Here is a 42,078-nt window from a genome sequence, read left to right on the forward strand (position 1 = left end):
TGAGCAACAAGGACACGCAGATCAGCCCGGGCGGCAGCCCGATCCTGCAGCACCGCCGGGCGGGCGCCGTCGATCCGGGTGGCGTCAACGCCGGCCTGCCCTGATCGTTGCCGTGTCGCGACGCCCGCCGTTTCTTCGCTTTCCGCTTTCCAGGATTCCGCCATGCCCACTCTCGTCACCGGCGCCGCCGGCTTCATCGGTGCCCACACCGTCCGCGCGCTACGCGCCGCCGGGCAGCTGGTGGTGGGCCTGGACAACTACAACGACTACTACGACCCGCAGCTCAAGCGCGACCGCGTCGCCGCGCTGTGCGCGGGCGCGGACATCCGCACCCTGGACCTGACCGACCGCGACGGCCTGGCCGCGCTGTTCGACGAGGTGCAGCCGACCCGCGTCGTGCATCTGGGCGCGCAGGCCGGGGTGCGCTATTCGCTGCAGAATCCCTACGCCTACGTCGACAGCAACCTGGTCGGCTTCGTCAACATGCTGGAGCTGTGCCGGCACCGCGGCGTGGAGCACCTGGTCTATGCGTCCAGCAGTTCGGTCTACGGCGATTCGGCGACGCCGCCGTTCTCCGAGGACCAGCGCATCGACCAGCCGCGCTCGCTGTACGCGGCGACCAAGGCCGCCAACGAACTGATGGCCCACACCTACGCGCAGCTGTACGGTCTGCGCGCCACCGGGCTGCGTTTCTTCACCGTGTATGGTCCGTGGGGCCGCCCGGACATGGCGCCGCTGTTGTTCAGCCGCGCGGTGCTGGCCGGGCGCCCGATCGAGGTGTTCAACCACGGGCGCATGCGCCGCGATTTCACCTTCGTCGCCGACATCGTCGCCGGCGTGCTCGGCGCGCTCGATCACCCGTCCGGCGAGGCGGTGCCGCACCGCGTGTTCAACCTCGGCAACCATACCCCGGTGGAGCTGGAGCGTTTCATCGCGGTGATCGAGGCCGCCGCCGGGCGCAGCGCCGAAAAGGTGTACCGGCCGATGCAGCCGGGCGACATGATCGAGACGATGGCCGATACTGCGCGGGCCCACGCCGCGTTCGGCTTCGATCCGAGCACCCCGATCGAGGTCGGCCTGCCGCAGGTGGTGGCCTGGTGCCGTGAGTACTTCGGCGCCGCCGCCTGACGCTTCATCCGCGGATCCTCGGTCCGCGGCACAATGCCCCGCTTTTCCCCCACGCGCCCCCGCGCCCAGCCCTGCCGAATCCATGAGCCAGCTTTCCCTTTCCGTCGTCGTCCCGGTGTTCAACGAGCGCGACAACGTGCCGCCGCTGGTCGCCGAGATCGTCGCTGCGCTGCGCGGCACGATCGACTTCGAGATCGTCTACGTCGACGACCATTCGCGCGACGACACCCTGGCGGTGCTCGAAGGGCTGAAGGCCTCCACGCCGGAACTGCGCGTGCTGCACCACGTCAGCCAGAGCGGGCAGAGCACCGCGGTGCGCAACGGCGTCAAGGCCGCGCGCGGGCTGTGGATCGCCACCCTCGACGGCGACGGCCAGAACGACCCGGCCGACATCCCCAAGCTGCTGGCCGCGCGCGCCGCGGCGGCGCCGCTGGTCAAGCTGTTCGCCGGCTGGCGCGTGTCGCGGCAGGATTCGGGCAGCAAGCGCTGGGCGTCGAAGTGGGCCAACGCGATCCGCGCGCGCATGCTGCGCGACGACACCCCGGACACCGGTTGCGGCATCAAGCTGTTCGAGCGCGAGGCGTTCCTGGATCTGCCGTACTTCGACCACATGCACCGCTACCTGCCGGCACTGATGCAGCGCGCCGGCTGGCAGACCCTGAGCGTGCCGGTGAACCATCGCCACCGCACCTTCGGCGTGTCCAAGTACAACAACCTCAACCGTGCCCTGGTCGGCATCCGCGATCTGCGCGGCGTGGCCTGGCTGATCGCGCGCAGCCGCCGCACCGCGGTGCAGGAGCGCTGAGATGGAGGCGCATTTCCTCAACGAACCGATCCAGGCGCTGTACTGGACCGGGCTGCACGTCACCGGCTGGAAGCTGATCGGCTACGTCGGCGCGCTGATGTTCGGTGGCCGCTGGCTGGTGCAGTTCGTCGCCTCCAAGCGCGCCGGCAAGCCGGTGATCCCGCGCCTGTTCTGGTACATGAGCGTGGTCGGCAGCCTGATGACGCTGAGCTACTTCATGTTCTCGGCCAAGCAGGACTCGGTGGGCGTGCTGCAGAACCTGTTCCCCGCCTTCACCGCCTTGTACAGCCTGTACCTGGACATCAAGCACCGCGGCTGGCGCCGCGACCGCGCCTCGCATTGAGCGCGCGGCACGCTTGCGCGTGATCGCAGGCGGTGCGCAACACGTTCCGATCGCGATCCACCACCCTTCGTAGGAGCGGCTTCAGCCGCGACCCGGATCCTGCCGCCCCTGCAGATACGTCGACAAGCACGCGCACGGCGACTGCCAGCGTCGTTCCGACACGGATTCGCGCACTATTCCGACAAGCGCCACCGCCATGCCCCGCTGGTGCCACGCTGCGATGGATTGGATGCTAGTGCCATGCACATCCAATCAGCCAAAGGCCATCGCGCGCTGCGTGCCGGACGCCATAGCGATCCGGGACAGCTCTACTTGTTGACCGCCGTGACGTTCGAGCGCGCGCCGTTGTTCGCGGACTGGCGATGTGCTCGTGCGGCGGCGGCATGCCTGGCTGAGCGAGACAGTTGGCCTGATGCCCGCCTGCTGTGCTGGGTGTTGATGCCTGACCATTGGCACGGCTTGGTCGAACTGCAAACGACGACCACGTTGGCGCACGCCGTGCACCGGGCGAAGGGCAGGTGCGCCCGTGCGGTAAATCTCGCGCGTGGTCGTGGTGGCTGCGTCTGGTCGCGCGGCTTCCACGATCATGCGCTGCGGCGCGACGACGACGTCTTGCATGTCGCCCGCTACATCGTGGCCAACCCATTGCGTGCCGGCCTGGCGCCGCGTTTGGGCGACTATCCTTATTGGGATGCGGTGTGGCTGACTTCTCCACCGTGAAGTGGCAGTCGTGAGCGAAGCCAACGGTGGCGGTGCATGTGTATGGGTGGTCTCAGGGCTTCTAATCAGTGAGGACGGCGTACTGTAGGAGCGGCTTCAGCCGCGACGGGCGTTACCGGTAATACCTGTCGCGGCTGAAGCCGCTCCTACAAAAGACGACATGCCACGTTGGTTCCGGCAAAGCGGGTTACCAGATACCTCGACGCCGTCACCGCACATCATCGACCACACAGGACTTCCGGCCCACCCGCCAGGCAGGGCAGGGGTGCGATCATCGAAGATCCGTTCCCGCCGTGTGCCGCCCATGCCGATGCTCGCCAAGACCCCGCTGGCCATTTCCCTGCTGATCGCGTTCGCCGTGACCACGCCCGCACTGGCCGCGCCGCCGTCGTCGGCAGCGTCCAGCGCAACACCGGCAACGGCCAACGCCAGCGCCGCCGATGCGCGCTTCCAGGCCATCTACGAGAAGGAGTGGGCCTGGCGCCAGGCGCAGCTCGGGCAGGCCGACGAGGACAGCGACAGCAGCGGCGACAATCGCCATCTGCCCGACGTCGGCGCGGCCGCGCAGGCAGCGCGCCTGAAGGTGTGGGAGGACGTGCTGCGGCAGCTGGACACACTCGATGCCGCCCAGCTCTCGCCGGAGAACCAGGTGAACCTGGCGGTGTACCGGCCGCAGGTGGAGAACCTGGCCGCGGCGGTGCGCCTGCGCGCCTATGAGATGCCGTTCAATTCCGACAGCGCGTTCTGGTCGGACCTGGCGTTCATGGCGCGGCGCAACCTGCGCACGCCCGACGAGTACCGCGCCTACATCGCGCGGCTGGAGGACGTGCCGCGCTACTTCGCGCAGCAGACCGACAACATGCGCGCCGGGCTCAAGCGTGGTTTCAGCGTGCCGCGCGCGGTGCTCGACGGTCGCGACGGCGCCATCGCCACTGTGGCCGAACTGAAGGACCCGACCACGGCGGTGCTGTACACGCCGTTCAAGCAGATGCCGGCGCAGATCCCGGCCGCGGAGCAGGCGCAACTGCGCGCGCAGGCGCAGGCGGCACTGCGCGACAAGGTGATCCCGGCCTACGCGCAGCTGCTGACCTTCTACCGCCAGGAGTACATGCCGCAGGCACGCACCACGCTGGCCGCCGAAGCCCTGCCCGACGGCAAGGCCTACTACCGGCAGCAGATCCGCGAGTACACCACGCTGGACATGGACCCCGAGCAGATCCACCAGCTCGGCCTGCGCGAGGTGGCGCGGATCCAGAAGGAGATGGACGCGATCATCCAGCAGGTCGGCTTCCACGCGCCGGCCGGGCAGAAGACCTTCCCGGCGTTCCTGCAGTTCCTGCGCACCGATCCGCAGTTCTACGTGAAGACCCCGCAGGAGTTGCTTGATCGTGCCGCGTGGATCGCCAAGCGCGTGGACGGGGAGGTCGGCAAGTTCATCGGCACGCTGCCGCGCGGCCGCTTCACCATCGTGCCGGTGCCGGCGGACATCGCCCCGTTCTGGACCGCCGGGCGCGGCGGCGTCGGCACCTACTGGCTCAACACCTACGACCTGCCGTCGCGGCCGCTGTACAACCTGCCGGCGCTGACCCTGCACGAGTCCTCGCCGGGCCATTCGCTGCAGGGCGCGCTGGCCGAGGAGCAGGGCGCGCAGCCGGCGTTCCGCCGCGAGAACTACATCTCCGCCTACGGCGAGGGCTGGGCGCTGTACACCGAGAAGCTGGGCAAGGAGATGGGCATCTACGCCACGCCCTACGAGGACTTCGGCCGGCTCAGCTACGAGATGTGGCGTGCCTGCCGCCTGGTGATCGACACCGGCGTGCACCACAAGGGCTGGACCCGCGCACAGGCGCAGGCCTACCTGCGCGAGCGCACCGCGCTCAGCGAGCACGAGGTCACCACCGAGGTCGACCGCTACATCTCCTGGCCGGGCCAGGCGCTGAGCTACAAGCTCGGCGAGCTGACCATCCTCGACCTGCGCGCCGAGGCCGAGCGCGAACTCGGCCCGGAGTTCGACATCAAGTCCTTCCACGACGCGGTGCTGCAGCAGGGCTCCGTGCCGCTGCCGGTGCTGCAGCAGCAGATCCGCGCCTACATCGCCGCGCGCAAGAAGAAGGCCTGATCGCCGCCGCACAGGCCGGCGCCGCGTCCCGCGGGAAGGGCGCCGGCCTGCACCGGATCAGCCGGCCACGCGCGGCGCGGCGATGCGCGCGGCGAACGTCGGCAGCACCAGCAGGGTGAGCGCGGTGGCGGTCAGCAGCCCGCCGATCACCACCGTCGCCAGCGGTTTCTGCACCTCCGCACCTGCGCCGCTGGCGATGGCCATCGGCAGGAAGCCGACGATCGCCACCAGCGCGGTGGTCAGCACCGCCCGCAGGCGGCTGGCCGCGCCGTCGATCGCCGCCCGCCACGGCGTCGCACCGGCCTGGCGGCGCTCGCCGATGGCCTGCATCAGCACCAGCCCGTTCAAGGTCGCCACGCCGGACACGGCGATCAAGCCGACCGCCGCCGACACCGAGAACGGCATGCCGCGCAGCAGCAGGGCGAGGAGGCCGCCGACCAGTGCCAGCGGCACGCAGCCGAACACCAGCAACGCTTCGCGGATGTTGCGCAAGGCCATGAACAGCAGGCTGCCGATCAGCAGGAACACCACCGGCACCACCATCGCCAGGCGCCGCTCGGCGCGCTGCAGGTTCTCGAACTGCCCGCCCCAGCGCAGGTAGGCGCCCGGCGGCAGTGTCACCTCGGCCACCGCCGCTTGCGCCGCGGCGACGAAGCCGCCCAGGTCACGGCCGCGCACGTTGGCCTGCACCACCACGCGGCGGCTGCCGTTGTCGCGGCTGATCTGGTTCGGCCCCTCGCTGACGTCGATCCGCGCCACCGAGGACAACGGCACCACCTGCCCGGCGGGCGTGGCGATCGGCAAGGCGGCGAGCTGGTCCGGATCGTTGCGCGCGGCATCGCCCAGCCGCACCACCACGTCGAAGCGGCGGTCGCCCTCGAAGATGCGCCCGGCCGCGGCGCCGCCGATGCCGGTGCTCACCGCCTCGCTGACGTCGGCCGCGGTCAGCCCGAGTTGCGCGGCGGCCACGTGGTCGATGCGCACGTTGAGGGTGGGCAGGCCGGCGACCTGTTCCACCCGCACGTCGGCGGCGCCGGGCACCGCACGCAGCTTCAGCGCCACCTGGTCGGCGGCGGCGCGCAGGCGCTGCATGTCGTCGCCGAACACCATCACCGCCAGGTCGGTGCGCACGCCGGAGATCAACTCGTTGAAGCGCAGTTCGATCGGCTGGCTGAACTCCACGCTGTTGCCCAGTTGTTGCCCGGCCAGTTTCTCCAGTCGTTCCACCAGCGCCTCCTTGTGCAGGGCCGGATCGGGCCACTGCGCGCGCGGCTTCAGCACGATCACGCTGTCGGAGATGTTGGTCGGCATCGGATCGATCGCCGCCTCGGCGGTGCCGGTGCGCGAGAACACCGCCGCCACTTCCGGCTGCCGGGCGATGGCCCTCTCCAGCGCCAGTTGCATCGCCAGCGACTGCTCCAGCGAGGTCGAGGGCACGCGCAGCGCCTGCATCGCCACGTTGCCTTCGTCCAGCGTCGGCATGAACTCGCGGCCCAGCAGCGCGAATGCGCCCACCCCCAGCACGCCCATCAGCGCCACCCCGGCGGCCACCATGCGTGGACGTGCGACCGCGCCGCCGATCAGCGGTTGCAGGCGCTGCCGCAGCCGGCGGAGCAGCCAGGTCTCGTGCTCGCCGGCGTGGTCGCGGGCCGCATCGGCGCGTGCGGTCGGCTCGCGCACCAGCAGCGCGGCCATCGCCGGCACGAAGGTGAAGGAGAACAGGAAGGCGCCGACCAGGGCCAGCATGAAGGTCGCCGCCATCGGCTGGAAGGTCTTGCCCTCCACGCCCTCCAGGGTGAGGATCGGCGCGAACACCAGCAGGATGATCAACTGGCCGAACGCCGCCGGCCGCGCCATCTTGCGCGCCGCCTCGGCGGCCCCGCCCAGCCGCTCGGCCGCGGTGAGCGCGCGGCCCAATTCGGCACGGCGCTGCCCCAACAGCAGCAACGTCGACTCGACCACGATCACCGCGCCGTCGACCAGGATGCCGAAGTCCAGCGCGCCCAGGCTCATCAGGTTGCCGCTGATGCCGAAGCGGTGCATACCGATTACCGCGAACAGGAACGACAGCGGGATCACCAGTGCGGCGATCGCCGCCGCGCGCAGGTTGCCCAGCAGCAGGAACAGCACCACCACCACCAGCAACGCGCCTTCGGTGAGGTTCCTGGCCACCGTGCGGATGGTGGCGTCGACCAGCACGCTGCGGTCCAGCACCGGCACGGCGACGATGTCCGGCGGCAGCGTGGCGTTGACCTGCTGCAGCCGTGTGGCCGCGACCTGCGCCACGGTGCGGCTGTTGTCGCCGGCGAGCATCAGCGCCGTGCCCAGCACCGCCTCGTGGCCGTTGCGGCTGGCCGCGCCCAGGCGCGGCGCACGGCCTGGTGCGACCTCGGCCACGTCGGCCACGCGCACCACCACGCCGTTGCGCGTGGCCACCGGCGCCTGCGCGAGATCGTCGGCGCCCAGCGCCAGGCCGTCGGCACGCACCACCAGGCCTTCGCCGGCACGCTGCACGAAGCCGGCACCGGCCTGCACGTTGGCGCGCTGCAGCGCCGTCACCAGATCGGCCAGCCCCAGGCCGTGCGCGGCCAGCCGCGCGGTGTCCGGATGCACGGCGTATTCCTTGACGTAGCCGCCGATCGTGTCGACCCCGGCCAGGCCCGGGCTGGAGCGCATCTGCGGCGCGATGATCCAGTCCTGCACCGTGCGCAGGTAGGTGGCGCGTTCCTGCGGCGTGCGCAGCAGCTCGCCCTCCGGCGTGCGGTAGACCGCGCCGGCCTGCCAGCCCCCCGTGCCCGGCCGCGCCAGCCGGGCCGGGTCGAACGCGGTGAAGTCCACCGTCCACATCAGCACCTCGCCCAGCCCGGTGGTCACCGGCGACAGCCGCGGCGTCACGCCGTCGGGCAGATCCTCGGCTGCCTCGCGCATGCGCTCGGCCACCTGCTGGCGGGCGAAGTAGAGGTCGGTGGCATCGCTGAAGATCGCGGTGACCTGCGAGAAGCCATTGCGCGACAGCGAGCGCGTGGTGACCAGGCCGGGAATGCCGGCAAGCGCCGTCTCCAGCGGATAGGTCACCTGGCGTTCGATCTGCTCGGGGGTCAGCGCCGGGGCGACGGTGTTGAGTTGCACCTGGCGATTGGTGATGTCCGGCACCGCGTCGATCGGCAGCCGCCCCAACTGGTACAGGCCCCAGCCGGCGATCAATGCGGCCAGGAACAGCACCAGCCAGCGCAGGCGCACCGCCGTGTCGATGATGAGGTTGAACATGGTTGTCTCCTCAGTGGCCGTGCTCGACGTCGCCCTTGGCCAGTTCGGCCTTGAGCAGGAAGGCATTGCGGCCGGCGATGCGTTCGCTGCCGCGCAACCCGTCGAGGATCTCGAGGCGATCGCCCGCCCGGCGCCCGGTCAGCACCGGCTGCGCGCGGAAGCCCTCGGCAACGGCGACGAACACCGCGCTGCGTCCCTCCACCGTCTGCACCGCGTCGGCCGGCACGCTCAGCGCGGTGTCCTGGCCCTCGGTGACGACCACGGCCGACACCGGCGACCCCGCCGGCGGCACCGGCGCGGCGACCGGCATCGCACGGATCACCGCGGCGCCGCCCGGCGCGCGCAGGTCGGCGGTCGCCGCGGTGACCGCGGCGGCAAAGGTGCCGCCCGGCGCGCTCACCTCCAGCGTCGTCCCCGGCGCGACCTGCGCGGCCAGTGCCGGCGGCGCGGCGAACACCAGTTCGTTCATCGCCGGATCGGTGACCTCGGCCACCACGCTGCCGGCCGCGACCACGCTGCCGGGGGTGACCTGCACGCTGCCGACCCGCCCGTCCAGCGGGCTGACGATGCGCACGCGGCCGCTGGCGTCGGGCGCGCCGTTGGCGGCGGCCTGCGCCTGCGCCGCCGCGGCCTGCGCGCGTGCCGCCACGGCCCGCGCGTGCGAGCGTTCCATCTCCTGGCGGGCGACCACGCCCTGCGCGACCAGGGCCTGGTCGCGGGCATGCGCCAGCCGTGCGGCCTCGGCCTCGGCGCTGGCGGCCAGCGCATTGGCGCGGAACACCGCGGCCTCGCCGCTGACCACGATCGCCAGCGGCTGCCCGCGGCGCACCATGCTGCCGAGCGCGACCAGCACGCGCTCGACGCGGCCGGTGATGCTCGCCGCCACCGCGGCGCGCGCGCCCACCGCCGGTTCGACCCGGCCCGCCAGACGGGTCGAGGTGCCGCCGCCGCGGCCAACCGCGACCACCTCGATACCGGACGCGGCGCGTTGCTGCGGGGTCAGCCGCACCGTGTCGCCGGCATCGGCATCGGCATCCGCAGCGGACATCGCCGCAGGCTCGGGCGCATCCTGCCGGCGCTCGGCGCCATGGCCGTGCGCGTCGTCGGTCGCCGGGGCGGCCTGCTTGTCGCCGGCGCAGGCGGCCAGCAGGAGGGCCAGCAGCAGGCTGCCGGCACGGAAGAGTGGGCGGGACAGGTTCATTGGGCCTCCATGAACGGCGCGCGCCCTTCCAGGCGGGCCAGTTCGGTTTCTGCCGTGACCCGCGCCAGGCGGGCGTCCACGGCGATGCCGCGGGCGGCGATGAGCGCAGCACGGGTGCTGCGCAGTTCCAGTTGTGCGATGCGTCCGGCATCGAAGCCGATGCGGGCCAGGCGATAGGCCTCCTCCGCGGCCGCCACGCCGTCGTCGGCTGCGCGCGCGCGGCTGCCGGCGGCCTTCAGCGTGGCCAGCGCGGCCAGGCGGTCGGCGGCGCTGGCGCGGCGTTGCTGGTCCAGCCGTGCCTCGGCCGCGCGCTGTTCGGCGCTGGCGGCACGGACGCCTGCGCGGTTGCGGTCGAACAGCGGCACGCTGAGGCTGACGCCGAGCGTGTAGGCATGGGCGCGGTCTTCGCGGAAGCGCGTCTGCGCGGCGGTCAGGCTCAGGTCGGGTAGGGCGCGCTTGCGCTCCACCTCGACCAGGCGTGCGGCGGCATCGGCCTCGGCGCTGGCGATGCGCACCGGCAGTGCCGCCGGCTCGGTTGCGCGCGGCAGTGGCGGCGCGCGGTCGAGCAGGCCGGCGTCGATGGACTGCACCGGCGTCTCCAGCAGGGCGATGGCGGCCAGGCGCGCCAGTGCCGCGTCGCGGAATGCCTGCGCCTCGTCCAGCGCGGCGCTGGCATCGGCCACCTCGCTGCGCGCCTGCACCGCGCGCAGCTGCGGCTCGCGGCCCTGCGCGACCATCGCGGCCATGGCCGCCGCATCGGCGCGGGTCAGCGCCAGCGCCTGGTCGGCCAGGGCGGCGCGGCGCAACGCGGCCTCCGCCTGCGCGTAGGCCAGCGCCAGCTCGCCGGCGGCATCGCTGCGATGCTGCGCGCCACGCATGGCGGCCGCATCGGCGTCGGCGCGGGCCGCGCGGATGCGTGCGCCGCGCTGGCCCCACAGTTCCAGCGGTTGCGACAGGCTGAGCGAGATCTCGGCCCGGCCGGTGCCGGCATAGGTGCCGCTGCCCCAGGCGTTTTCGCTGGACCAGGACAGCGCCGGGTTGGGCAGCGCCCGGGCCTGCTCGGCGCGCGCATCGGCGGCCTCGGCCAGGGCCGCGCCGACGCGGGCGCCAGGCAACTGGTCCAGCCGTTCGAGCAAGGTGTCGTAGGAAGGAGCGGTCTGCGCCATCGCCAGCGCGGCCGGGGCCAGGCCCAGCAGCACGGCGACGACCCGCCCGGCCGCGCGCGGCGGCCGACGTGTCGGAGTCGACATGAAGAAATTCCAGAGGTGAGGAAAACGGAAACCCGCGATCGCGGGACACGCTCAACTCACGCTCTGGGCGGGCGCTTCAATCCGTCCTGGACGACGCCCGCAGGGGAAGCGTCAGTGGCCTGCATCCAGCGCGCCGGTCGCGGCGCGCCGAACACGGCGAGGGCGCTCGCCGGCAGGCTCAGATTCGAGTGGTGGCAATGGTTGTGGCTGCAGCTGCCGGCGAGCTTGCCGTCGCTGTCGTCGCCATCGGCATGCGCCGCGGCGGGCGTGTGCACGGCGTCCGCGGACTCCGGCTCCAGCGCGCAGGCCAGCGCATCGGCCACCGGCACCACCACGAACGCCGCCAGCAGCAGCATCAGCAGGGAGGTACGCAGTGGTCGGAACAGGCGGCGCATGACCCGAGCAGGCTAGCAAGCGGATTCCGGCGGATACAATAGCAACGCCCGCCTCGTCCATCGGCCAGGGCTGCGCGGCGCCCGGCCCTGTGGACAACTTGCACAAGCCTTTGATCGCCTGCATAATGCGCGGCTCGCTGTGCCCGACGAGGTCGGGGCCGGCGGCCGGATGCGCGATCTCCGGCCGGCCTTTCCCAGCGTAACCGTTTGATTTCCCACGTCGCGTGGTGGCCGCAGGGCTGCCGGGGCCGCCGTCTCCCAGGCTATGGGCGACCAAACTACTATCGAGGTGCGCAATGTCCCGCGTATGCCAAGTGTCCGGCAAGCGTGTGCAGACGGGTAACAACGTCTCCCACGCCAACAACAAGACCCGCCGTCGTTTCCTGCCCAACCTGCACGAGCGCCGCTTCTGGGTCGCCAGCGAGAACCGCTGGGTCAAGCTGAAGGTTTCCGCGCACGCGCTGCGCACCATCGACAAGAACGGCATCGACACCGTTCTGGCTGAGCTGCGTGCGCGCGGCGAAAAGGTCTGAGGAGTAGAGCATCATGGCAGGCAAGCGCGATAAGGTCCGTATGATTTCCTCGGCCGGTACCGGCCACTTCTACACCACGGACAAGAACAAGAAGAACACCCCGGGGAAGATGGAATTCCTCAAGTACGATCCGGTCGTGCGCAAGCACGTCCTGTACAAGGAAGGCAAGATCAAGTGATCGGCTGATCCTCGGATCGCCGCTCACGCTGGACACCGAACCCGCCGCAAGGCGGGTTTCGTGCGTCTGGGGAATGGAAAACCCCGCCGCCGATATGCGGCCATGGTTGCGTTTGCCGGCGCAGTCCGCAGAATCGGGCGACCTGGGTTGCGAGGATCGCGATGCTGCCGGTCTGGTTGGAAGGCACGTGGCTGCTGGCGCTGGACTGGTTGATCCGGCTGGTGGCGCTGTTGTGGATCCCCACCCGCACCACGCCCGGCGCGGCACGCAGCTGGCTGTTGCTGGTGGGCTTCGTGCCGTTGTTGGGGTTGCCGCTGTACCTGTTGCTCGGCCATCCCTGGCTGTCGCGCGAGCGCATCCGCCGCCAGGCGCTGGCCTCGCAGGTGATCCGCGAGCAGCAGGTGCCGCTGACCGCGCTGCGCTGGGCGCCGCCGGCCGACACCGTGGTCGCCGAAGTGGTGCCGCTGGTCGAGCGCCAGGGCGATTTCATGCCGACCCATGGCAACAGCGTCGAGCTGCTCGATCGCTATGCGCCCTCGCTGCAGGCGCTGATCGACGACATCGACGCGGCGGTCGAGCGCGTGCACCTGCTGTACTACCTGATGTTCGACGACGCAGTCGGCGATGCGGTGAGCGCCGCCTTGCTGCGCGCCGCCGCGCGCGGCGTGCGCTGCCGGCTGCTGCTGGATGCGCGCGGCGGCCGCCGCGGCCTGCGCCGTTACCGCAAGCGCCTGCACGCGGCCGGGGTCGAAGTGCAGGCCTTGTTGCCGGGCGGGCTGCGCTGGCGCCGCAGCGGGCGCATGGACCTGCGCAACCACCGCAAGATCGCGGTGATCGACAACCGCGTCGGCTACATCGGCTCGCAGAACCTGGCCGAGCCGCAGTTCGTCCCCGGCCATCCCAACCGCGAACTGGTGGCGCGGGTGCAGGGGCCGGTGGTGGCGCATCTGGAAGCGGTGTTCGCCAGCGACTGGTTCATCGAGACCGGGCAGCGCCTCAGCGTGGTCGCACCCGCCTCCATCCACGGTGGCGGCGTCGCCGCGCAGCTGCTGCCCAGCGGACCGGCGTACCCGTTCGAGAACGCGCGCGACACCGTCAACGCGCTCGTCCATCTGGCGCGGCGGCGCATCGTCATGGTCACGCCGTACTTCGTGCCGGACGAGGCCACGCTCAGCGCGCTGCGCATCGCCGCGCTGTCCGGGGTGGACGTGCAGCTGATCCTGTCCGAGAGCAACAACCAGCGGCTCACCGCCTGGGCGCAGGAGGCCTACTACGACGAACTGCTGCGCAGCGGAGTCAAGATCGCGCTGTATCGGCCGTGCTTCCTGCACGCCAAGCACCTGAGCGTGGACGAAGGCATCGCCCTGGTCGGCTCGATCAACCTGGACATCCGCTCGTTCGCGTTGAACGCCGAGGTCGGCATGCTGTGCTACAGCGCCGCGGTGGTGCAGCGGCTGCGCGCGGTGGAGGCCGATTACCTGGCCGATGCGCGGGTGCTGACGCTGCAGGACTGGCGCAAGCGGCCGGCCTGGCGGCGCAGCCGCGAAGGCATCGCCCGCCTTGCCGATGCCCTGATGTGACGCATGCCGATGACAGGCGCATGACGCGCTCATGCGCGATCGGTGCCGGCACATGCGCGACGGTTCTCAGCCGCGGACCGGGTCGGTGGGGGCTTCCCTTACAATCGCGGCATGAGTGAGCTTGTCCCCAGCGACCCGGTCGAGGACGACTGCGACATCGCCATCGTCGGCGGCGGCGCGGCCGGCGTGCTGGTCGCCTTGCAGCTGCTGCGCCACGCCGACACCGCGCTGCGCGTGCAACTGATCGAAGCGCAGCCGGCGCTGGCGCAGGGCGTGGCCTATGCGACGCCGTGCGCCGAGCACCTGTTGAACGTGACCGCCGGCCGTATGAGCGCCTTCGCCGAGGCGCCCGACGATTTCCTCGACTGGCTGCAGCAGCAAGCGCTGTATCCGCAGCTGTCGCGCGCGGCGCTGGCCGACGCCTACGTGCAGCGCCGCCATTACGCCGCCTACCTGCGCGCGCGGCTGCAGCAGGCGCAGGCCGCCGGGCCGGCGCGCCTGCAATGGCGGCAGGCGCGCGTGCTGGCGCTGCACCCGCAGCCGACCGGCGGACAACGCCTGCACTTGCACGACGGTGGCCACCTGCACGCCGGTGCCACCGTGCTGGCGCTGGGCAACAGCCTGCGTCCGCTGCCGGCGCGCGGTGCGCCCAGTCTCGACGCGCCGTCGCGGATCGAGGCCTGGGACTACGCGCAGTTGCAGGCGATTCCGCGCGAGGCGACGGTGTGCATCGTCGGCTCCGGCCTGAGCATGGCCGACAGCGTGCTGACCCTGCTGGCCAATGCGCACCGTGGCCCGGTGCACGTGGTCTCGCGGCACGCGTTGCTGCCGTTGCCGCATGCCGCGCATGGCGCGCCGGCCGACTTCGATGCGCAGGCGCTGCTGGCGCTGCCGCTGCGCCAGCGCGTGCGCGCGCTGCGCCGCCATGCCGCCGCGGCGCAGGCGCAGGGCCGGCCGTGGCAGAGCGTGATGGACCGGGTGCGGCCGCTGAGCCAGGCGCTGTGGCAATCGCTGTCGGTCGCCGAGCAGCGCCGGTTCCTGCGTCACGTGGTGCGCTACTGGGACGTGCATCGGCATCGCATCGCCGAACCGGTGTTCGCGCAACTGCAGGCGATGCGCCGGGTCGGCCAGCTGCGCCTGCACCGCGCGCGGCTGGACACGGTGTTCCCGGTCGGCGCCTGCGTGCAGGTCAACGGCATGGGCGCCGACGGTGCGCCGTTGCAGCTCGACGCGCACTGCGTGATCAATGCCACCGGCGTCGAACTGCGCGCGCAGACCATGCGCAATCCGCTGCTGCACCAGTTGCTGGGCTGTGGCCATGCGCAGCCGGGGCCGCACGGCATCGGCGTGGGCAGCGCCGCCGACGGTGCACTGCTCGATGCCGATGGCCACGCCACGCCGCGCATCCGCGTGCTCGGCAGCCTGCGCATCGGCAGCCTGTGGGAAAGCCTGGCGATCCCCGAGCTGCGGGTGCAGGCGCAGCAGACCGCGCAGGCGCTGCTGGCGCTGGACGTGTCGGCACGCGACGCGACGCACTGAACACCGCGGAGCAGGCCTCGCCACGATGCATGTCGGCGCGGCGATGACATCCGAATACCTCGCATCGCTCTCGTTGCCACAGCGGACCAACGTGGGACCTCGAAGGAGCGGCTTCAGCCGCGACAGGCGTTCCCGGTAACGCCCATCGCGGCTGAAGCCGCTCCTGCACGGGACTTCCCCGCGGGCATCAGAAGCGTTCATCCACCGCGTGCTGCGGCGTGCGCCCGAGCAGCAGGCAGATCGCGATCGCCGCCAGCGCGGTGATCGCCGCCAGCACCCGGGTGAGCGTGCCGAAGGCCGCCGCATAGGCCAGGCGCAGTTGCGTTGCGGACAGCGCACCCTCGTGCATGGAGGCCGACAGCTCGCCGGCGACCAGGCGCTGCGCGGTGTCCGCCAGGGCCGCGTGCGGCAGCAGCGGCGCAACCGCGGCCAGCCGCATCTGCAGCAAGGCCGCCAGCACGGCCGCCACGCTGGCCAGGGCGATGCCTTCGCCGGCCACGCGCAGGGTGCCGAACAGACCGGCGGCCATGCCGGCGCGTTCGCTCGGCACCACGCTGACCGACAGCGCATCCATCAGGCCCCAGGGCAGGGCGGTGCCGGTGCCGATCAGCAGCAGCGCCGGCAGCGCCTGCGCCGGCGGCCGCGCGCCCAGCCAGCACAGGCCGGCCGCGGCCGCCGCCAACCCGGCCGCGGACAGCCAGGCCGGGGCGATCCGCTGCGCCAGCACGGCGGCCAGGCTCGGCACCAGTAGCATCGGCGCCGACAGCGCCAGCAGCGTCAGGCCGGCGCTGGCGGCGGGCGCGCCATCCACGCCGATGATGCGCAGCGGCAGCAGCACCAACAGCACCACGTAGCTGTAGCAGGTGGCGACCGGCAGCAGTTGTACGCCGACGAAGCGCCGGTAGCGGAACAGGCTCAGGTCCAGCAGTGGATGCCGGCGGCGCCGTTCGATCTCCACGAAGGCGAACAGCAGCAGCGCGGCGGCGCCGAGCAGGGCCAGTGTCGCGGCGCTGCCCCAGCCGCTGTGCGGCCCCTGGATCAGGCCGGCGGTGAACAGCGCCAACGCCGCGCTGAAGCTCACGGCACCGGCACGGTCGGGCGGACCGGCGGCCGGAGCGCGCGAGGCGGGCAGCCAGCGCGCGGCCAGGGCCCATGCCAGCGCCGCGACCGCGGCCACGCCGAAGAAGATGGCGCGCCAGCCCAGCCGTTCGCTCAACGCGCCGGCGGCCAGCGGGCCGAACGCCAGGCCGGTGCCGAAGGTGGTGCCGAGCAGGCTGAACGCACGCGTGCGCGCGGCGCCGGTGTACAGCGGCGCCAGCGCCGCGGTGCCGGCGGCCAGCGCGGCGGCGGCACCGACACCCTGCAGCGCCCGCCACAGGTCGATCGCCGCGACCGAACCGGCCACCGCCACGCCCAGCGTCGCCAGGGCGAACAGCGCCAGGCCGCCAAGGAACACCCGGCGCCGTCCATGCCGGTCGGCGAGCGCACCGGCGGCCAGCAGCAGGCTGCCGAAGCTGAGCATGAAGGCGTTGGTGATCCAGGCCAGGGCCAGCGCGCTGCCGCCCAGGGCCGCGCCGATCGCCGGGGTGGCGACGGCGCCGCCGGAGAAGTTCAGCGGCAGCGCCAGGGCGGCCAGGCACACCGCGGCCAGGGCGGCACCCCGGCGCGGCAGGGGCGTGGAGGGGGAGGTCGAAGCGGCGGTCATCGGAGCGACTCGTGTGGCGGATGTCGGAAGGCCACTAGAGATACCGAGGCGGTAATCCGCGAAAAAGACCTTGCTCTTCCACACTTTGCGGAACAGAACGCTCTAATATCGCCGCATGGACCGCCTCACCGGCATCGTTGCCTTCGTCCGTGCCGCCGAGCAGCGCAGTTTCGTCGGCGCCGGCCGCGTGCTCGGCATCTCGGCCTCGGCGGTGGGCAAGAGCGTCGCGGTGCTGGAACGCGAGCTCGGCGTGCGCCTGCTGCAGCGGACCACCCGGCGCATCGCGCTGACCGCCGAGGGCGCGCTGTTCCTGGAGCATTGCCAGCGCGTGCTGGCCGACCTGCGCGAGGCCGAGGAGGCGCTGGCGCAGACCCGGCAGGCGCCGCGCGGGCGCCTGCGGGTCGGCCTGCCGACCATCGGCTACCGGTTCCTGGTACCGCTGCTGCCCGAATTCCGCCAGCGCTATCCGGACGTGGAGCTGGACCTGGACTTCGACGACCGCGTGGTCGATCTGCTCGAACACGGCCTGGACGCGGTGATCCGCAGCGGCGTGCAGGCCGACTCGCGGCTGCTGGCGCGGCGGCTGGGACCGTTCCGCTTCTGCCTGTGCGCGGCGCCGGACTACCTGCGCCGCCGCGGCGTGCCGCAGACCCCGGCGGAACTGGCCGCGCACGATGGCGTGCTGTTCCGCGTTCCCGATACCGGCAAGCCGCAGGACTGGCCGCTGGCCGAATCGGCGCCGCTGCCGCCGGCGGTGCTCACCTGCAACAACATGGAGGCGGTGCGCGCGGCGGCGATCGCCGGCATGGGCATCGCCTGCATGCCGGCGTTCCTGGCCCGCGATGCGTTGGCCGACGGCCGCCTGCAGTCGGTGCTGGATGCGCACATGGCCGATGGCGGCGCGTTCTTCGTGGTGTGGCCGTCGCGCCGGCAACTCTCGCCGAAGCTGCGCGTGTTCGTGGATTTCCTCGCCGAACGGCTGTTCCGCACCGATTGACGCCAGGTCGTGTGCCGGGCGGCGCGCGCTGTCGCAGCCGCTGCGCCGCTGCACCGGCTAAAATGCGCGGGTGGATGTCTCTCATTTGCTCGACGATCTGAACCCCGCCCAGCGCGAGGCCGTTTCCGCCGCCCCCGGCCATTATCTGGTCCTGGCCGGCGCCGGCTCCGGCAAGACGCGCGTGCTCACCCATCGCATCGCCTGGCTGCACCAGGTGCATGGCGTGCCGGTGCACGGCATCCTGGCGGTCACCTTCACCAACAAGGCCGCGGGCGAGATGCGCCACCGCGCCGACCTGCAGTTGCGCAACGGCAGCCGCGGCATGTGGATCGGTACCTTCCACGGCCTGGCGCACCGCCTGCTGCGCCTGCACTGGCAGGACGCGAAGCTGCCCGAGAGCTTCCAGGTGCTCGACGCCGACGACCAGTTGCGCCTGGTCAAGCGCGTGGTGCAGCAGCTGGAGCTGGACGAGGGCAAGTTCCCGCCCAAGCAGATCGTGTGGTGGATCAACCAGCAGAAGGACGAGGGCCGCCGCGCGCAGCACATCCAGCCGGAGCCGCGCGACGAGTGGGTCACTACGTTGCGCAACGCCTATGCGCTGTACCAGGAGCGCTGCGACCGCGCCGGCCTGGTCGATTTCGCCGAACTGCTGCTGCGCGCGCACGAACTGCTGCGCGACACCCCGGCGTTGCTGGCGCATTACCGTGCCCGCTTCGGCGAGATCCTGGTCGACGAATTCCAGGACACCAACGCCATCCAGTACGCCTTCGTGCGCGTGCTCGCCGGCGACAGCGGCCACGTGTTCGTGGTCGGCGACGACGATCAGGCGATCTACGGCTGGCGCGGCGCCAAGGTCGAGAACGTGCAGCGCTTCCTCACCGATTTCCCCAGCGCGCAGACCATCCGCCTGGAGCAGAACTACCGCTCCAGCGCCAACATCCTCAACGCCGCCAACGCGGTGATCGCGCACAACCCCGACCGCATCGGCAAGCAGCTGTGGACCGATTCCGGCGACGGCGAGCCGATCGACCTGTACGCGGCCTACAACGAGGTGGACGAGGCGCGCTACGTGGTCGAGCGCGTGCGCCAATGGGTGCGCGACGGCGGCAGCTACAGCGAGGCGGCGGTGCTCTACCGCAGCAACGCGCAGTCGCGCGCGTTCGAAGAGGCGCTGATCGCCGAGCAGGTGCCGTACCGCGTCTACGGCGGCATGCGCTTCTTCGAGCGCGCCGAAATCAAGGACACCCTGGCCTACCTGCGCCTGGTCGCCAACCGTGCCGACGATGCGGCCTTCGAGCGCGCGGTCAACACGCCGCCGCGCGGCATCGGCGACCGTACCCTGGACGAGGTGCGGCGCCTGGCGCGCGCGCAGTCGCTGTCGCTGTGGGCGTCGGCGCAACAGGCCGCGCAGCAGGGCGGCGAACTGGCCGCACGCGCGCGCAACGCGCTGGGCCAGTTCCTCGGCCTGATCGAGCAACTGGCCGCGGACGTGGCCGGGCTGCCGCTGCCCGAACAGATCGACCAGGTGCTGGCGCGTTCCACCCTGCGCGATCACTGGAGCAAGGAGAGCCGCGGCGGGCTGGATTCGGAGTCGCGCACCGACAACCTCGACGAACTGGTCTCGGTGGCCTCGCGCTTCGTCCGCGCCGACGCCGACGAGGACGCCGACGAGGGCCGCCAGGCGATGACCGAACTGGTCGCGTTCCTGGCCTATGCCTCGCTGGAGGCCGGCGAAGGTCAGGCCCAGGCCGGCGAGGACGGCGTGCAGTTGATGACCCTGCACTCGGCCAAGGGCCTGGAATTCCCGATCGTGTTCCTGGCCGGCATGGAAGACGGCCTGTTCCCCAGTGCGCGTTCGCTGGAGGAGAGCGGACGCCTGGAGGAAGAGCGGCGCCTGGCCTACGTCGGCATCACCCGCGCCCGCCACAAGCTGGTGCTGAGCTATGCCGAGTCGCGGCGCATCCACGGCCAGGACAACTACAACGTGCCCTCGCGCTTCCTGCGCGAGATCCCGCGCGAGCTGCTGCACGAAGTGCGGCCGAAGGTGCAGGTCTCGCGCAGCGCCTCGCTGGGTGCACCGCGCAGCCTGGGCCACAGCGTGATCGAGGCGCCGGCGATCAAGCTCGGCGCCAACGTGCAGCATCCCAAGTTCGGCGGCGGCGTGGTCATCGATTACGAAGGCAGCGGCGCCCACGCCCGCGTGCAGGTGCAGTTCGACGAAGCCGGCGCCAAATGGCTGGTGATGGCGTACGCCAATCTGACGGTGCTGTAGGCCGACGCGATGGTGGTATGCCGGGGCGTGCGCGGTGCGCAGGTCGGCCGCCAACCGCTCCGGCGCGCGGACTGCATCATCCCACCGTCGCGGCAGCCACCACGAACTGCGGCGCAGTCTCGAACTGCGCGATGCGGTCGGAAAGGTGCAGATGATCGTAATCGGCACCCATGCGCTCCATCTCCTCGGCACAATCCGGCAAGCACTGCGCGATCGCCCTCGGCTCGCCGGGGTCGGCGCACAGCGTGACCTCGGCCATGGCGACAGGCCGTACCGCCTCGACCGCCAGGTCCGAAAGCGGGTCTCCATGGCGTTTCATGCCGATCCTTCATGCGCGGTCGCGTTGGTCGCCGCGAGCGTAACAAACGCTGCGTGTGGCGATGCTTGGCTGAGGCCAAGCATCGCCACACGCAGCGGTGGGGCCGCTGCTAACGCGATTGGCCGCCGCTGTGTCAGTCGGTGCCCGCTGCGTGCGGTGGCGCCTGCGTGTCGCGTCGTCTCCGCGCCTCCAGCACCGCATAGCCGGCACAGGCCAGCAGCAGCGGGCCGAGGTAGTAGAAGGCGCGATAGGCCAGCAGCGCGGCCAGCAAGGCCGACTGCGGCGCCTGCGATCCCAACAGCGGCAGCACCACCGCTTCCAGCACGCCGATGCCGGCCGGCACGTGGGCGATGGCGGTGGCCACGGCCGCCGCCAGCAGTGCGCCGAGCACCGAGAGGTAGGCCACGCCGGCCGGCATCAGCACGTACAGCAGGGCCCCCATCAGCGCCCAGTTGCCGGCACCCAGGCCGAGTTGCAGCAGGGCCAGCGGCAACGGCGGCAGGTGCAGGACGTGGCCGCGCACCTGCAGCGTGCGGCCATGCGCGCGCTGGCAGCCGATCAGGTACGCCAGCACGGCGGCCAGCATCGCGGCGCCGATCCAGGGCAGTGCCGCGCCGCTCAGCGGCCACTGCGCGGGCGTGCGCAGGCGGCCGCTGACCAGCAACGCGCCGGTCAGCAGCAGGTAGCCCATCCAGTTGGTGGCGATGGCGAAGCCGACCACGCGGCTGATCGTCGCCAGCCCCAATCCGGCGCGTCCATACAGGCGGTAGCGGATGCCGGTGCCGCCGATCAGCGCGCCGACATTCAGGCTGAAGGCGTAGGCGATGGTCGCAATCGCCATCACCCGCGGCGTCGGAAGCGCATGCGCCGCGTAGCGACGCGCGGCCAGGTCGTAGCCGGCATACAGCACATAGCTGGCCAGGCTCAGCCCGGCCGCGGCGGCCAGGGTGCCGGCGCCGTAGCCGGCCAGGGTCGTGCCGACCTGCGCCCAATCCACGTTGTGCGCCGCGCGGACCAGCAGGACCGCCACCAGCACCAGGAAGGCCAGATAGGCGACGCGGCGCAGCACGCGCCAGCGTTTGCGCGGGCGGCTCATGGTGCGTGCCGCTTGCGCCGCAGCACCGCGGTGCGCGGCGTGCGCTTGGGCAGTCGGCTGGCCCACTGCGGCACGTTGCGCAGCACGTGGAACAGCAGCGGCCGCAGCAGCGGTTGCCAGAAGCGCCCGCGTGGCACCTGCGCCGGCACGACTTCGCGGCAGTGCCGTTGCATCAGCCGTTGCAGGCGCCCGTGCAGGTCGCGCGCGAAGGCGGCATTGCGGATCACCAGGTTGGCTTCCAGGTTCAGCGCCAGGCTCAGCGGATCCAGGTTGCTCGATCCCACCGTGCTCCAGTGGCCGTCGATTACCGCGACCTTGCCGTGGAACGGGCGCTCGCAGTATTCGAAGATCTGCACGCCGGCATCGACCAGATGCCGGTACAGCGCGCGTGCGGCGAACAGCGCCAGCGGCGTGTCCGGCTGGCCCTGGAAGATCAGCTTCACCGCCACCCCGCGGCGGGCAGCGGCGCACAGGTCGCGCAGGAAGCCGTAGCCGGGGAAGAAGTAGGCGTTGGCGAGCACGATCTCGTGGCGCGCGCCGCGGAACGCCTGCCGGTAGGCGCGTTCGATGCTGCGCGAACGGCCGGCATTGTCGCGCGGCAGGAAGCAGACCTCGGCCTCGCCAGCGGGCGGCACATCGACCTTTTCCTGCGGCACCCAACCTGCGCCGGTGCCGTGGGTGCCCAGGGTGCGGCGCACGAACGCCACCATGTCCGCCACCACCGGGCCGTGCACCTCCACCGCGTAGTCCTGCTTGGCCTCCGGGCCGAAATCGGCCAGATGATCGGCCGACCAGTTGATGCCGCCGATCATGCCGATCCGCCCGTCCACCACCAGCAGCTTGCGGTGCATGCGCCGGAACACGTTCAGGCGCACGCCGAGCAGGGTCGGCTGCTGGTCGAACAGGCGCAGTTCGGCGCCGGCCTCGGTGAGTTCGTGCACGAAGCCGGGCGAGAGATCCGGCGAGCCGAACGCGTCCACCAGCAGGCGCACGCGCACGCCGCGGCGCGCGGCGGCGACCAGGTGGTCCTTCAGCGCCAGGCCCACCTTGTCCTCGAACCAGATGAAGGTCTCCAGCAATACCTCGTGGCGGGCCGCGTCGATCGCGGCGAAGGCGCGCGGGAAGTACGCATCGCCGTTCTCCAGCAACTGCAGGCGGTGGCCCTGGCGCCAGCGCGTGTCGAGGTTCGCCGCACGGTTCACAGCACGATCCTGGCGTGCAGCGGGGCGTGGTCGGACAGGTGCGACCAGGGGCGGCCGGTCAGCACCCGTGCGGCCTCGATGCGCACGTTGCGCACATAGATCCGGTCCAGCGGCAGCAGCGGCCAGCGCGCCGGGAAGCTGCGCGCCACACGCCCGTGCAGGTGCGCGAAGGCCTCGGTCAGGCCATGCCGCTGCAGCAGCGGATGCCCGCGCTGGCGCCAGTCGTTGAAGTCGCCGGCGACGATCAGCGGCGCTTGTGCCGGCAGTTCGGCGACCAACGCGCCGAGCAGGCCGATCTGCCGGCGCCGGTGCGCCTCGCGCAGGCCCAGGTGCACGCAGATCGCGTGCGCCGCCACGGGATGCCCGGGGATCTCCAGCACCGCATGCAGCAGTCCGCGGTGTTCGTGGCCGGCGATGGAGACGTCGCGGTTGACGCAGGAGGCGATCGGGAAGCGCGACAGCAGCGCGTTGCCGTGGTGCCCATGCGGATACACCGCATTGCGGCCGTAGGCGAACTGTGGCCACAGCGCGTCGGCGAGGAATTCGTACTGGCTCTGCGCCGGCCAGTCGGCATGGCGGCCGGCATGCACCTGGTGTTCGCCCAGCACTTCCTGCAGGAACACCAGGTCCGCGGGCAGGGCGCGGATCGCCGCGCGCAGTTCCGGCAGCATGAAGCGCCGCTTCAGCACGCTGAAGCCCATGTGCGCATTGATGGTCAGCAACTCGATCGCAGGCATGCCGGGGCAGGACGGACATTACGCCTGCCATTGTCGCCGGCGTCCGCGTGCGGCGCGTGACGGCGCCGCTGCGCGTGGCCTGCCGCCGCTGCGTTGCCGGCAGCGGCGGCGGTGTCGGCTCAGCGCCGTGCGGCGATGATCTTGCTCAGGTAGTCCGGCGTGCCCTCGACCCGCACCAGGTGCGGATACTGCAGGCCATCGTGGTAGTTCACCGGCACGTCGCGCACGCCGCCCTGGTACTTGAGCGTCAGCACGATCGGCGCGCTGCCGCCCTTGGCGTCGGCGATGGCCTGCTTGAGCGTGTCGCGCGAGTAGTCCTGGCCGTTGACCGCGAGCACCGTGGCGCCGCTGCTGACCCCGGCCTTGAACGCCGGGCCGTCCCACAGCACGTCGTTGATGCTGGCGTCGTCGTTCATCACCAGGCCGATCGACCAGGCGAAGTTGTAGCGGTGCCGCGCCGACTGGTGGCGGCCGTCGTACTGCTTCTCGAACGCGCTGGGCTGGTCGGTGTACACCAGCGTCCAGCCGCTGGCCTGCAGGCCTTCCAGCAGCGGCGGGTCCACCTGGTACACGCGCCGGTTGATGTAGTCGGCCCAGTCGTAGTGGACCACGCCATCGAGCGCGGCGATGACGTCGTCGAAGGTATAGGTCTTGACCGCGAAACTGCCGTCGTCGATGCCGAAGAACGCCTTGGCCACGTCGTCCAGCGACTTGCGTCCGCCGCTCATCGCGCGCAGCTTGGCGTCCACGGCCAGCCACACCATCTGCCCGCCGCTATAGTAGTCCTCGCTCATCTGCCAGCTGCGGTAGGGCAGCGGCGCGCGATGCGCGGCGGTGGGGTCGTTGGTGGTGTCCTCCAGCGAGCGCCAGCGGAAGCCGGCGCGGTTGCGGTCGTAGTTGGCCGCGGTCATCGCCAGCGCGTCGCGGAACTGCTGCGGCGTCCACATCCCGGCGCGTGCGGTCAGCACATACCCCCAGTACTGGGTCTGGCCCTCGTAGACCCACAGCAGCGAGTCGCCCATCGGCACGTTGAAGGTGGGCGTCCACAGGTCGGCCGGGCGCCGGAACTTGCCGTTCCACGAGTGCGTGTACTCGTGCGCGAGCAGGTCGCGGTCCGGGGCGTTCTCGTCCCAGGCGCTGAAGTAGTCGGCGGCCAGTCCGTTCTCGCTGGACTGGTGGTGCTCCAGGCCGTTGCCGCCGAGCACGTCCGACAGCGAGAACAGGAAGTCGTAGTGCGCGTAGTGGTGCGAGCCGAACAGCTTGATCGCCTGCACCGGCAGGTTGCGGTGCACCTGCAACTGCTCGGCGCTGATGTCCAGGAACCGCGGCGCGTCGGCGACCACGTCCAGGTGCACCGGCGCGCCGCCGGCCGGGGTCAGGTCCACGCGCTTGAAGTAGCGCCCGGCATAGATCGGCGAGTCGACCAGGGTGGTGAAGTCCACCGGCTTGAAGGTGGTGGTGGCGCCGTTGCGGCTGGCGGTCTCCAGCGCGGTGCCGAACTCCCAGCCGGCCGGCAGGGTCACGCTGGGCACCACGGTGATGCCGCGGGTGTCGTGGCCGGCCGGGTACAGCGCCACCTTGTTCCACTCCAGCTGCAGCATCTTGTCGGTCATCTCGAAGCCGTCGTCGCGCGGCGACAGGTACTGGAAGCTGGCGTCGATCGCGCTCACGCCCTGCGGCACGTCGACGTGGAAGCTGTACACGTCGAAGGTGTCGCGGCGCCACGGCAGCGGCTTGCCGTTGGCGGTGAGGGTGAGGCCGGCCAGCATCGCCACCGGCCCGCTCGGCGAATGGTCGCCCGGGATCCACTGCGGGTACTGCAGGGTCAGCCGCCCGGCGCTGACCGGGATGGTCTCGCGCACCCGGTAGATGCCCTGGCGCACGTCGCCAGCGTCCACCTGCAGGGTCAGCGTGCCGGGGTAGGGCGTGTCCTGCGGCGCCGGCACGTCGGGCGTGCGCACCACCTGCGCCTGCGCGGCGCCGGCGAGCGCCAGGCCGATGCCGAGGACCAGCGCCCGGCGGGCGCGACGGGAGACGGGGAAAGCGGTGGCGGACATGCGCGGCTCCGAAGGGCGAGGGGGGCAGAAGCGCGGAACGTTAGCACCTGCCGTCGCCACCGGTGCAGCGGCGGCGGCCCGGCTGCCGAAGCGCCAGGCGATGCCGTTCATGCACGTGCTGCGCGCGCTGGCGGCAGCCGGAGGGCGACGACGCGAACGCGGCGTCCTTCCGGTGCCTGGCGGCAGCGCGGCCTGGCCGGTCTGGCGCGGTGCAGATCGCTCACAAGCGAGGCGTCGTCAGCCCCCTTGGACGCCCGACGCCACGGCCGGGCAGCCCGTCGCTTCAGTCCTTCAGCGCCCCGTCGCTCGGATCGCTGGCGGCGTAGGTCGAGGTCGGCAGCTCCGCAGCGTGCGGATGCCGCAGCGCCTCGCGCAGCGGTGCGGGCAGGTGCTCGACGGCCAGGATCACCTTGCCGAAATGCACGTCGCGCACCGCGCTGGACGGCACCACGAAATCACCGCCGTTCTCGATATTGATGACGAAGGCCGCGCCGCCGTCGCGCACCTCGCGCACCGCGCCCACACCGACCTCGCCGTCGGCAACGAACACCATCTGGCCTGCTTCCACACGCTGGGACATCGCGCACCGCCTTGTCTGGGAGAAAAATCCGCGCGGCCGGGCGTGCGCCGACGCGGTCGGGACGATGATCGGACGCGCATTCGTCGCGGGGCGTGAATGCGGCGTGGTGGGCTGGTCAGGGCGCACCGATCAAGGCCTCCGCCGGCAACCCGGCGGGCCGGCCGCTCAGCCGCTCGAACTCGCCCACATCGTGTGAGCAGAACACCTGGACGTCACCGCCCTGCTGCCGGCACAGCGTGCGCAGGCGGTGCTGGTTGTCCAGGCGCGCGCGCCGGTCCTTTTCCAGCATCCATTGGTACAGGCGTAATCCCGGTGGGCAATGCGGACGCGTCGGGTCCATCTCGCCAGCGTGGAAATATGCGTCCCCGGCCAGCAGGTGCCAGCGTCCGCCGGCCTGCACGGCCACGCCGGTATGGCCGAAGGTATGCCCGGGCAACGGCACCAGCAGGATGTCCGGCGGCAGGCCACGCAGCGCACGGATGCAGTCGAAGCCCTTCCACGTCTCGCCATCGGCCGCGGCGTAGGTGCGCCAGCGCGTGCGGTCCCTCCACTGCTGTGGGCGGAAGCGCTGGCGGTCCATCCAGCTCGCTTGGCGCAACGCGTGATCCCGCTCGCTGGCCAGCAGATGCACCTGCGCCTGCGGGAAGTCGTCGAGGCCGCCGGCATGATCGAAATCCAGGTGGGTCAGGACGATATGGCCCACGTCGCGCGGATCCAAGCCCAGTCGCTGGATCTGCCGGATCGCGGTCATTTCTGCACGGAACGCCGGCCGTACCAGGGTCAGGAAAAAGCGGCTGAGACGGCTGTGCGGATCGGCGACGTCCCGCAAGCCGAATCCGGTGTCAACCAAGACCAGGGTGTCGTCGGTTTCGATCAGCATGCAGTGGCAGGTCAACTGGCCGCGTTGCAGCAGGCCGGTGCTGCTGCGTCCGTCCATCCAGTGGCCGCCGAGCGGGCAGGTGGAGATGCAATTCAGATGATGCAGGCGCATCGCCGTTCCTTGCGTGGCGCTCCAGCATCGGCGGCATCGGGTTGGAGGCATGTGACCGCCCCGTCAACCCGCCGTGGTGCATTGGAACCGCAGGTCAGGCGCTTCCTGGCGCCGCGGGTGATGCCGGCCTGCGCGGCTTCATGCAGCGAACGCGTTGGCCGCCGCGCACGGCAGTGCCATCATGCGGGTGGAACGATGCCTGGGAGGGCAGGATGCGAAGCGAGAAAGAGAAGATGCTGGCCGGCGAGGCCTATCGTCCCAACGATGCGCAGCTGCAGGCCGAGCAGGACGCGGCCAGTGCCTGGATGCGGCGCTACAACGCGGCACTGGCCGAGCCGCCGGCGCGGCGGCACGCACTGCTGGAAGAGGGGCTGGGCTCGGTCGGACGTGGGGCGGTGGTGCGGCCGCCGTTCCATTGCGACTACGGCTACAACATCCATCTCGGCGAGGACGTGTTCCTCAACTTCAACTGCGTGATCCTGGACGTGGCGCCGGTGCACATCGGCGCCGGCACCCAGATCGGGCCGGCAGTGCAGCTCTATGCGGCCGATCATCCGCGCGAGGCCGCGCAGCGCGCGGAGGGGCTGGAGCTGGGGCGGCCGCTGACGATCGGGCGCAACGTCTGGATCGGCGGCGGCGCGATCGTGCTGCCGGGCGTGACCATCGGCGACGATGCGGTGGTCGGCGCCGGCAGCGTGGTCACCCGCGACGTGCCGGCCGGCGCGCGCGTGGCCGGCAATCCGGCACGCCTGCTGAAGCCGCACAGCGCCTGAATTTGATCCGGGTCAAGGCGGGCGCCGCGCAACGGGTGTGCAATGCTGTCCTAGCCGCCGCGCGCGGCGTCACCGGAGGCACCCCATGTACCAGCGCATCCTGATCGCCATCGATGGTTCCGAGTTGTCCGCCAAGGGTCTGCAGCAGGGCCTGGCGCTGGCCGCCGCGCTCGGCGCGGAGGTGGATATCGTCACCGTGTCCGAGCCGTGGGCGATGGGCATGTACGACGCGATGGGCTGGAGCGTGGGCTACGAGGCCAGCCCCGAATACCGCCAGGACCGCGAAGCCGGCGCGCAGACGATCCTGGCGCCGGCGCTGGCCGCCGCCGCGGCCACCGGGGTGACCGCGCACGGCCGCCACGTGCTCGACCGCTACGCCGCCGAGGGCATCATCGACATGGCCGTGGCCTGCAACAGCGACCTGATCGTGATGACCTCGCACGGCCGCCGCGGCATGAGCCGGGTCCTGCTCGGCAGCCAGACCGCCGAAGTCCTCACCAACAGCCAGATCCCGGTGCTGGTGATCCGCTGAGCGGCTGACGGCCCCGCGCCGGCATCGGCGCGGAGGCTGGAACGATCGACGTATGCGGTCGCCGCACGCGGCATGGCTCTCGCGAATGACGCTGCGCGGCCCGGGGTAGGTCGCCGGATGCAATGAGCAGGCGGCGACGTAAGACCGCCGCATCGACCGCTACCGCGGCCACTGCGTGTCGCGGTGCCGTATGCGGCGGTCGGCCGGCGTTCGGCGGATGCGTACACATGCCGCTGCGCGCCGCCGTTTGGCAGCGCACAGTGTGCGCGTCACCAGCTGTAGAGCTTCCAGTACACCGGCGAGACGTTGTCCTTGCTGCCGTCCACTTCCATGTGGCCGTCGCCGTTGCGGTCATACAGGTAGTAGGCCGGTCCGCGCGCCGGCGTCACCTTGACCATGCGCAGCTGGCCGCCCACCCGATACTCGTCGACGGTGTCGCCGTTCTCCATCTTGCGCTGGGTCGTTTCCGCGCCGCGCACGTCCACGGGCGCGCCGTCCGGGCCAAGGCCGGTGGAGGCGCAGCCCGCCAGCAGCAGCAACGGGACCAGGATCAGGGCTTTCATGACGGTGTTCTCCACGTGCAGGACATGACGCAGAGTATGCGCCGAGTGTCCGCATGCGGTGTGCGAATGATGCCGCACCCTCACCCCAACCCCTCTCCCGGGGGGAGAGGGGCTCGTGCCGCTCCCTTCTCCCCTCGGGAGAAGGTGCCCCGCAGGGGCGGATGAGGGTACGGGCGCAGCCTCGTGGACCAAGTCAGCGCGTCGCTTCGCGCCGTACCCTCGCCCCAACGCCTCTCCCGATGGGAGAGGGGCTCGCGCGCTCCCTTCTCCCACCGGGAGAAGATGCCCCGCAGGGGCGGATGAGGGTACGGGCGCAGCCTCGTGGATCAGGTCGGCGCGTCGCTTCGCGCCGGACCCTCACCCCAACCCCTCTCCCGGTGGGAGAGGGGCTCGCAGTTCCCTTCTCCCCTCGGGAGAAGGTGCCCCGCAGGGGCGGATGAGGGTACGGGCGCAGCCCCGTGATCCAAGTCAGCTAGTCGCTTCGCGCCGGACCCTCACCCCAACCCCTCTCCCGGTGGGAGAGGGGCTCGCAGTTCCTTCTCTCCTCGGGGGAAGATGCCCCGCAGGGGCGGATGAGGGTCCGGGCGCAGCCTCGTGGATCAAATCAGCGCGTCGCTTCGCGCCGGACCCTCACCCCAACCCCTCTCCCGGTGGGAGAGGGGCTCATCGCCGCAGCGTAGAATTGGCCGATGAGCCGATTAGTCCTGATCGACGGGTCCAGTTACCTGTATCGCGCGTTCCACGCGCTTCCGCCGCTGACCAATGCCGCTGGCGAGCCCACCGGCGCGCTGTTCGGCGTGGTCAACATGTTGCGCGCCACCCTCAAGGAGCGCCCCGAGTACGTGGCCTTCGTGGTCGACGCGCCGGGCAAGACCTTCCGCGACGACCTGTACCCGCTGTACAAGGCCAACCGCCCGCCGATGCCCGACGAACTGCGCGCGCAGGTCGAGCCGATGTGCCAGATCGTGCATGCCCTGGGCATCACCATCCTGCGCCAGGACGGGGTCGAGGCCGACGACGTGATCGGCACCCTGGCCCTGCAGGGCGCCGGCGACGGCCTGGACGTCACCATCTCCACCGGCGACAAGGATTTCGCCCAGTTGGTGCGCCCCGGCGTGCAGCTGGTCAACACCATGAGCGGCAGCCGCATGGATTCGGATGCGGCGGTGATGGAAAAGTTCGGGGTCTGGCCGCACCAGATCGTCGACCTGCTGGCGCTGATGGGCGACGCCATCGACAACGTGCCCGGGGTGGAGAAGTGCGGGCCCAAGACCGCCGCCAAGTGGCTGGCCGAGTACGGCTCGCTGGACGGGGTGATCGCCCACGCCGACGCGATCAAGGGCAAGATCGGCGACAACCTGCGCGCGGCGCTGGAACGCCTGCCGCTGAACCGCGAACTGGTCACCATCAAGACCGACGTGGCGCTGGCCGGCGGGCCGCGCACGCTGGGCCTGCGCGAACAGGAACCGGAACAGCTGCGCGGCCTGTACCAGCGCTACGGCTTCACCCAGGCGCTGCGCGACCTGGACGGCGGCGTGGCCGCGCCGGAGGCCGCCAGTGAAGCCACGCCCAGCCTGCGCGGCACCGCCGCCGGCTATGCCCGCGGCGCGGCGCCGGCCGATGCCGCCGTGCTGGATCCGGCACTGGCCGCCCAAGGCGACTACACCGCGGTGAGCACGCCCGAGCAGTTCGAGGAGTTGCTCGGGCGCCTGCGCGCCGCCGACGGCTTTGCCTTCGACACCGAGACCGACGCGCTGGACGCAATGCGCGCCAACCTGGTCGGGCTCAGCTTCGCCACCGAGCCGGGCCGCGCCGACTACCTGCCGCTGGGCCACGACTATCCCGGCGCGCCGGTGCAACTGGATCGCGCGCTGGCGCTGGCGCTGCTCAAGCCGCTGCTGGAGGATCCGGCCAAGGCCAAGGTCGGCCAGCACGGCAAGTACGACCTGCACGTGCTGCGCCGCCACGGCGTGGAAGTGCAGGGCTACGTCGACGACACCATGCTGGAGAGCTTCGTGCTCAATTCCACCGCCAGCCGCCACGACATGGATTCGCTGGCCCGGCGCTACCTGGGCTACGACACGGTCAAGTACGAGGACGTGGCCGGCAAGGGCGCCAAGCAGATCGCCTTCTCGCAGGTGGCCATCGACGACGCCACCCGCTACGCCGCCGAGGATGCCGACATCACCCTGCGCCTGCACCGCACGCTGTCGGCGCAGCTGGACGCCGAGCCGGCGCTGGCGCGGGTCTACCGCGAGATCGAGATGCCGCTGGTGCCGGTGCTGGCGCGGGTCGAGGCCAACGGCGTGTGCGTGGACATCGCCGAGCTGCGCAGACAGAGCCAGGACCTGAGCCAGCGCATGCTGGCGGCGCAACAGAAGGCCACCGAGCTGGCCGGGCGCAGCTTCAACATGGACTCGCCCAAGCAACTGCAGGCGGTGCTGTTCGACGAACTGAAGCTGCCGGCGGTGCTGAAGACCCCCAAGGGCCAGCCCAGCACCAACGAAGAGGCGCTGGAGGCGATCGCCGACCAGCACGAGCTGCCGCGGGTGATCCTGGAGTACCGCGGCCTGGCCAAGCTGCGCGGCACCTACACCGACAAGCTGCCGGAGATGGTCAATCCCGACACCGGCCGCGTGCACACCAGCTACCACCAGGCCGGTGCCGCCACCGGGCGGCTGTCGTCCTCGGATCCCAACCTGCAGAACATCCCGATCCGCACCGACGACGGCCGCCGCATCCGCCGCGCCTTCGTCGCCCCGCCGGGGCGCAAGCTGATCGCCTGCGACTATTCGCAGATCGAGCTGCGGATCATGGCCCACCTGTCCGAGGACCCGGGCCTGCTGCGCGCCTTCGGCAGCGGCGTGGACGTGCACCGTGCCACCGCCGCCGAGGTGTTCGGACGCAAGCTGGAGGAGGTCACCGGCAACGAGCGCCGCGCCGCCAAGGCGATCAACTTCGGCCTGATGTACGGCATGAGCGCGTTCGGCCTGGCCCGCAACCTGGGCATCGGCCGCGGCGAGGCGCAGGACTACGTGGCGCTGTACTTCAGCCGCTACCCAGGCGTGCGCGACTTCATGGAGCGCATGCGCGAGCAGGCGCGCACCCAGGGCTACGTGGAGACCCTGTTCGGCCGCCGCCTGTACCTGAACGACATCAACGCCCGCCAGCAGGGCCTGCGCGCCGGTGCCGAGCGTGCGGCGATCAACGCGCCGATGCAGGGCACCGCCGCCGACATCATCAAGCGCGCCATGGTCGGCGTGGACGCCTGGCTGCAGGCGCACCGCGACCGCGCACTGATGATCCTGCAGGTGCACGACGAACTGGTGTTCGAGGCGGATGCCGATTTCGTCGACACCCTGCTGCCGGAGGTGACCAGGCGCATGGCCGCGGCGGCGGAGCTGAAGGTGCCGCTGGTGGTGGACAGCGGGGTGGGCGACAACTGGGACGAGGCACATTGATCGCCCGGGTCCCGGGGATGCACCCGGGACTCGGCCTGCGCTGCGGTGTCTTGCGTAGACATCGCACGCGTGCACCGCGGATATCGAAATCGGATTTTCCCGGGGATTATCCCGCCAGTGATTTTCGCTTTCCCATTCGCGTTGGTTTTTTGACCGTCCAAGCGCTGTGCGCCGCGGAATTCCAACCGGCGTCACACCTGCAGCCATGCGGCGCAGCAGCCATTGAACGGAACTTTGACGCGGCGTATTCGTATCGATTTTTGGGAATGAATCCGTCCTTAATCTGACGAATTTTTAACTTAAATCTTCACGAACGAGCAAGGTGGGAAATGTTCTTATATCCCTCGACAGGCGCAATACCTGTCGCGGATCTCCTCCCATCCCCTGGAGCAGATCCAGGAACGGCGACTCCTCCCCAAGTCCCCGTTCCCTGGCCCCGCCGACCTCCCCCTGGTCCGCGGGGCTTTTTTATGCCCGCAGGTTTTTGACGCCGCGCCGGCGGCGTGTGTTGCCGCATTCAGCGGCGCGCGTCGGTGGGCTGTTCCAACTGGTACAGCGCGTCGTCCAGGGTATCCAGCTGCGTGGCCAGCAGCGCGCGGGCATCGTGCAGGCCGCGGTTGTAGTAATGCGCGCCGATGCGCTCGGCGACGAAGTCGAGCAGGAACTCGGCCTCGAACGCGCCGACCTGCTGCTGCAGCTCGGTGCGCAGGTAGGCCTGCACCTGTTCGGCGATGGCGCGCTTGTCCTCGCGCCCCAGTACCGCGGTGCGCGCCGGCCCGCTCATGCCAGCCACTCGCGCGGCACCAGGTACTCGGCCAGGCGCGCCTCGGCGCTGCCCGGTTCGGGCTGGAAGCCGTACTCCCAGCGCACCCGCGGCGGCAGGCTCATCAGGATGCTCTCGCTGCGGCCGCCGCTCTGCAGGCCGAACAGGGTGCCGCGGTCGTAGACCAGGTTGAACTCGACGTAGCGGCCGCGCCGGTACAGCTGGAACTCGCGCTCGCGCTCGCCCCAGGGCAGGCTGCGGCGGCGTTCGACGATCGGCAGGTAGGCGTCGAGGAAGCCGTCGCCAACCGCGCGCTGGTAGGCGAAGTCACGCTCGAAATCGGCATGCAGGTCGTCGAAGAACAGGCCGCCGACGCCGCGGGTCTCGTTGCGGTGCTTGAGGAAGAAGTACTCGTCGCACCAGCGCTTGTGCGCCGGATAGCGGTCTTCGCCGAACGGCGCGCACAGGTCGTGCGCGGTCTGGTGCCAGTGGCGGGCGTCCTCGTCGAACGGGTAGTACGGGGTCAGGTCGAAGCCGCCGCCGAACCACCAGGCCACGGTGGCGCCATCGCGCTGCGCCTCGAAGTAGCGCACGTTGGCATGGGTGGTGGGGATGTACGGGCTGAGCGGGTGGAACACCAGCGACACCCCGACCGCGCGCCAGGAGGCGCCGGCCAGTTCCGGGCGGTTGGCGCTGGCCGAGGGCGGCAGGCGGGTGCCGGCGACGTCGGAGAAGCCGATCCCGGCCTGCTCGAACAGCGCGCCGTCGCGCAGGATGCGGGTGCGGCCACCGCCGCCCTCCGCGCGCTGCCACAGGTCTTCGGCGAAACGGGCCTGGCCGTCGGCGGCCTCGACCGCCGCGCAGATGCGGTCTTGCAGGCCAGTGAGATAATCGCGGACACGGTCGAAGGTAGGCATGCCGCCATTCTAGAAGCTGGCTGTGTCAGGCGTCAGCGGGGGCTGCGCGGACGGCGTGCGCCGGTCGGTGTGCGTCAGCGGCGGAACTCGGCGCGGATCGCGGGGCGGCACAGCTGGTAGACCAGCCAGCCGTGCAGGCCGGCGAAGACCAGGGCGGTCAGCGCGCCGCTGACCATGAAGGTGATCCGGCCCAGGGCCAGGTCGTGCTGCATCTGCTGCAGATCGAAGGCATGCTGCGGCGCCCAGGCCTGCAGCATGTCGAGCAGTTGCCACAGCAGCGGCAGCACCGCGAAGTTGGCCGCGGCGGTGACCACCAGGAACACGATGAAGGCCAGCCGCGCCCACTCGCGCCGCTGCAGCAGCGCCCACGCCGCCGCGCACAGGCCCGCGGACAGCAGCGCGGTCAGCCAGGACAGCGCCAGCGCATGGGTCACGCACCATTGCAGCAGCGACGGCAACGCCAGGCCGGCCTGGCGCAGCACGCCGTCGATCACCCCCTCGGGCAGCGCCAACAGCAGCAGGGCCTGGCCAATCCCGTACAGCAGCGACAGCACCCCCAGCAGCAGCGTGAGCTTGGCCATCGCATCGATGGTCTGGTTGCGGGCAGTGGTCAGGGGCAAGGGCGGGGGAGGCATCGGCGGTCCTTCGGTCGGGGCGACACCGGCATGTGCGTCGGCGGCAATCCGGCAAGGATAGGGACGGTGGACCCGGGCGCAAGCCGGGTGCGCGCGAGAGGACGCGGTCACGCGCAGGTGCCGAGCGCGCGGCCTCGCGGCCGGGGCACGGCCGATGCGGTGTCGCCAGGCGCGGACTACGGCAAGGTCGTGCGGATGCCGTCCGGGTCCGGACGGCATGGCCGCAAATGCCGCCGGGCGCGGGCACCGTGTCGTGTCCTGGTAGCTGTAGGCGCCTGCGTAGGAGCGGCTTCAGCCGCGACGAGGCGTGCCCGGTAACGCGCGTCGCGGCTGAAGCCGCTCCTACGGGACGGCGCGGTGCGTGACGGGTGCAGGTGCTCGGCGGGATCCTACGGGCGCCGACGCGGCGGCGCCCCGGCGCCTGCCGCACGTCGACGGCAGGCGCCTCGGCGAGCGGCCGGCTCAGCGCAGCTCGCGCTCGAACAGTTTGAGGATGCGCTTGTACTCGTCCAGCCAGGAGTCGGCGCGGGTGAAGCCGTGCTTCTCCAGCGGGTACGGCGCGATCTCCCAGTTGTCCTTGTGCAGCTCGATCAGCTTCTGGGTCATGTCCACCGAGTCCTTGAAGAACACGTTGTCGTCGACCATGCCGTGGGCGATCAGCAGGTGGTCGCGCAGCCCGCTGGCGTACTCGATCGGCGAGGAGGTGCGGTAGGCCTCCGGGTCCAGGTCCGGGGTGTTGAGGATGTTGGAGGTGTACTCGTGGTTGTACTGGCTCCAGTCGGCCACCGGACGCAGCGCGGCGCCGGCCTTGAACGTGCCGGGGCTGCGGAACAGCGCCATGTAGGTCATGAAGCCGCCGTAGGATCCGCCGTAGATGCCGGCGCGGCTGCGGTCGCCCTGCTTGCTGTCGACCAGCCAGTCCAGGCCGTCCAGGTAGTCCTCCAGTTCCGGATGGCCCATGTCGCGGTAGATCGCGGTGCGCCAGTCGCGGCCGTAACCGGCGCTGGCGCGGTAGTCCAGGTCCAGCACGATGTAACCCTTCTGCACCAGCAGGTTATGGAACATCTGCTCGCGGAAGTACGGGCTGTAGCGCGCCGAGACGTTCTGCAGGTAGCCGGCGCCGTGCACGAACATCACCACCGGGTAGCGCTTGCCCGGCTCCGGCTGCGCCGGACCGTAGTACTTGCCCCAGACGGTGCCGGCGCCGTGCTTGGACGGCACCTGCACGAACTGCGGCTGCACCCACGGGCGCGCCTTGAACGCGGCGCTGCGGGTGTCGGTGAGCACGCGCGCGGTGCCGCCGGCGGCCGGCAGCACCGCCAGTTGCGGCGGCAGGTAGGGGCCGGAGTAGTGCACCAGCAACTGCTGGCCGTCCGGCGAGAGCGCGAAGTCCTCGACGCCGTCCAGCGCGGTCAGTTCGGCGACGCTGTCGTTGCGCAGGTCGAGCTTGCACACCTCGTAGTCGCCCGGCCACTTGCGGTTGCACAGGAACAGGAAGCCCTGGCCGTCGGCGCTGACCACCGGCGCGGACACTTCCCACTTGCCGGAGGTGCGCTGGCGCGGTTTCTCGTTGCCACGCTGGGTGTACAGGTGCGAATAGCCGGACTGCTCGGACAGCAGCCACAGCGTCTGGTTGTCCGGCATCCAGCCGAAATCGTTGAAGCTCCAGTTGATCCAGGCCGGATCGGTGAGGCGGTGGCGCGGCTGCAGTACCGCCTTGTCCAGGTCGACGCTGGCGATCCAGCGGTCCTTGTTGTCCACCGCGCGCAGCAGCACGGCAACGTTGCGGCCGTCCTCGCTCCAGTGCATCGAGGCGCCGCTGCCGTCGCCGTCGGTCTCCACGCGCACCGCGCGCGGGCCCTGCAGCGGCTCCTGCTTGGCGGCCTTGCGCAGCGCCGCCAGCGGATCGGTGCCGATGCCGGGCAGCACCGACAGGTCGAGCTTGCGCGCGGTGCCGGCCACTGCATCGACCAGCCACAGGGTCTGCGCCACCGGCGAATTGCGCCCGACCAGGGTGCGCGCTTCCTGGAATTCGGCGTAGCCGGATTCGGTCACGTAGCGCGGCATCTTGCTCTCGCGGCCTTCCTCGGCGCCCTTGGCGTGGGTCACCACCAGCAGGTGGCGGCCGTCCGGCGACAGCGCGCTGTCGTCGACCACCACGTCGTCGCCCAGGTACACCGGCGCCGGCGCGCGGCTGCTGTCGGCGCGGCGCCAGGCCTGCTCCTGCTGGCGCAGCAGCTCGCGCTGCGCGCGGTCGCGGGCCAGGGTCTCCAGCGTGCGCAGCTGCTGCTCGCGCAGCACGTCGGGCTTGGGCGCGGCATCGGGATCGCGCTCGGCCTTGAGCACCGCGGCCTGCTGCACGCCGCCGCCGGGGCTCCAGCGGTACCAGTCGTTGCCGACCCGCCACAGCGCGCCGCCGTCGGTGGTGAATTGCGGCCGCGCCGCGGCCTGGTTGCTGCGGGTCAGCTGGGTCAGGGCGCCGCTGCGCAGGTCGCGCAGGAACACGTCGCCGTTGCGCACGAACAGCATGCGCTGGCGGCGTGCGTCGTAGACCGGGTTGGCCGCATCCAGGGTGCTGCGCTGGGCGTCCTCGACCCGCTGTGCGGCGCTGCCGTCGATGCCCTGGCGGTAGGTGTCGCGCACCGGGCTGCCGGTGCGCTTGAGCTGGTACTGCACCTGGCGCCCGTCCCAGGCCCACCAGGCATCCTCGACCGGCGGCCCGATCCAGTCCGGATCGGCCATGGCCTGCTCGATGGTCAGCGGGGCGGCGGCATCCTGGGCCGCGGCCAGCGGCGGCAGGCAGGACAGGGACAGCAACACAACAGCGCTCAGGGCGAGACGACGCATCTGGGATTCCGGACGAACGGCAAACCGCAAGCGTAGCAGCCGGCAGGGCGGCGGCGATTGCGCCATCGGTCATGGGCGGACTGGGTCAAGGCGATCGGAGCAAGCGCCGCGGCCCGGTCGTGGTGGCGCCCATTCAGGGACCTGGCGCCCGCTTCGGTCATCGATCGTGCCGCGGACGATGCAAGCGTGTGCTGGGAGGGCTCGAGCGCTGGCGTCAGTGCATTGAAACACCCGCCCGTGATGCCGCGCTTCCCTCGGTGCGCGCAAGCGCAACGCAAGCTGCTTGCACATGTTTCGGCTACATGCGCGGCCACACAGGATCGGCGTGGTCGGCATCTGCCCCGTCCGCGTGAGCGCACGTGCAGGACGCACCACGCACCACTCACTCTCGCGACGGTGCTGCTGCGACAAGACGCCACTGCGACAAACCGTCACATCCCATTTCGCCGCGGCGCACCAACAATAGGCATCGTTTCCGCTGCCTCAGGCGCACCCCATGGACGCCCTGCTGTTGTCGCGCATCCAGTTCGGATTCGTCATCAGTTTCCACGTGCTGTTTCCGGCTTTCACCATCGGCCTGTCGAGCTGGCTGGCGTTCCTGGAGTGGCGCTGGCTGCGCACCCGCGACACGGTGTGGCGCGATCTGTACTTCTTCTGGCTGAAGATCTTCGCCGTGTCCTTCGGCATGGGCGTGGTCAGCGGCATCGTGATGAGCTTCCAGTTCGGCACCAACTGGGCGGTGCTCAGCGAACGTGCCGGCAACATCCTCGGCCCGCTGCTGAGCTATGAGGTGCTGACCGCATTCTTCCTGGAAGCCTCGTTCCTCGGGGTGATGCTGTTCGGCTGGCACAAGGTGCCGGAAAAGCTGCACTTCCTGTCGACCTGTCTGGTCGCCATCGGCACGCTGATCTCCACCTTCTGGATCCTCTCGGCCAATAGCTGGCTGCAGACGCCGGCCGGCTACGCCGTGGTCGAGGGCGTGTTCCAGCCGGCCAACTGGCGCGAGGTGATCTTCAACCCGTCGTTCCCGTACCGGCTCACGCACATGGTGCTGGCCGCGTTCATCACGACGTGCTTCGTGATCGGCGGGGTCAGCGGCTGGTATCTGCGCCGCGGCGAGCATCTGGACGCGGCCGGGCGCATGCTCAAGCTGGCGGTGGCGTTCGCCGCGATCGCGCTGCCGTTGCAGATCGCCGCCGGCGATGCGCATGGCCTGAATACGCTCGAACACCAGCCGATCAAGGTGGCGGCGATGGAGGGGCACTGGCACGGCGAGGCGCCGGGGCAGGGCGTGCCGCTGGTGGTGTTCGCGGTGCCCAACGAGGCCGCCGAGCGCAACGATTACGAGGTGACGATCCCGCGCCTGGGTAGCGTGATCCTCACCCATACGCTGGATGGCGAGATCACCCCGCTGACCGCGGTGCCGCGGGACGAGCGGCCGCCGGTGAAGCCGGTGTTCTATGCGTTCCGGGTGATGGTCGGGCTGGGCATGGCGATGCTGCTGCTGGCGCTGGTGTCGCTGTTCTTCTGGTGGCGCGGCACGCTGCTGCGCCGGCGCGCCCTGCACGTGGCATGGAACGCGATGCTGCCGGCCGGGTTCGTGGCCCTGGTCGCCGGCTGGTTCGTCACCGAGATCGGGCGCCAGCCGTACGTGATCTACGGCCTGCTGCATACCCGCGACGCGGTCAGCCCGGTCAGCCCGGCGATGGTGTGGATCTCGCTGAGCGTGTACGTCCTCGCCTACGCGCTGGTGTTCGGTTTCGGCAGTTGGTACATCCTGCGCATGCTGCGCCATGGGCCGCTGCCGCACGAGCCGGCGCCGCGCATGCAGGAGGGCGACAAGACCCCGGCGCGGCCGCTGTCGGCGGCCGACGACGACATCGAGGAGACCCGCTGATGAACATGGCGACCGTATTGCCGGTGATCTGGTTTGGCGTGATCGGCTTCGGCGTGCTGATGTACGTGCTGTTGGACGGCTTCGTGCTCGGCCTGGGCATCCTGGCGCCGTTCGCCGAGGACGAGGACCAGCTCGACCTGATGATGAACACCGCCGCGCCGATCTGGGACGGCAACGAGACCTGGCTGGTGCTCGGCGGCGCCGGCCTGCTGGCGGCGTTCCCGAAAGCCTACGCGGTGGTGCTGTCGGCGCTGTACCTGCCGGTGCTGCTGATGCTGATCGCGCTGGTGTTCCGCGGCGTGGCCTTCGAGTTCCGCTTCAAGGCGCGCAGTTCCAAGTACCTGTGGGGTTGGGCGTTCGCGCTGGGTTCGCTGTGCGCCGCGTTCTGGCAGGGCGTGATCCTGGGCGCGCTGGTGGAAGGCATGCCGCTGCAGGACGGCAAGTACCTGGGCGGGGTGCTGGGCTGGTTCAGCCCGTTCTCGATGCTCACCGGCGCGGCGGTGGTGTTCGGCTACGCGTTGCTCGGCGGCAGCTGGCTGATCCTCAAGACCGAGGGCGCGATGCAGCACATCGCCCGCACCCTGACCCGGCCGCTGGTGCTGGTGGTGGTGGTGTTCATGGGCCTGGTCAGCGCCTGGCTGCCGTTCCTGGACTCGCGGATCATGGCGCGCTGGTTCCACGACGGGAATTTCTGGTGGCTGTCGCCGGTGCCGTTGCTGGTGCTGCTCAACGCGGTGGCGCTGTGGCGTGCGGCGATGGCGCAGGGCCGCGACGCGCGCCCGTTCGTGCTGACCCTGTGCTTCTTCGTGCTTGGCTTCTTTGGCCTGGTGCTGGGCATCTGGCCGAACATCGTGCCGCCCGGGCTGACCATCTGGGAGGCGGCCTCGCCGCCGTCCTCGCAGGGGTTCGTGCTGGTCGGGCTGTCGGTGCTGCTGCCGGTGATCCTGGGTTACACCGCCTGGTCGTACCGGGTGTTCCGCGGCAAGATCACTGCCGACACCGGCTACCACCACTGACGGCGGGCCGTCGCGTTGGGCGGCGGCTTGCCAGCGGCGGCGGCGGCGGCCAAGCTACCGGCTCCCCGCGCCGTGCGGGTCATCGCCCGCCGAGTCGCCGCCCCGCATGTCCGCCGTTTCCTCCGAGATTCCCGCCGCGCCCCTGTTGCATCCGCTTGCCGTCGGCGACGCGCGGCGGCCGTTGGCCTTCGCCAACGGCGAGCACATCGACCTGGCCACCTTCCTCGGCCACGTGCGCGGCCTGGCCGCGGCGTTGCCGAGCGGCCGGCATGCGTTGAACCTGTGCGAGGACCGCTACCGCTTCATGGTCGCGTTCTGCGCGGTGGCGCTACGCGGGCAGACCTCGCTGCTGCCGTCCTCGCGCGCGCCGGCGGTGGTGGCCGAGGTGCAGCGCACCCATGCCGACTGCTATTGCCTGGGCGACCTGGCGCTGGCCGAGCCGCCGCCGCGCTACTGGCAGTTGCCGGACACGCTGCCGTCGCTGGACGGACCGATGCCGCAGCTGGCCGACGACGCCCTGGTGGCGATCGGCTTCACCTCCGGCAGCACCGGCGCGCCCAAGCCCAATCCCAAGACCTGGGGCAGCTTCCTCACCAGCACCCGGCAGGACCTGCTGGCACTGGTCGGGCTGTGGCCGGAGACGGCGGTGCCGCAGGTGGTGGCGACGGTGCCGCCGCAGCACATGTACGGCATGGAGCTGTCGATCCTGCTGCCGCTGGTGACGCCGCTGGCGGTGCACGCCGGGCGCCCGTTCTTCCCGGAGGACGTGGCCCGCGCGCTGGCGCAACTGCCGGCGCCGCGGCTGCTGGTGACCACGCCGGTGCATCTGCGCGCGCTGGTCGAATCTGGCGTCGCCTTGCCGCCGCTGGCCGGCATCGTCTCGGCCACCGCGCCGCTGGCGCAGGAACTGGCCGCCGCCGCCGAGGCGCGCTTCGGCGGCGAGGTGCGCGAGATGTTCGGTTCCACCGAGACCTGCGTGTTCGCCAGCCGCCGCACCGCCTGCGAAGTGCCGTGGACGCCGTTGCCCGGCGTGCGCGTGGCGCCGCAGCCGGACGGCACCCTGGTGCACGCGCCGCATCTGCCGCAGCCGGTGCTGCTGGCCGACCTGATGGACGTGGACGCCGACGGCCGTTTCCAGGTGCGCGGCCGCCAGGCCGACCTGCTGGAGATCGCCGGCAAGCGCGCCTCGCTGGCCGATCTCACCCGGCGCCTGCTGGCCGTGCCGGGCGTGGTCGACGGCGCGATGCTGCAACTGGATCCGGAACCGGGCCAGGCGGTGGGCCGCATCGCCGCGGTGGTGGTGGCGCCGACCCTGGACGAGGCCGCGATCCTGGCCGCGCTGCGCCGCGAACTGGACCCGGTGTTCCTGCCGCGCCGGCTGCGCCTGCTCGACGCCCTGCCGCGCAACGAGACCGGCAAGCTGCCGCGCGATCGCATGCTGGCCTTGCTGGCGGCGGGCCGCGAGGACTGAGGGCGGCACGCGCCGCCATCGGCGGCGCATGCGCACTGGCGTTCTGCCATCGCCGCGGCTCGATCGCGACGGATGCACTCTGACAACGCGGTGCTGCCGCCACTCAGCGGGACACGTCGCACCTTCCCCTCGTAGGAGCGGCTTCAGCCGCGACGGGCCTTATCGGGAACGCCCGTCGCGGCTGAAGCC

General features: G+C 71.0%; 34 protein-coding genes. 17 read left to right on the top strand and 17 right to left on the bottom strand.

The features are described 5' to 3' along the window. Positions 1-162: 162 nt before the first annotated feature. The 5 genes from M3U25_RS17445 (at position 163) to M3U25_RS17465 (ending at position 5,115) form a co-directional block, all read left to right on the top strand. Complete coding sequence (locus M3U25_RS17445; protein ID WP_242157235.1) at positions 163-1,128, top strand: NAD-dependent epimerase/dehydratase family protein; 966 nt, start codon at positions 163-165, stop codon at positions 1,126-1,128. Between the two features lie 82 nt (positions 1,129-1,210). Then, positions 1,211-1,933: a glycosyltransferase family 2 protein gene (locus M3U25_RS17450; protein WP_355502822.1), complete on the top strand. Its 723-nt coding sequence runs from the start codon at positions 1,211-1,213 to the stop codon at positions 1,931-1,933. Between the two features lies 1 nt (position 1,934). Next, complete coding sequence (locus tag M3U25_RS17455) at positions 1,935-2,276, top strand: lipid-A-disaccharide synthase N-terminal domain-containing protein (RefSeq protein WP_355502820.1); 342 nt, start codon at positions 1,935-1,937, stop codon at positions 2,274-2,276. Between the two features lie 240 nt (positions 2,277-2,516). Then, positions 2,517-2,996 carry a transposase gene (locus M3U25_RS17460; RefSeq protein ID WP_355502818.1) on the top strand — a complete coding sequence of 160 codons (480 nt, stop codon included), beginning with the start codon at positions 2,517-2,519 and terminating at the stop codon, positions 2,994-2,996. A gap of 304 nt (positions 2,997-3,300) precedes the next feature. Further along, positions 3,301-5,115 (top strand): DUF885 family protein, encoded by a 1,815-nt coding sequence (locus M3U25_RS17465; protein ID WP_355502816.1) that lies wholly within the window; start codon positions 3,301-3,303, stop codon positions 5,113-5,115. 57 nt (positions 5,116-5,172) lie between these two features. Here the strand turns inward: M3U25_RS17465 and M3U25_RS17470 are convergent, their stop codons facing one another. The 4 genes from M3U25_RS17470 to M3U25_RS17485 are packed head-to-tail and all read right to left on the bottom strand — an operon-like array spanning position 5,173 to position 11,228. Beyond that, on the bottom strand, positions 5,173-8,382 hold the full coding sequence (locus tag M3U25_RS17470) for a CusA/CzcA family heavy metal efflux RND transporter (RefSeq protein ID WP_355502814.1): 3,210 nt from the start codon (positions 8,380-8,382) through the stop codon (positions 5,173-5,175). A gap of 10 nt (positions 8,383-8,392) precedes the next feature. After that, positions 8,393-9,583: an efflux RND transporter periplasmic adaptor subunit gene (locus M3U25_RS17475; protein ID WP_355502812.1), complete on the bottom strand. Its 1,191-nt coding sequence runs from the start codon at positions 9,581-9,583 to the stop codon at positions 8,393-8,395. Then, on the bottom strand, positions 9,580-10,833 hold the full coding sequence (locus M3U25_RS17480; RefSeq protein WP_355502810.1) for a TolC family protein: 1,254 nt from the start codon (positions 10,831-10,833) through the stop codon (positions 9,580-9,582). Before M3U25_RS17480 ends, M3U25_RS17475 begins: the two co-directional genes overlap by 4 nt. Positions 10,834-10,889: 56 nt before the next feature. Beyond that, positions 10,890-11,228 (bottom strand): hypothetical protein, encoded by a 339-nt coding sequence (locus M3U25_RS17485; protein ID WP_242157208.1) that lies wholly within the window; start codon positions 11,226-11,228, stop codon positions 10,890-10,892. A gap of 296 nt (positions 11,229-11,524) precedes the next feature. On the opposite strand from M3U25_RS17485, the gene rpmB reads away from it, so the two are divergent. The 4 genes from rpmB to M3U25_RS17505 all read left to right on the top strand — a co-directional run bounded on the left by rpmB (position 11,525) and on the right by M3U25_RS17505 (position 15,058). Continuing rightward, positions 11,525-11,761 (top strand): 50S ribosomal protein L28, encoded by a 237-nt coding sequence (gene rpmB, locus M3U25_RS17490; RefSeq protein ID WP_010342733.1) that lies wholly within the window; start codon positions 11,525-11,527, stop codon positions 11,759-11,761. A 10-nt stretch (positions 11,762-11,771) separates the two neighbouring features. Then, positions 11,772-11,939: a 50S ribosomal protein L33 gene (gene rpmG, locus M3U25_RS17495; RefSeq protein WP_169411268.1), complete on the top strand. Its 168-nt coding sequence runs from the start codon at positions 11,772-11,774 to the stop codon at positions 11,937-11,939. Positions 11,940-12,100: 161 nt separating this feature from the next. Beyond that, positions 12,101-13,519 carry a cardiolipin synthase gene (cls, locus tag M3U25_RS17500; protein ID WP_160946936.1) on the top strand — a complete coding sequence of 473 codons (1,419 nt, stop codon included), beginning with the start codon at positions 12,101-12,103 and terminating at the stop codon, positions 13,517-13,519. A gap of 111 nt (positions 13,520-13,630) precedes the next feature. Then, positions 13,631-15,058 (top strand): FAD-dependent oxidoreductase, encoded by a 1,428-nt coding sequence (locus tag M3U25_RS17505; RefSeq protein ID WP_355502807.1) that lies wholly within the window; start codon positions 13,631-13,633, stop codon positions 15,056-15,058. A 187-nt stretch (positions 15,059-15,245) separates the two neighbouring features. Here the strand turns inward: M3U25_RS17505 and M3U25_RS17510 are convergent, their stop codons facing one another. Then, positions 15,246-16,763 (bottom strand): MFS transporter, encoded by a 1,518-nt coding sequence (locus M3U25_RS17510; protein WP_355502805.1) that lies wholly within the window; start codon positions 16,761-16,763, stop codon positions 15,246-15,248. A 115-nt stretch (positions 16,764-16,878) separates the two neighbouring features. Here M3U25_RS17510 and M3U25_RS17515 point away from each other — a divergent pair, with 115 nt between their 5' ends. Next, positions 16,879-17,760 carry a LysR substrate-binding domain-containing protein gene (locus tag M3U25_RS17515; protein WP_355502803.1) on the top strand — a complete coding sequence of 294 codons (882 nt, stop codon included), beginning with the start codon at positions 16,879-16,881 and terminating at the stop codon, positions 17,758-17,760. A 70-nt stretch (positions 17,761-17,830) separates the two neighbouring features. Next, entirely contained in the window at positions 17,831-20,032 is a 2,202-nt protein-coding gene (uvrD, locus tag M3U25_RS17520) for a DNA helicase II (RefSeq protein WP_355502801.1), read from the top strand. A 76-nt stretch (positions 20,033-20,108) separates the two neighbouring features. Here the strand turns inward: uvrD and M3U25_RS17525 are convergent, their stop codons facing one another. From M3U25_RS17525 to M3U25_RS17555, 7 genes are all read right to left on the bottom strand, one after another. Beyond that, the gene (locus M3U25_RS17525) at positions 20,109-20,351 is read right to left on the bottom strand and encodes a hypothetical protein (RefSeq protein WP_355502799.1); all 243 of its coding nucleotides are present in this window, start codon (positions 20,349-20,351) and stop codon (positions 20,109-20,111) included. 133 nt (positions 20,352-20,484) lie between these two features. Continuing rightward, positions 20,485-21,447: a lysylphosphatidylglycerol synthase domain-containing protein gene (locus M3U25_RS17530; RefSeq protein WP_242157198.1), complete on the bottom strand. Its 963-nt coding sequence runs from the start codon at positions 21,445-21,447 to the stop codon at positions 20,485-20,487. Next, positions 21,444-22,649: a cardiolipin synthase ClsB gene (gene clsB, locus M3U25_RS17535; RefSeq protein ID WP_355502796.1), complete on the bottom strand. Its 1,206-nt coding sequence runs from the start codon at positions 22,647-22,649 to the stop codon at positions 21,444-21,446. Before clsB ends, M3U25_RS17530 begins: the two co-directional genes overlap by 4 nt. Continuing rightward, a complete protein-coding gene (locus M3U25_RS17540) occupies positions 22,646-23,386 on the bottom strand; it encodes an endonuclease/exonuclease/phosphatase family protein (RefSeq protein WP_355502794.1) in 741 nt (246 codons plus the stop codon). Before M3U25_RS17540 ends, clsB begins: the two co-directional genes overlap by 4 nt. Positions 23,387-23,505: 119 nt before the next feature. Then, the gene (locus M3U25_RS17545) at positions 23,506-25,443 is read right to left on the bottom strand and encodes a peptidase M61 (RefSeq protein ID WP_355502793.1); all 1,938 of its coding nucleotides are present in this window, start codon (positions 25,441-25,443) and stop codon (positions 23,506-23,508) included. Between the two features lie 283 nt (positions 25,444-25,726). Beyond that, positions 25,727-26,023: a hypothetical protein gene (locus tag M3U25_RS17550; protein WP_242157184.1), complete on the bottom strand. Its 297-nt coding sequence runs from the start codon at positions 26,021-26,023 to the stop codon at positions 25,727-25,729. 115 nt (positions 26,024-26,138) lie between these two features. Beyond that, entirely contained in the window at positions 26,139-27,014 is an 876-nt protein-coding gene (locus M3U25_RS17555) for an MBL fold metallo-hydrolase (RefSeq protein WP_242082877.1), read from the bottom strand. Positions 27,015-27,226: 212 nt separating this feature from the next. On the opposite strand from M3U25_RS17555, the gene M3U25_RS17560 reads away from it, so the two are divergent. Further along, the gene (locus tag M3U25_RS17560) at positions 27,227-27,787 is read left to right on the top strand and encodes a sugar O-acetyltransferase (protein WP_355502790.1); all 561 of its coding nucleotides are present in this window, start codon (positions 27,227-27,229) and stop codon (positions 27,785-27,787) included. A gap of 85 nt (positions 27,788-27,872) precedes the next feature. Beyond that, entirely contained in the window at positions 27,873-28,319 is a 447-nt protein-coding gene (locus tag M3U25_RS17565; protein WP_242082880.1) for a universal stress protein, read from the top strand. Positions 28,320-28,588: 269 nt separating this feature from the next. Here M3U25_RS17565 and M3U25_RS17570 read toward each other — a convergent pair whose 3' ends face one another. Continuing rightward, a complete protein-coding gene (locus M3U25_RS17570) occupies positions 28,589-28,882 on the bottom strand; it encodes a DUF2782 domain-containing protein (RefSeq protein WP_160946949.1) in 294 nt (97 codons plus the stop codon). 689 nt (positions 28,883-29,571) lie between these two features. Between M3U25_RS17570 and polA the strand changes: the two genes are divergently transcribed. Next, the gene (polA, locus tag M3U25_RS17575) at positions 29,572-32,343 is read left to right on the top strand and encodes a DNA polymerase I (RefSeq protein WP_355502787.1); all 2,772 of its coding nucleotides are present in this window, start codon (positions 29,572-29,574) and stop codon (positions 32,341-32,343) included. Between the two features lie 517 nt (positions 32,344-32,860). On the opposite strand, the gene M3U25_RS17580 is transcribed toward polA, so the two are convergent. The 4 genes from M3U25_RS17580 to M3U25_RS17595 form a co-directional block, all read right to left on the bottom strand. Further along, positions 32,861-33,127: a DUF2164 domain-containing protein gene (locus M3U25_RS17580; RefSeq protein ID WP_242157178.1), complete on the bottom strand. Its 267-nt coding sequence runs from the start codon at positions 33,125-33,127 to the stop codon at positions 32,861-32,863. Continuing rightward, positions 33,124-34,023 (bottom strand): oxygen-dependent coproporphyrinogen oxidase, encoded by a 900-nt coding sequence (gene hemF / locus M3U25_RS17585; RefSeq protein WP_355502784.1) that lies wholly within the window; start codon positions 34,021-34,023, stop codon positions 33,124-33,126. Before hemF ends, M3U25_RS17580 begins: the two co-directional genes overlap by 4 nt. A gap of 74 nt (positions 34,024-34,097) precedes the next feature. Next, a complete protein-coding gene (locus tag M3U25_RS17590; RefSeq protein WP_355502782.1) occupies positions 34,098-34,658 on the bottom strand; it encodes a hypothetical protein in 561 nt (186 codons plus the stop codon). Positions 34,659-35,120: 462 nt separating this feature from the next. Continuing rightward, positions 35,121-37,505: a S9 family peptidase gene (locus tag M3U25_RS17595; RefSeq protein WP_355502780.1), complete on the bottom strand. Its 2,385-nt coding sequence runs from the start codon at positions 37,503-37,505 to the stop codon at positions 35,121-35,123. A 496-nt stretch (positions 37,506-38,001) separates the two neighbouring features. Between M3U25_RS17595 and M3U25_RS17600 the strand changes: the two genes are divergently transcribed. The 3 genes from M3U25_RS17600 to M3U25_RS17610 all read left to right on the top strand — a co-directional run bounded on the left by M3U25_RS17600 (position 38,002) and on the right by M3U25_RS17610 (position 41,889). Then, entirely contained in the window at positions 38,002-39,402 is a 1,401-nt protein-coding gene (locus tag M3U25_RS17600; RefSeq protein ID WP_355502778.1) for a cytochrome ubiquinol oxidase subunit I, read from the top strand. After that, complete coding sequence (gene cydB / locus M3U25_RS17605) at positions 39,402-40,418, top strand: cytochrome d ubiquinol oxidase subunit II (protein WP_355502776.1); 1,017 nt, start codon at positions 39,402-39,404, stop codon at positions 40,416-40,418. The genes M3U25_RS17600 and cydB overlap by 1 nt, the downstream gene beginning before the upstream one ends. Before the next feature lie 106 nt (positions 40,419-40,524). Next, positions 40,525-41,889 carry an AMP-binding protein gene (locus M3U25_RS17610; protein WP_355502774.1) on the top strand — a complete coding sequence of 455 codons (1,365 nt, stop codon included), beginning with the start codon at positions 40,525-40,527 and terminating at the stop codon, positions 41,887-41,889. Positions 41,890-42,078: the final 189 nt, after the last annotated feature.

This window comes from Xanthomonas sp. PPL134, from assembly GCF_040595915.1.
Classification (GTDB): Bacteria; Pseudomonadota; Gammaproteobacteria; order Xanthomonadales; family Xanthomonadaceae; genus Xanthomonas_A; species Xanthomonas_A indica.

Excerpts from the sequence above, each read along its gene's own strand:
- M3U25_RS17540 (WP_355502794.1), bottom strand. The coding sequence starts at position 23,386 with ATGCCTGCGATCGAGTTGCTGACCATCAATGCGCACATGGGCTTCAGC.
- M3U25_RS17515 (WP_355502803.1), top strand. The coding sequence starts at position 16,879 with ATGGACCGCCTCACCGGCATCGTTGCCTTCGTCCGTGCCGCCGAGCAG.
- M3U25_RS17505 (WP_355502807.1), top strand. The coding sequence starts at position 13,631 with ATGAGTGAGCTTGTCCCCAGCGACCCGGTCGAGGACGACTGCGACATC.
- M3U25_RS17460 (WP_355502818.1), top strand. The coding sequence starts at position 2,517 with ATGCACATCCAATCAGCCAAAGGCCATCGCGCGCTGCGTGCCGGACGC.
- M3U25_RS17465 (WP_355502816.1), top strand. The coding sequence starts at position 3,301 with ATGCCGATGCTCGCCAAGACCCCGCTGGCCATTTCCCTGCTGATCGCG.
- M3U25_RS17455 (WP_355502820.1), top strand. The coding sequence starts at position 1,935 with ATGGAGGCGCATTTCCTCAACGAACCGATCCAGGCGCTGTACTGGACC.
- M3U25_RS17480 (WP_355502810.1), bottom strand. The coding sequence starts at position 10,833 with ATGTCGACTCCGACACGTCGGCCGCCGCGCGCGGCCGGGCGGGTCGTC.
- M3U25_RS17555 (WP_242082877.1), bottom strand. The coding sequence starts at position 27,014 with ATGCGCCTGCATCATCTGAATTGCATCTCCACCTGCCCGCTCGGCGGC.
- cydB (WP_355502776.1), top strand. The coding sequence starts at position 39,402 with ATGAACATGGCGACCGTATTGCCGGTGATCTGGTTTGGCGTGATCGGC.
- M3U25_RS17450 (WP_355502822.1), top strand. The coding sequence starts at position 1,211 with ATGAGCCAGCTTTCCCTTTCCGTCGTCGTCCCGGTGTTCAACGAGCGC.
- rpmB (WP_010342733.1), top strand. The coding sequence starts at position 11,525 with ATGTCCCGCGTATGCCAAGTGTCCGGCAAGCGTGTGCAGACGGGTAAC.
- M3U25_RS17570 (WP_160946949.1), bottom strand. The coding sequence starts at position 28,882 with ATGAAAGCCCTGATCCTGGTCCCGTTGCTGCTGCTGGCGGGCTGCGCC.
- M3U25_RS17510 (WP_355502805.1), bottom strand. The coding sequence starts at position 16,763 with ATGACCGCCGCTTCGACCTCCCCCTCCACGCCCCTGCCGCGCCGGGGT.
- M3U25_RS17580 (WP_242157178.1), bottom strand. The coding sequence starts at position 33,127 with ATGAGCGGGCCGGCGCGCACCGCGGTACTGGGGCGCGAGGACAAGCGC.
- cls (WP_160946936.1), top strand. The coding sequence starts at position 12,101 with ATGCTGCCGGTCTGGTTGGAAGGCACGTGGCTGCTGGCGCTGGACTGG.
- M3U25_RS17600 (WP_355502778.1), top strand. The coding sequence starts at position 38,002 with ATGGACGCCCTGCTGTTGTCGCGCATCCAGTTCGGATTCGTCATCAGT.
- M3U25_RS17590 (WP_355502782.1), bottom strand. The coding sequence starts at position 34,658 with ATGCCTCCCCCGCCCTTGCCCCTGACCACTGCCCGCAACCAGACCATC.
- M3U25_RS17550 (WP_242157184.1), bottom strand. The coding sequence starts at position 26,023 with ATGTCCCAGCGTGTGGAAGCAGGCCAGATGGTGTTCGTTGCCGACGGC.
- M3U25_RS17525 (WP_355502799.1), bottom strand. The coding sequence starts at position 20,351 with ATGAAACGCCATGGAGACCCGCTTTCGGACCTGGCGGTCGAGGCGGTA.
- M3U25_RS17475 (WP_355502812.1), bottom strand. The coding sequence starts at position 9,583 with ATGAACCTGTCCCGCCCACTCTTCCGTGCCGGCAGCCTGCTGCTGGCC.
- M3U25_RS17565 (WP_242082880.1), top strand. The coding sequence starts at position 27,873 with ATGTACCAGCGCATCCTGATCGCCATCGATGGTTCCGAGTTGTCCGCC.
- M3U25_RS17560 (WP_355502790.1), top strand. The coding sequence starts at position 27,227 with ATGCGAAGCGAGAAAGAGAAGATGCTGGCCGGCGAGGCCTATCGTCCC.
- M3U25_RS17545 (WP_355502793.1), bottom strand. The coding sequence starts at position 25,443 with ATGTCCGCCACCGCTTTCCCCGTCTCCCGTCGCGCCCGCCGGGCGCTG.
- M3U25_RS17485 (WP_242157208.1), bottom strand. The coding sequence starts at position 11,228 with ATGCGCCGCCTGTTCCGACCACTGCGTACCTCCCTGCTGATGCTGCTG.
- M3U25_RS17470 (WP_355502814.1), bottom strand. The coding sequence starts at position 8,382 with ATGTTCAACCTCATCATCGACACGGCGGTGCGCCTGCGCTGGCTGGTG.
- M3U25_RS17610 (WP_355502774.1), top strand. The coding sequence starts at position 40,525 with ATGTCCGCCGTTTCCTCCGAGATTCCCGCCGCGCCCCTGTTGCATCCG.
- M3U25_RS17445 (WP_242157235.1), top strand. The coding sequence starts at position 163 with ATGCCCACTCTCGTCACCGGCGCCGCCGGCTTCATCGGTGCCCACACC.
- M3U25_RS17595 (WP_355502780.1), bottom strand. The coding sequence starts at position 37,505 with ATGCGTCGTCTCGCCCTGAGCGCTGTTGTGTTGCTGTCCCTGTCCTGC.
- polA (WP_355502787.1), top strand. The coding sequence starts at position 29,572 with ATGAGCCGATTAGTCCTGATCGACGGGTCCAGTTACCTGTATCGCGCG.
- hemF (WP_355502784.1), bottom strand. The coding sequence starts at position 34,023 with ATGCCTACCTTCGACCGTGTCCGCGATTATCTCACTGGCCTGCAAGAC.
- M3U25_RS17530 (WP_242157198.1), bottom strand. The coding sequence starts at position 21,447 with ATGAGCCGCCCGCGCAAACGCTGGCGCGTGCTGCGCCGCGTCGCCTAT.